General features: G+C 28.3%; 54 protein-coding genes and 1 tRNA gene (2 of these 55 cut by a window edge). 9 read left to right on the forward strand and 46 right to left on the reverse strand.

The window, feature by feature from the left end; all coding sequences use genetic code 11:
• A protein-coding gene (gene yfmF, locus SFBMNL_RS04770; protein WP_042294697.1) for an EF-P 5-aminopentanol modification-associated protein YfmF crosses the window boundary here: on the reverse strand, nucleotides 1–1,221 show its 5' portion. Its footprint begins 9 nt before the window's first position; the window shows 1,221 of its 1,230 coding nt (coding positions 1–1,221); it begins with the start codon at nucleotides 1,219–1,221; its stop codon lies off the left edge, out of view.
• A gap of 81 nt (nucleotides 1,222–1,302) precedes the next feature.
• Between yfmF and SFBMNL_RS08290 the strand changes: the two genes are divergently transcribed.
• A tRNA-Sec gene (locus tag SFBMNL_RS08290) sits at nucleotides 1,303–1,399 on the forward strand.
• 111 nt (nucleotides 1,400–1,510) lie between these two features.
• Here the strand turns inward: SFBMNL_RS08290 and SFBMNL_RS04775 are convergent.
• The 4 genes from SFBMNL_RS04775 to SFBMNL_RS04790 all read right to left on the reverse strand — a co-directional run bounded on the left by SFBMNL_RS04775 (nucleotide 1,511) and on the right by SFBMNL_RS04790 (nucleotide 3,785).
• Nucleotides 1,511–2,185, reverse strand: a complete 675-nt coding sequence (locus SFBMNL_RS04775) for a hypothetical protein (RefSeq protein WP_042294698.1) — start codon at nucleotides 2,183–2,185, stop codon at nucleotides 1,511–1,513.
• Between the two features lie 362 nt (nucleotides 2,186–2,547).
• On the reverse strand, nucleotides 2,548–3,168 hold the full coding sequence (locus SFBMNL_RS04780) for a hypothetical protein (protein ID WP_042294699.1): 621 nt from the start codon (nucleotides 3,166–3,168) through the stop codon (nucleotides 2,548–2,550).
• Nucleotides 3,169–3,209: 41 nt separating this feature from the next.
• Nucleotides 3,210–3,524 carry a hypothetical protein gene (locus tag SFBMNL_RS04785; protein WP_242838737.1) on the reverse strand — a complete coding sequence of 105 codons (315 nt, stop codon included), beginning with the start codon at nucleotides 3,522–3,524 and terminating at the stop codon, nucleotides 3,210–3,212.
• A 6-nt stretch (nucleotides 3,525–3,530) separates the two neighbouring features.
• Nucleotides 3,531–3,785 (reverse strand): hypothetical protein, encoded by a 255-nt coding sequence (locus SFBMNL_RS04790; RefSeq protein ID WP_242838738.1) that lies wholly within the window; start codon nucleotides 3,783–3,785, stop codon nucleotides 3,531–3,533.
• 326 nt (nucleotides 3,786–4,111) lie between these two features.
• Here SFBMNL_RS04790 and SFBMNL_RS08480 point away from each other — a divergent pair, with 326 nt between their 5' ends.
• Nucleotides 4,112–5,038, forward strand: coding sequence for a hypothetical protein (locus SFBMNL_RS08480; protein WP_242838739.1), 927 nt, complete (start codon nucleotides 4,112–4,114; stop codon nucleotides 5,036–5,038).
• A 66-nt stretch (nucleotides 5,039–5,104) separates the two neighbouring features.
• On the opposite strand, the gene SFBMNL_RS04800 is transcribed toward SFBMNL_RS08480, so the two are convergent.
• Complete coding sequence (locus SFBMNL_RS04800) at nucleotides 5,105–6,916, reverse strand: ABC transporter ATP-binding protein (RefSeq protein WP_042294700.1); 1,812 nt, start codon at nucleotides 6,914–6,916, stop codon at nucleotides 5,105–5,107.
• The gene (locus SFBMNL_RS04805; RefSeq protein ID WP_014017974.1) at nucleotides 6,913–8,643 is read right to left on the reverse strand and encodes an ABC transporter ATP-binding protein; all 1,731 of its coding nucleotides are present in this window, start codon (nucleotides 8,641–8,643) and stop codon (nucleotides 6,913–6,915) included. The genes SFBMNL_RS04800 and SFBMNL_RS04805 overlap by 4 nt, the downstream gene beginning before the upstream one ends.
• A gap of 486 nt (nucleotides 8,644–9,129) precedes the next feature.
• Here SFBMNL_RS04805 and SFBMNL_RS04810 point away from each other — a divergent pair, with 486 nt between their 5' ends.
• The gene (locus SFBMNL_RS04810; RefSeq protein WP_042294701.1) at nucleotides 9,130–10,869 is read left to right on the forward strand and encodes a ferredoxin hydrogenase; all 1,740 of its coding nucleotides are present in this window, start codon (nucleotides 9,130–9,132) and stop codon (nucleotides 10,867–10,869) included.
• Here SFBMNL_RS04810 and hydF read toward each other — a convergent pair.
• The 4 genes from hydF to ychF all read right to left on the reverse strand — a co-directional run bounded on the left by hydF (nucleotide 10,866) and on the right by ychF (nucleotide 15,766).
• Nucleotides 10,866–12,068: a [FeFe] hydrogenase H-cluster maturation GTPase HydF gene (gene hydF / locus SFBMNL_RS04815; RefSeq protein ID WP_007441086.1), complete on the reverse strand. Its 1,203-nt coding sequence runs from the start codon at nucleotides 12,066–12,068 to the stop codon at nucleotides 10,866–10,868. The genes SFBMNL_RS04810 and hydF overlap by 4 nt on opposite strands.
• On the reverse strand, nucleotides 12,061–13,437 hold the full coding sequence (gene hydG / locus SFBMNL_RS04820; protein WP_042294702.1) for a [FeFe] hydrogenase H-cluster radical SAM maturase HydG: 1,377 nt from the start codon (nucleotides 13,435–13,437) through the stop codon (nucleotides 12,061–12,063). Before hydG ends, hydF begins: the two co-directional genes overlap by 8 nt.
• 18 nt (nucleotides 13,438–13,455) lie before the next feature.
• Entirely contained in the window at nucleotides 13,456–14,565 is a 1,110-nt protein-coding gene (hydE, locus tag SFBMNL_RS04825) for a [FeFe] hydrogenase H-cluster radical SAM maturase HydE (RefSeq protein ID WP_042294703.1), read from the reverse strand.
• Between the two features lie 106 nt (nucleotides 14,566–14,671).
• Entirely contained in the window at nucleotides 14,672–15,766 is a 1,095-nt protein-coding gene (gene ychF, locus SFBMNL_RS04830; RefSeq protein WP_042294704.1) for a redox-regulated ATPase YchF, read from the reverse strand.
• A gap of 112 nt (nucleotides 15,767–15,878) precedes the next feature.
• Between ychF and pdaA the strand changes: the two genes are divergently transcribed.
• The gene (pdaA, locus tag SFBMNL_RS04835) at nucleotides 15,879–16,688 is read left to right on the forward strand and encodes a delta-lactam-biosynthetic de-N-acetylase (protein WP_042294705.1); all 810 of its coding nucleotides are present in this window, start codon (nucleotides 15,879–15,881) and stop codon (nucleotides 16,686–16,688) included.
• 1 nt (nucleotide 16,689) lies between these two features.
• On the opposite strand, the gene SFBMNL_RS04840 is transcribed toward pdaA, so the two are convergent.
• The 7 genes from SFBMNL_RS04840 to SFBMNL_RS04870 form a co-directional block, all read right to left on the reverse strand.
• Nucleotides 16,690–17,922, reverse strand: a complete 1,233-nt coding sequence (locus SFBMNL_RS04840; protein WP_005805994.1) for an O-antigen ligase family protein — start codon at nucleotides 17,920–17,922, stop codon at nucleotides 16,690–16,692.
• Nucleotides 17,907–19,061, reverse strand: a complete 1,155-nt coding sequence (locus tag SFBMNL_RS04845; RefSeq protein ID WP_005805992.1) for a glycosyltransferase — start codon at nucleotides 19,059–19,061, stop codon at nucleotides 17,907–17,909. Before SFBMNL_RS04845 ends, SFBMNL_RS04840 begins: the two co-directional genes overlap by 16 nt.
• Before the next feature lie 12 nt (nucleotides 19,062–19,073).
• Nucleotides 19,074–20,348, reverse strand: coding sequence for a hypothetical protein (locus SFBMNL_RS04850; RefSeq protein WP_042294706.1), 1,275 nt, complete (start codon nucleotides 20,346–20,348; stop codon nucleotides 19,074–19,076).
• The gene (locus tag SFBMNL_RS04855) at nucleotides 20,342–21,079 is read right to left on the reverse strand and encodes a WecB/TagA/CpsF family glycosyltransferase (protein WP_042294707.1); all 738 of its coding nucleotides are present in this window, start codon (nucleotides 21,077–21,079) and stop codon (nucleotides 20,342–20,344) included. Before SFBMNL_RS04855 ends, SFBMNL_RS04850 begins: the two co-directional genes overlap by 7 nt.
• Nucleotides 21,080–21,087: 8 nt before the next feature.
• The gene (locus SFBMNL_RS04860; protein WP_005805987.1) at nucleotides 21,088–22,152 is read right to left on the reverse strand and encodes a tetratricopeptide repeat protein; all 1,065 of its coding nucleotides are present in this window, start codon (nucleotides 22,150–22,152) and stop codon (nucleotides 21,088–21,090) included.
• Nucleotides 22,153–22,166: 14 nt separating this feature from the next.
• Nucleotides 22,167–23,894, reverse strand: coding sequence for a phospho-sugar mutase (locus tag SFBMNL_RS04865; RefSeq protein WP_081832582.1), 1,728 nt, complete (start codon nucleotides 23,892–23,894; stop codon nucleotides 22,167–22,169).
• Between the two features lie 106 nt (nucleotides 23,895–24,000).
• Nucleotides 24,001–24,591 carry a 50S ribosomal protein L25 gene (locus SFBMNL_RS04870; RefSeq protein ID WP_007440052.1) on the reverse strand — a complete coding sequence of 197 codons (591 nt, stop codon included), beginning with the start codon at nucleotides 24,589–24,591 and terminating at the stop codon, nucleotides 24,001–24,003.
• Between the two features lie 156 nt (nucleotides 24,592–24,747).
• Here SFBMNL_RS04870 and SFBMNL_RS04875 point away from each other — a divergent pair, with 156 nt between their 5' ends.
• Complete coding sequence (locus SFBMNL_RS04875; RefSeq protein WP_007442964.1) at nucleotides 24,748–26,205, forward strand: aminotransferase class I/II-fold pyridoxal phosphate-dependent enzyme; 1,458 nt, start codon at nucleotides 24,748–24,750, stop codon at nucleotides 26,203–26,205.
• A 188-nt stretch (nucleotides 26,206–26,393) separates the two neighbouring features.
• Here the strand turns inward: SFBMNL_RS04875 and rpsU are convergent, their stop codons facing one another.
• The 6 genes from rpsU to prmA all read right to left on the reverse strand — a co-directional run bounded on the left by rpsU (nucleotide 26,394) and on the right by prmA (nucleotide 31,311).
• Nucleotides 26,394–26,570, reverse strand: coding sequence for a 30S ribosomal protein S21 (gene rpsU, locus SFBMNL_RS04880; RefSeq protein ID WP_005805980.1), 177 nt, complete (start codon nucleotides 26,568–26,570; stop codon nucleotides 26,394–26,396).
• A 202-nt stretch (nucleotides 26,571–26,772) separates the two neighbouring features.
• Nucleotides 26,773–27,915: a DUF4214 domain-containing protein gene (locus SFBMNL_RS04885; RefSeq protein WP_014518740.1), complete on the reverse strand. Its 1,143-nt coding sequence runs from the start codon at nucleotides 27,913–27,915 to the stop codon at nucleotides 26,773–26,775.
• Nucleotides 27,916–27,927: 12 nt separating this feature from the next.
• A complete protein-coding gene (locus SFBMNL_RS04890) occupies nucleotides 27,928–28,269 on the reverse strand; it encodes a histidine triad nucleotide-binding protein (protein WP_005805977.1) in 342 nt (113 codons plus the stop codon).
• Nucleotides 28,270–28,283: 14 nt separating this feature from the next.
• Nucleotides 28,284–29,588 carry a tRNA (N(6)-L-threonylcarbamoyladenosine(37)-C(2))-methylthiotransferase MtaB gene (mtaB, locus tag SFBMNL_RS04895; protein WP_042294708.1) on the reverse strand — a complete coding sequence of 435 codons (1,305 nt, stop codon included), beginning with the start codon at nucleotides 29,586–29,588 and terminating at the stop codon, nucleotides 28,284–28,286.
• Nucleotides 29,589–29,613: 25 nt separating this feature from the next.
• Nucleotides 29,614–30,354, reverse strand: a complete 741-nt coding sequence (locus SFBMNL_RS04900) for an RsmE family RNA methyltransferase (protein WP_042294709.1) — start codon at nucleotides 30,352–30,354, stop codon at nucleotides 29,614–29,616.
• Nucleotides 30,355–30,375: 21 nt separating this feature from the next.
• Entirely contained in the window at nucleotides 30,376–31,311 is a 936-nt protein-coding gene (gene prmA, locus SFBMNL_RS04905; protein WP_042294710.1) for a 50S ribosomal protein L11 methyltransferase, read from the reverse strand.
• Nucleotides 31,312–31,440: 129 nt separating this feature from the next.
• Here prmA and SFBMNL_RS04910 point away from each other — a divergent pair, with 129 nt between their 5' ends.
• Nucleotides 31,441–31,794 carry a hypothetical protein gene (locus tag SFBMNL_RS04910; RefSeq protein ID WP_005805971.1) on the forward strand — a complete coding sequence of 118 codons (354 nt, stop codon included), beginning with the start codon at nucleotides 31,441–31,443 and terminating at the stop codon, nucleotides 31,792–31,794.
• A 50-nt stretch (nucleotides 31,795–31,844) separates the two neighbouring features.
• On the opposite strand, the gene SFBMNL_RS04915 is transcribed toward SFBMNL_RS04910, so the two are convergent.
• Nucleotides 31,845–34,070 carry a dynamin family protein gene (locus SFBMNL_RS04915; protein WP_042294711.1) on the reverse strand — a complete coding sequence of 742 codons (2,226 nt, stop codon included), beginning with the start codon at nucleotides 34,068–34,070 and terminating at the stop codon, nucleotides 31,845–31,847.
• Nucleotides 34,071–34,167: 97 nt separating this feature from the next.
• On the opposite strand from SFBMNL_RS04915, the gene SFBMNL_RS04920 reads away from it, so the two are divergent.
• Nucleotides 34,168–35,394 (forward strand): replication-associated recombination protein A, encoded by a 1,227-nt coding sequence (locus SFBMNL_RS04920; protein WP_042294712.1) that lies wholly within the window; start codon nucleotides 34,168–34,170, stop codon nucleotides 35,392–35,394.
• Nucleotides 35,395–35,423: 29 nt separating this feature from the next.
• On the opposite strand, the gene dnaJ is transcribed toward SFBMNL_RS04920, so the two are convergent.
• From dnaJ to gpr, 9 genes are all read right to left on the reverse strand, one after another.
• Nucleotides 35,424–36,578 (reverse strand): molecular chaperone DnaJ, encoded by a 1,155-nt coding sequence (gene dnaJ, locus SFBMNL_RS04925; protein ID WP_042294713.1) that lies wholly within the window; start codon nucleotides 36,576–36,578, stop codon nucleotides 35,424–35,426.
• A gap of 49 nt (nucleotides 36,579–36,627) precedes the next feature.
• Nucleotides 36,628–38,457 (reverse strand): molecular chaperone DnaK, encoded by a 1,830-nt coding sequence (gene dnaK, locus SFBMNL_RS04930; protein WP_042294714.1) that lies wholly within the window; start codon nucleotides 38,455–38,457, stop codon nucleotides 36,628–36,630.
• A gap of 34 nt (nucleotides 38,458–38,491) precedes the next feature.
• Entirely contained in the window at nucleotides 38,492–39,043 is a 552-nt protein-coding gene (gene grpE, locus SFBMNL_RS04935) for a nucleotide exchange factor GrpE (RefSeq protein WP_042294715.1), read from the reverse strand.
• A gap of 31 nt (nucleotides 39,044–39,074) precedes the next feature.
• Nucleotides 39,075–40,091: a heat-inducible transcriptional repressor HrcA gene (hrcA, locus tag SFBMNL_RS04940; protein ID WP_042294716.1), complete on the reverse strand. Its 1,017-nt coding sequence runs from the start codon at nucleotides 40,089–40,091 to the stop codon at nucleotides 39,075–39,077.
• 97 nt (nucleotides 40,092–40,188) lie between these two features.
• The gene (gene hemW, locus SFBMNL_RS04945) at nucleotides 40,189–41,316 is read right to left on the reverse strand and encodes a radical SAM family heme chaperone HemW (RefSeq protein WP_042294717.1); all 1,128 of its coding nucleotides are present in this window, start codon (nucleotides 41,314–41,316) and stop codon (nucleotides 40,189–40,191) included.
• Nucleotide 41,317: 1 nt separating this feature from the next.
• On the reverse strand, nucleotides 41,318–43,126 hold the full coding sequence (gene lepA / locus SFBMNL_RS04950) for a translation elongation factor 4 (protein ID WP_042294718.1): 1,809 nt from the start codon (nucleotides 43,124–43,126) through the stop codon (nucleotides 41,318–41,320).
• Between the two features lie 92 nt (nucleotides 43,127–43,218).
• Entirely contained in the window at nucleotides 43,219–43,506 is a 288-nt protein-coding gene (locus SFBMNL_RS04955) for a hypothetical protein (protein WP_005805958.1), read from the reverse strand.
• A 69-nt stretch (nucleotides 43,507–43,575) separates the two neighbouring features.
• Complete coding sequence (locus tag SFBMNL_RS04960) at nucleotides 43,576–44,574, reverse strand: stage II sporulation protein P (RefSeq protein ID WP_005805956.1); 999 nt, start codon at nucleotides 44,572–44,574, stop codon at nucleotides 43,576–43,578.
• Between the two features lie 75 nt (nucleotides 44,575–44,649).
• On the reverse strand, nucleotides 44,650–45,597 hold the full coding sequence (gene gpr, locus SFBMNL_RS04965) for a GPR endopeptidase (protein WP_042294719.1): 948 nt from the start codon (nucleotides 45,595–45,597) through the stop codon (nucleotides 44,650–44,652).
• 156 nt (nucleotides 45,598–45,753) lie between these two features.
• On the opposite strand from gpr, the gene rpsT reads away from it, so the two are divergent.
• On the forward strand, nucleotides 45,754–46,020 hold the full coding sequence (rpsT, locus tag SFBMNL_RS04970; protein WP_005805951.1) for a 30S ribosomal protein S20: 267 nt from the start codon (nucleotides 45,754–45,756) through the stop codon (nucleotides 46,018–46,020).
• Between the two features lie 34 nt (nucleotides 46,021–46,054).
• Here rpsT and holA read toward each other — a convergent pair whose 3' ends face one another.
• The 5 genes from holA to spoVAC form a co-directional block, all read right to left on the reverse strand.
• Nucleotides 46,055–47,065 (reverse strand): DNA polymerase III subunit delta, encoded by a 1,011-nt coding sequence (holA, locus tag SFBMNL_RS04975; protein ID WP_042294720.1) that lies wholly within the window; start codon nucleotides 47,063–47,065, stop codon nucleotides 46,055–46,057.
• A gap of 7 nt (nucleotides 47,066–47,072) precedes the next feature.
• Nucleotides 47,073–48,752 carry a ComEC/Rec2 family competence protein gene (locus tag SFBMNL_RS04980; RefSeq protein ID WP_042294721.1) on the reverse strand — a complete coding sequence of 560 codons (1,680 nt, stop codon included), beginning with the start codon at nucleotides 48,750–48,752 and terminating at the stop codon, nucleotides 47,073–47,075.
• Between the two features lie 101 nt (nucleotides 48,753–48,853).
• On the reverse strand, nucleotides 48,854–49,216 hold the full coding sequence (locus SFBMNL_RS04985; protein ID WP_005805944.1) for a SpoVA/SpoVAEb family sporulation membrane protein: 363 nt from the start codon (nucleotides 49,214–49,216) through the stop codon (nucleotides 48,854–48,856).
• A 6-nt stretch (nucleotides 49,217–49,222) separates the two neighbouring features.
• Nucleotides 49,223–50,248, reverse strand: a complete 1,026-nt coding sequence (gene spoVAD / locus SFBMNL_RS04990; protein ID WP_005805942.1) for a stage V sporulation protein AD — start codon at nucleotides 50,246–50,248, stop codon at nucleotides 49,223–49,225.
• A gap of 16 nt (nucleotides 50,249–50,264) precedes the next feature.
• On the reverse strand, nucleotides 50,265–50,726 hold the full coding sequence (gene spoVAC / locus SFBMNL_RS04995; protein ID WP_007439929.1) for a stage V sporulation protein AC: 462 nt from the start codon (nucleotides 50,724–50,726) through the stop codon (nucleotides 50,265–50,267).
• Nucleotides 50,727–50,919: 193 nt separating this feature from the next.
• Between spoVAC and SFBMNL_RS05000 the strand changes: the two genes are divergently transcribed.
• Nucleotides 50,920–52,038, forward strand: coding sequence for a hypothetical protein (locus SFBMNL_RS05000; RefSeq protein ID WP_042294722.1), 1,119 nt, complete (start codon nucleotides 50,920–50,922; stop codon nucleotides 52,036–52,038).
• Between the two features lie 3 nt (nucleotides 52,039–52,041).
• Here SFBMNL_RS05000 and SFBMNL_RS05005 read toward each other — a convergent pair whose 3' ends face one another.
• The 7 genes in view from SFBMNL_RS05005 to fliG are tightly spaced (at most 45 nt apart) and all read right to left on the reverse strand, a layout consistent with a single transcriptional unit that may run on beyond the window.
• The gene (locus tag SFBMNL_RS05005; RefSeq protein WP_042294723.1) at nucleotides 52,042–52,248 is read right to left on the reverse strand and encodes a flagellar FlbD family protein; all 207 of its coding nucleotides are present in this window, start codon (nucleotides 52,246–52,248) and stop codon (nucleotides 52,042–52,044) included.
• 45 nt (nucleotides 52,249–52,293) lie between these two features.
• Complete coding sequence (locus SFBMNL_RS05010) at nucleotides 52,294–53,325, reverse strand: flagellar hook assembly protein FlgD (RefSeq protein WP_005805933.1); 1,032 nt, start codon at nucleotides 53,323–53,325, stop codon at nucleotides 52,294–52,296.
• Nucleotides 53,326–53,342: 17 nt separating this feature from the next.
• Nucleotides 53,343–54,815 (reverse strand): flagellar hook-length control protein FliK, encoded by a 1,473-nt coding sequence (locus SFBMNL_RS05015; protein ID WP_005805931.1) that lies wholly within the window; start codon nucleotides 54,813–54,815, stop codon nucleotides 53,343–53,345.
• On the reverse strand, nucleotides 54,802–55,299 hold the full coding sequence (locus SFBMNL_RS05020) for a flagellar export protein FliJ (protein WP_007442523.1): 498 nt from the start codon (nucleotides 55,297–55,299) through the stop codon (nucleotides 54,802–54,804). The genes SFBMNL_RS05015 and SFBMNL_RS05020 overlap by 14 nt, the downstream gene beginning before the upstream one ends.
• A 13-nt stretch (nucleotides 55,300–55,312) precedes the next feature.
• Nucleotides 55,313–56,626, reverse strand: coding sequence for a flagellar protein export ATPase FliI (gene fliI, locus SFBMNL_RS05025; protein ID WP_014017978.1), 1,314 nt, complete (start codon nucleotides 56,624–56,626; stop codon nucleotides 55,313–55,315).
• Nucleotides 56,627–56,632: 6 nt separating this feature from the next.
• Complete coding sequence (locus tag SFBMNL_RS05030) at nucleotides 56,633–57,445, reverse strand: FliH/SctL family protein (RefSeq protein ID WP_005805924.1); 813 nt, start codon at nucleotides 57,443–57,445, stop codon at nucleotides 56,633–56,635.
• Nucleotides 57,429–57,671, reverse strand: partial view of a flagellar motor switch protein FliG gene (fliG, locus tag SFBMNL_RS05035; RefSeq protein ID WP_042294724.1) — the final stretch only. 771 nt of this gene lie beyond the right edge of the window; the window shows 243 of its 1,014 coding nt (coding positions 772–1,014); its start codon lies off the right edge, out of view; the stop codon is at nucleotides 57,429–57,431. Before fliG ends, SFBMNL_RS05030 begins: the two co-directional genes overlap by 17 nt.

A 57,671-nucleotide genomic window follows, 5' to 3' on the forward strand; every position in this document is an offset into this window, starting at 1 on the left:
CTCCTTCATAGGCCTAATAGAAAATATAGCAGATTTGACTATTGTCTTAGAAACCTCAATTATTCTCTCTCTAGTAACTTGATTTATATTATTCAAAAACTCATCAACGTCTATGTATCTATCAAAAATATACAATGGTGAAACAAACGAATGCATTGTTGAAACCCTATCATGTATGGATATCAAAAGACGTCTTATACTCATTTTAGCATTTTCTATTTCCAAATCTGTGATATCTCCATTTTTCATGCTATCAATTTCTTTTAAAATAGTCTGCTTAGTATGCTCTAAATTTTTATCATCAACTCCGCACTCAATAGACACTAAGCCTTTGAACTTTTCATAATAAGAATTTATATAATATACAAGACTTTGTTTTTGACGAACTTCTCTATAAAGTTTTGAGTAACCGCCACCCAAAATACAATTAAACACAAAAAATGCATAATAATCTCCATTAAAAATAGTTACATCAGTTTTAAAATTTATAACTAGTTTAGTCTGAGTAACTTCATGATTTTCAAATTCTTCAACAAAAGGAGTACTTATAAACTTATTATTATTTGTTGAAAAACTTTTTTTAATATTATCGCCGAATCTTTCACTAAGCATCTCTTTTATCTTTTCTTCATCAAAGTCGCCCATAACAATAAAATAATATGGAAGAGTTTTTAAATTTTCATAATACTCATAAAGATTAAATTCATCAATCTTATCTAACCTTTCAATATTTCCATAAGAATAATTTGAATAAGGTTCATTTTTAGTCGCTAACTGTTCACATTTTATGTACGCATAATAACCTTTCGAGTCAACAAGACTCAAGATATTTGAACGAAGACTTTCCTTTTCAATTTTAAGAAAATCTTTTTTAAAACAATTTCCATCATTTAAAGTGTTATAAAAAATCTCATATAGAAAGTCTATAACTTCTTTCCACAACGAAATATTTTCTATGATATATTTATCTTTCAAGAAACTTATGTAAATTGTAAATATAACGACTTCACCATGCTTATTAAGATAACAATCAAATTGAGCTCCGTACATCTCTTGAAGTTTGCTATAAAGTTTTTTAAATGAATCATATTTCTTTGATCCTACCTTAATCATTTCTGTCACCAAATTTAAATCTGTAACTTTCTCATCTAAATCCATTGGAATATTCAATGTAATGCTATTAGATTTAAACTTATCATTTTTAATAAATTTTATATTCATACAAAAATGAAAACCTCACTTAATATTATTTTTGTTTGACATCCTAAAAATAATCAACTATAATCAATACATATTGCATGTGAGAGTAGATGAGTTCTGGTGGACTTGCGAGTCTTCAAAACTATGTTGTCGTGCTAATACCACGATAGGTGGGTTCGATTCCTACATACTCTCGCCACATTAATTCCAAAAATTAAAGCATATCTTACGATATGCTTTTTTTATTGCAAAAATATAACATATAAATTTGGATAAATCAATAACCTATTCAATGATAGTTTATAAATACTTAATCTAATGGTATATGCAAAGCTTCAAACACAAGTTTATCTGAATCAACACCATTTCTAAACTTAAAAATCCGTGTGAAGTCTTTTGTTTCAAGATTGATTTTAATTTTGTCTACTGAAGCGGTTAAACACGAACGATCAACTGTAAGTAAATGTTTTTCAAGCGTTGCAGGAGATCCATTACTAGGATATTTCAATTTATAAAGGGCTACTTTTTCTCCACCTTCAACGATTTCTTTATGAGTTAAAACTTTTACACCATCTGTATTAGGAACTATTTTACACAATTTTTTAATACCATCTTTTGACGTTGTATATATAGCCAAACCATCACCTGTATCAAGTTGTACATCATTATTTCCTCGAATAGTCCTTAAATTTTCAAACCCATAACCACCGCCGTTACTTTTCATTCTGTAGATTTCATCCCCTGGTTTTATATCCAATCTCCTACTTGCTGGCAAATGATGATTTCCTGCTGGTAATCTAAGTTTTACTAAGCTTGAGCCATCTTTATTCATTTTTACAAATCCACACTCCTTCTTAGTACCAAGTTGGGTAAGAACTCTCATAAAATTTCCTTGTGCATAAACAGAAAATTTTGGTAAAACACAAACACAAGATATCAATCCTAATGTTGCAGATACAAAAACACCTAATTTCTTTTTATTCATACATACTTATCCTCAGTATTTAAAAATATATTCATTCAGAAAATAATAATGAAGTCGAATAAAATTGATGTATTATATATACTCGTCCTAATAAGAAAATCAATTTAATCTTAATTAATACTTCTACTATTTTCCGTAATATCTTGAGGATTATCACTTGACCTTGTAAAAATTAATTTAAGCATACAACTAACGAGTCCAAATCTCCCTATGGTAGCTCTAAAGTATTAACCACACAAAATACAAGGAAAATATGTAAAGCAAGACAACACAAGCACATAAGCACTTAAATCTAAAAATTATTAACAAATATATATTCTCTATACTATCTTGAGAAAATCTACATATTTAATAATAATTTTTTATCTATAACTAGTTCTAGATTGTCCAGTAGGATTTGTAAGATTAGTCGATGAAATTGATACAGTAACTGATCTGTGAGTACCATCATTCTCATTAACTGTAATAGATTCCCTAGTAAGTATTGAAGGTGAACCATCACCTGAATTTTTAACCCTAATTTCCTTAATCCTACCATTACCATCAACAAATTTTTGAGTCAGGACTGTTACACTATCATTTCCTGGTTTTACAAAAATATCTTTACTTACTCCTGAACCTGATTTAGTTACTATATGAAGTCCTTCTTCTGAACCTAAAAAAACTTCTGAATTACCATCAAAAATACTAAGTTTTGTAGACCTACCACCATTACCAGTTTTATAAATCTTATCACCATCTCTCAAGCTCAATCTATGAGTTGATGGAGAAGATCCACCACCTGATTTTTGTAATTTTACAATTGTAGAACCTAGACCACCTTTCCTAATAAATCCTTCCCCAGTCAAAGCTAGCCTAGTCATAAGAGCTGTAACTCCAACCTTTCCTGGAGCAGCCGAAGCTTCAATTTTTGATAAAACACAAATTGAAGATGTCAATCCTAAAGTAGAAAGCACAGACTTCGCTAAATATTTTTTATTCATTAATTAATTATCACCTCTTAAATTTCTCAAACCTTCTTTTGTTAGTATCTCCGATGTAGATGTACCCAAAATCCTCTTGAGTCCCATTCTAACTTTTCCATTTCTGATCTCGGAGTGTTAAAAGTTAGCTTATATTCAACCCATTTACAACTACCACCACTTCTACCAGTTTCACTTGTAACTTTTAAACCAGTAGTATCATGTGCTTGCATTGTATATTTCTTTTCTATAAAAACTAATCCTGAAGATTTTGTCCTAGCCACAATCAACTTTTCACAATTTCTTAATCCAACAAACTCAAATAAATTTGTTATAGGTATATCTTCGGGTTTACCATCAACATCTACCCTAGTCAATACATCTCATAATTCCAAAGTAAATCCTATCGTTCTAAGCATACAACTATCCTTAGTTCTGGTATGTATCTTAGTAAATCCATAAACTCTTCCAAAGAATGAACCTGTACCACTAATTGCTTGTTCCACAAGCCCTCTAACACCCGTAGTTAGTTGCTTCGTTGCTACATCTCCAGAACTTGCTCCTTGTCCAAGCATAGCTGAAGCTTTAACTCCAGGAATGATAGCAAATACAGATGCTAAACCTAATATAGCAGCCATACCTCCACTTAAAAGTTTTTTATTCTTAAATAAGGTTAATAGAGGTTTATATCCCCCCCTCCTCTATTCTTGGAGATGTTTGCAATCATACCTTTGTTTGAAAATCTGTTCAAAGATTTTTTCACAACAACACTTTCTTTCCCTAAAAATAATTTATTTGATACTACAAAATTATAACAAATAAGTTAACAATGTCAAATAAAATTTAAAATTATTAATAATATATTTATTTTATTTTAATAAAAAATCACATAATATATTCAATTTTATTAATTATTTGATATAATCTATTGAATGAAATTTTATATTTTGAGGATAAAAGTAATATGAAAAAACATTATTTAAAAAATTATATAGTCGCATTTGGAGTAGCATCTTCTTTTTGTTTTTTCCCAAGTACTACAGCTAAAGCTGGACCATCAAAAAATCCAAGTGCTCTTAGTCTTTTATATGAATTTTTTATAAACCCAGATAAATCATTCGTTCGTCGAACAAATGATGGAAAAACTTTAGTTAAATTTTTATATTCAGATAATCCAACTACCACGACATCTAGACTGACTATACCACAAAGCTCTGTTATTTTTACACAAAATGATAATGGTGAAAATATTAAATTAGTAGAGGGTGGTAAAACAAAGCAGACTGTAAGTTTACAAACTAATCAAAGTATATATGTAAAAACAACAACTAAAAATGGAGGTAGAAAAATCATAACTGTAAAGCCTACCTCTACATCTTTAACAATTACCAGCGAAAAAATAAATAATAGAAATGAATATGAAACAAAAGTTACAAAACTTAGCTATCCGTCCGATCGAAATCCAAACGGAAGTTTCGAACAAGATATACATAAAAATAGTCGAACAGATCCATCATTACAAACTAGATATTACACTCGTGCTGATGGTTTGGATCCATCACTTTATAAAATATTTACTGAAAATAAAAATAGTAGTGGTATTACTTCTAGATACGAAACCAAAGATTTAACTTTCGAAATACACGTAAATTCTAATGGTACTGCTCTGCAAAATGTTAAATTTAGCAGCGGAAATACCGAAACCACTTATACTACTGCTGATGGCATTACTGTCGTGACATCTAATAGTGGAGATAAATTTACTAAAAATATATTTAATAAGCATGGTGATCTAACTTCAAAATTTGTTTCAACTCCTTCAGGATACGAAGAAACAACCTTCAATATTGATGGTAGCATTAAATTATCATATAAAGTGACCAATCATTAAACAAAATCTAAAAAACAAAAAAGCAAGTACAAACCGTACCTGCTTTTTTGTTTTTATAAATTAATCCTAATTATTTTCTTCAAATTGACTGTTATACAAATCAGCATAAACACCATTTTGAGCCATAAGATCATCATGATTACCATGCTCAATTATATTTCCTTGTTTCATTACAAGTATCATATCAGCATCTTTTATAGTCGAAAGTCTATGAGCAATAACAAAGCTCGTTCTATTCTTCATAAGATTCTTCATTGCCTTTTGAATTAAAACTTCCGTTCTTGTATCTACATTACTTGTAGCCTCATCAAGAATAAGAATCTTCGGATCAGCAACAATCGCTCTAGCAATAGTTAAAAGTTGCTTTTGTCCTTGTGATATATTTGAAGCATCTTCATTTAATATAGTATCATATCCGTGTTCAAATAACCTTATAAACTCATCTGTATGAGCTGCTTTGGAAGCTTCTATTATTTGATCATCTGAAACATTCTCAGAGCTATAAGATAAATTTTGTTTTATCGTACCATTAAACAACCAAGTATCTTGAAGAACCATCGCAAAATTACTTCTCAAATAATCTCTTGTCATATCATTAATATCAACGCCATCAATCTTTATACTTCCACCGTTTATATCATAGAATCTCATCAAAAGATTTATAAGAGTCGTCTTCCCTGCTCCTGTATGACCCACAATAGCTACTTTTTGACCAGGTTTAACCTCAAAACTAATATCAGTCATAAGAGGTTTCTCAGGATTATATCCAAATTTTACATGTTCAAAAGTAACTCTCCCATGTACTTCTGTTATTCTAGCATCTTTTGTAGATTCTGGAGTAAGTTCCTCTTCATCTAAAAATTCAAACACTCTCTCAGCAGCTGCCAATGTTGATTGAAATAAACTAGCAATACTTGCAATCTGGTTTATTGGCATTCCAAATTGTCTTGAATATTGAATAAATGCTTGAATATCACCTATCCCGATTTTACCTATTATACTAAAGTACCCTCCAAGTAAAGCTATAATAATATAGTTTATGTTATTAACAAACATCATTACAGGCATGATGACACCTGATATAAATTGAGCCTTCCAACCGCTTTCATATAAATTATTATTAATCTCATCAAACCTTTTAATATTATTAGGTTCACGTCCAAAAGCTTTTACAACATTATGTCCTGAATACATTTCTTCAATATATCCATTAAGCTCTCCTATAGTCTTTTGCTGTTTCTTAAAATATTTTTGTGATCTATTAACTAACGGCTTTATAATATTAGTACCAATAAATAAAACTGCAACAGTAATGATTGTCATAATAGGACTTATAGTTATCATAACAGCTATAACTCCAACTATAGTTATAATCGCAGAAATAAATTGAGTTAAGTTTTCTTGCAATGTTGTAGCAATCAATTCTATATCATTAGTTAATCGACTCAAAATTTCCCCATGAGTCTTAGTATCATAATAATTTAAGGGTATCCTAGAAATTTTCAAGTCTACATCACGTCTTAAATCATACATGGTACTTTGTCCAAAACCAGCCATTATATAGTTCTGTAAATAAGTAAACAAACAACCCAATAAATAAAGAACAATAAGTAGTAAAATTATCTTTCCAATAAATCCAAAATCAATTCCACCGATTCCATTTACTATTCTAACGGAGCCATCAAACAATTCATTAATTGCTAATCCCATAATCTTTGGACCCACAATATTAAATGCTTGACCTAAAATAGCGAAAACAATAATCGATACTAAAATCCATATCCTAGGTTTAAAATATCCAAATAGTCTCTTGGCTGTCCCCTTAGATGGTTTGGTTCCTTTTAACTCTGAGAAATGTCCTACATCTTGTTTCTTCATGACAATTCCTCCTCTGATAACTGAGATTTTGCAATTTCTCTATATACTTCACAATTATTAAGTAATTCTCTATGCGTTCCTATTCCAACAATTCTACCATTATCCATAACAATAATTTTATCTGAATGCATTACAGATGTTACCCTCTGACCTACAATTAAAACAATAGCATTCTTTATGTTTTCTTTAAGAGCAGCCCTCAACTTAGAATCTGTTTTAAAATCAAGTGCAGAGAAACTATCATCAAACATATAAATTTTTGAATCCTTAACTAAAGCTCTTGATATCGATAATCTTTGCTTTTGTCCTCCCGAAAAATTCGTTCCACCTTGCGAAACATATGAGTCAATTCCATCTTCAAGACCGCTTACAAATTCATAAGCCTGAGCAATTTTTAACGCTCTTTCCATTCTCTCATCAGTCGCAGATTCATCACCATATTTCAAGTTAGATCTAATAGTACCTGAGAATAACACAGCCTTCTGAGGAACATATCCTATACTATCTCTTAAATCCTTTTGAGTAATATCTTTAATATCAACACCATTCAAAAGTATTCTACCCTTAGTTACATCATAAAACCTCGTGATAAGATTCAAAATACTTGATTTACCTGAACCTGTTCCACCAATAATTGCAATCGTATCACCAGATTTGCATTCAAAATTTATATTTTCCAGATCATACTCTCCAGTATTATTGTAGGAAAAACTTACATTATCAAATTTTAAAGTAACTTCATTTGAATCAATTAATTTTTTAACATTCTCTATATCATTTATAGAAAAATCTGTTTCTAAAACTTCATTTATACGTTTTGCAGATGATATAGCTTTAGGTATCATACCAAAAAGCATGAAAAACATCATAAGAGAAATCATTATTTGATTTGAATACTGTATAAATGCAATCAAATCTCCAACCATAAGAGTACTATCAGCAACTCTATGACTTCCAAACCAAACAACAGCTAAAGAATTAAAATAAAATATAAGAAACATTATAGGAATTAACTTTGCGAAAATACGATATGCCTTACTAACCGAAAAAGTTAAATCTTTATTCGCATCATCAAATCTCTTTTCTTCATATTTTTGTTTATTAAAAGCTCTAATAACTCTTATACCAGTTAAATTTTCCCTAGAAATCAAATTAACCTTGTCAAGTTTTTTTTGTATTTTAGAAAATATTTTAATTGCTCTACTTCCTATTAAAAATACAACTATAAGAAGTATAGGGATTGATATTAAGAGTATTGTAGCTAACTTAATATCTTTATACATAGATACTATTAAACCACCTATAGCCATCATAGGACCTAATATCATCATTCTAAGTATTAATAATGTTACATTTTGAACTTGAGTTATATCATTAGTTGTTCTAGTTATAAGTGATGCAACTCCAAATTTATCAATTTCTTTTGAAGAAAATCCCTGAACTTTAATAAATACTCTCCTTCTTATCTCTTGTCCAAATTTGACAGAAACTACAGATGATAACAAAATTGAAAATAAAGAAACTATAATTGCAACAATGACAACTCCAAGCATTTTCAAGCCTTGAATACTTATGATTTTCATATCACTATTCAATATTCCTTCATCTACAACTTTTGACATTATCGTAGGCAATAACAATTCCATCATTGATTGTACAAAAATTAAGAAAAATATAAGTAAAATCAAAAACTTATACTTCTTAAGATATTTAAACAAAGAAAACATTTTGTTCCTCCTTCTTTTTATAATTTTATCGCAATTAAATTATTTTATCAGTTTTAAAATTAAAATTAGTTTCAAATAGGTTAAATTTATTAAATTAAGTTGAGTTATTAAATAAAAATTTATACAAAATTATAAAAAATATTTATCAAAAAATAAACATTCTATAAACTATATCGATTATAAAAATAAAAACACTGTTATAAACCCTAAATAATAAAACGAAATATCATTTATTTTATGTGAATTTCAAAATTTAATTTTGACACAATATTATTTAATTCCACCATTTTCATTTTGTTGCAATTTTAAATTCACGTAAAATATTTGAGATTTTGTTTTAAAATGAATCTGTGTCAATCAAAAAATTATAAGACTAAAATATAAATTTCACGTATTTTTAATGCTAGTTTGTTTAAAATATGTTAAAATTAAAACATAGTAAATGAAAATTATTAGTGAGATTTCTAAAGTTTTGGAGGTAATTTAATGATTGAGGTAATTATAAATGATAAAAAAATATCAGTTGAGAAAGGGAAAACTATACTACAAATTGCCAAAGATAATAACATAGAAATTAAAACACTATGTTTTATGGAAAATTGTTTAAATGTAAATCGTTGCGGAACATGTATGGTTGAAATTGAAGGGACTGGCGAAATCGTTCATGCTTGTTCGACTTTAGCTGAAGATGGAATGTTAATAAGAACAAATAGTGAAAGAGCAAATGAAAAAGTAAAAGAAAATATCTCAAAAATTCTTGATTCCTATAATTTTACTTGTGGTAAATGTAAACGCCGTGGAACTTGCGAACTTTTACCTATGGTTGTAAAAACTAAAGCTCGAGCATCTAAGCCATTCATTGTTAAAAATCATGAAGAATACATAGATAGTAGGAGTAAATCAATAGTTTTAGATAGATCAAAATGTATAAAATGTGGAAGATGCGTTGCTGTTTGCAAAGAACGTGTTGGAACTGAATCAATAATTTTTCATGATATAAATGGAGAAATTGTTGTTGGACCACAACATTTAGATTGTTTCGATGATACAAATTGTATACTCTGTGGTCAGTGTGTAAATGTTTGCCCTGTTGATGCATTATCTGAAAAATCACATATTGAAAGAGTTAAAGAAGCACTCGAAAATCCAGATATTCATGTAATTGTTGCTATGGCTCCGTCTGTTAGAACTGCTTTAGGTGAACTGTTTAAAATGGATTATGGAGTTGATGTTACAAACAAAATTTACACTGCATTAAGAAAAATTGGATTTGATAAAATATTTGATCTAAACTTTGGTGCTGACTTAACTATAATGGAAGAAGCAACAGAACTTGTAAACAAAATTAAAAATAATGATACAAATTTCCCAATGTTTACTTCATGTTGTCCTGGCTGGGTAAGACTTGCTGAAAATTATTTTCCAGAACTTTTAGACAATTTTTCTACAGCAAAATCACCTCAACAAATTTTTGGTGCTGCAAGTAAATCATACTATCCAGCTATAGAAAATCTTGATCCAAAAAAAGTATTTACTGTAACCATAATGCCTTGTACAGCTAAAAAATTTGAAGCTGATAGACCTGAAATGGTTAATAATGGAATAAGAAACATTGATGCTGTTATAACTACTCGTGAATTTGGAAGAATGCTAAAAGAATTAAAAATAGACTTTTCATCTCTTGAGGATGGAGAATTAGATGAGGCTATGGGACTTTATACTGGAGCTGGAGCAATCTTTGGAGTTACTGGTGGAGTTATGGAAGCTGCCCTAAGAAGTGCAAAAGATATGCTTGAAAATAAAGATCTTGACAAAATTGAATATAAAGATGTTCGTGGTTTCGAAGGAATCAAAGAAGCAACTGTTGAAATTAATAATAAAGAATACACCGTAGCCGTTGTTAATGGTGCATCTAACTTTTTCAAAATGATGAAAGACAATTTACTCGAGAAAAAACAATATCACTTCATTGAAGTTATGGCATGTTATGGTGGATGCATTAATGGTGGAGGTCAACCTTACGTTACTCCTGAAATGAGAAGTAAGATCGATTATAAAAAATTGCGTGGAAATGTTCTATATAATCAAGATAAAAATTTAAAATATAGAAAATCTCATCACAATCCTGCCTTACTAAAAATGTATGATACTTATATGGGGAAACCTGGAAAAGGATTGGCACACGAAATATTACACCAAAAATACAAAAAGAAAGAGAACAATTAATTGTTCTCTTTCTTTTTAAATATTTCTATCGATCTTTCAAGTATTCCAGTCAAATAAGCTAATACAACCCCATAATTTGTAATACTAATTTCCTTCTCTTGACAAAAATTAATGCGATTAATAACACTTTTCCTATTTATCATACAAGCACCACAATGTATAACCAAATCATATTCGTCAATATTTTCAGGAAAATCATTGCCAACATAAAAATCATATTTAAGTTCATATCCAACACGCTTATTTAATAATCTTGGAATTTTAACTCTTCCAATATCTTCATGTGAAATATTGTGACTACAACTCTCTGCAATCAATATTTTTGAATCTTTATTCAATTTTTCAATCCTCTTAACACCTTTAACAAAACTCTCTAAATTTCCCTTATGCCTTGCAAACAAAATAGAAAAACTAGTTAAAGGTATATTCTTTGGTACAATCTCCGAAACTTTTTTAAAAGCTTGTGAATCTGTTATAACAAGATCAATATCCTTCAGATCCTTTATACCTTCTTCAAGTTCTGTATCCCTCAAAACATAGCTCTTTATACCATGATCTAAACAATCACGAATACATTGAACTTGTGGCAAAATTATTCTCCCCTTTGGTGCCTCTGAATCTATTGGTACGACCATAACGACCTTACTATTATAAGGAAGGATATCTCCAATTATAGGGATATCATGCTCACTTTCAGTAAAGATTTTAATTATTCTATTCTTTAAATCGTCAATACCTTCTCCGCTCTCCGTTGAAACAAATATAGGACTTTCAAAATTATTATTTAATTCTTCACGATCCAAATTATCTAACAAATCAACCTTATTTATAACAACTATATGAGGTATATTAAATTTCTTAAAATTAACCCTCATTTTCTCATATGAATGTTTATCTAAATCGTTACAATCAAACACATATATAGAAAGATCAACTCTCTTTAACGTATCATATGTCTTATTAAATCTTAACACTCCAAGTTCTGTATTATCGTTACTTCCTGCTGTATCAATAAACAAAACAGGTCCTATCGGTATAAGTTCCATTGGTTTTAAAACTGGATCTGTAGTAGTTCCTCCAATCGGTGAAACAATAGAAACATTTTGTTCCATAATCTTATTAATTAAAGAAGATTTCCCAGCATTCGTCTTTCCATAAATTCCAATATGCTTTCTATTGGAATTTGGAGTGCTAAACATATAAATCCCTTTCTCCATTCCTTAATCTTTCTATTCTTTTCTCAATCATCTCACGGACATGTTTCTTTTCAAAATCATCTTTAATATTATCAATAAGTTTATCTACCTTATTCCTAATCTCATCATCACCATAATCAAGTGCATATTCTACCAAGCTCATCAATGCATTGGGCTCACAAACATTCTGTATTTGTCCAGTTTTAGCAAGACTCATAAATCTTTCCCCAGTTCTACCTTTTCTATAACAAGCAGTACAATAACTTGGAATATATCCATCATTAACAAGACCTTTTAATACTTCAAGAGGACTTCTATCATCACATGTCTCAAATTGATTAACACTTTTCCTATCTTCTTTTTCTTTATATCCTCCAACTCCTGTCACAGACCCTGCACTAATCTGAGAAACCCCATATCTTAAAAGTTCTCTTCTCATCTCTTGATTTTCTCGAGTAGACAAGATTATCCCAGTAAAAGGAACAGCTATTCTTATAATTGCTACAATCTTTTTAAAAGTTTCATCATCTAAAACATTTGGAAAATCCTCTAAATTCATACCTTCTGCCTTCTTAAGACGTGGGACAGAAATTGTATGGAATCCTACATTGAACTTTTCTTCCAAATGCTCATTATGCAACATAAGTGCCAAAACCTCAAATTTAGGATCAGCTAAACCAAATAAAACACCTGCTCCAACATCATCAATTCCAGCCTCCATAGCCCTATCAAATGAAGTTAAATGATAATTATAGTCTCCTTTTATTGATTTAGGATGCATCTTTTCATAAGTTGGCTTATGATAAGTTTCTTGAAACAATATATAAGTACCTATATTAGCATTCTTCAATTTTCTATAATTTTCAACAGTGGTTGCTGCAATATTTACATTAATACGTCTAATTTCTCCATTATCATTTTGAGTTTTATAAATCGTATCAATACATTCCAGAATATAATCAATTGGAACATTCACAGGATCTTCTCCAACTTCAAGTGCAAGTCTTTTATGACCCATGCTTTCCAAAATCTTAACCTCATTTTTAATTTCTTCTTGAGTTAATTTCCTTCTTTCAAATTTATTATCTCTTCTATAACCACAATATAAGCAATTATTGACACAATGATTGCTAACATACAAAGGAGCAAACATAACTATTCTCTTTCCATAAATAGATTCTTTTATCTCTCCCGCAATTTTATAAATACTATCTAATTGATCTTTATCTTCAAGCTGAAGCAATATCGCAACATCTTTATGATTAAGACCTTCCTTATTTTTAGCCTTATTAATTACAACTTGTACATCCTCTTTCGATACAAGTCTACTCTCATCCAAAATTTTTTCAATATAATCATGATCAATAAACATAAATACCTCCCTTATAAATTAAAATCCAAGTATACTATTTATAGAAACTTGCTGTTCATCATATTGCTTAACATCAGGATTATCCTGACTCCACTTAACATTATCACCTCGAGTCACAGCGATTTCAAAACCTGCATTATTCATCCTTCTCTCTATACATTTTCTACACTCTGCGGCCTCGTCACCAGTACAAATTTTACCATCATAAAGAGCATATTTTTCTCTAACATTAGTAGGAGACAAATTTGGCATAACAACATTACCCCCTGCCTTTATACCTTTTTCCCTTCCCATCTTATCAATACTCCCAAGAGCTGTTGTTGCAGGTAATAAAACATTAGGCAAAAGAAGTCTAACAAGTGCAAGCATAATAACAGTATCTTCCAAAGTTCCAGCAGTATACCCACCAAGAGATGTTTCCTTCTGAGGTATAAAAGGACCAATACCACACATATGGGGTTCAATTTCCTTAACGAATCTCAAATCTTTAACCAAATCTTTCTTCGTTTGCCTAGGTAATCCAACCATAAATCCAGCACCAAATTGATACCCTATCTCCTTGAGATTATAAAGACATTTTATCCTATCTCCAAAAACCTCCCCTGGATGAAGCCACTCATACAATTCTTTTGAAGCCGTTTCATGCCTTAACAAGTATCTATCTGCTCCAGCATCAAACATCTTCTTATAAGAATCATAACTTCTCTCACCTAAAGATAAAGTTATAGCGTTATTAGGAAACATTTTCTTAATTCCTTTTATGATTTCAATCATCCTGTCATCAGTAAAATAAGGATCTTCACCTCCCTGCAACACATAAGTCTTATAACCAAGCCTATCTCCAATAATTGCACATTCCATTATCTGATCATAAGTAAGTCTATACCTATCTGCCTTTTTATTTTTTCCCTGTATACCACAATACTCACAATTTTTCTTACAATAATTAGTAAACTCAATAAGACCTCTCATAAAAACTTTATTTCCATAAGTTCTCATTCTAGTTTCATGTGACTTCTCTATTAAGTATTCCTTACTATCTTCGTCAATATTTTCTAAGATATATAAAAGTTTATCGTCTGACAAATCATTGAATTTGAACAATTCATCAATATATTCTTTTATCACAACAACTCTCCTTAAAATAAAATATTATAAATTCAATTATACATAATATAAAGTATCGCTTGAATAAAAATAAAGGTTATCATAAGATAACCCCAAAAAATTTAAATTAAACATTAAACCTAAAATTTATGATGTCCCCATCTCTAACTACATATTCTTTCCCTTCTAAACGATAATATCCCTTTTCTTTAGCAGCAACCTCACTCTTACACTCAATCATTTTATCATAAGATATAACTTCTGCACGTATAAACCCACGTTCAATATCTGAGTGAATTTTACCTGCTGCTTGAGGTGCCTTAGTTCCTTCAGTTATAGTCCAAGCTCTTACTTCCTGAACTCCAGCAGTTAAATAACTTATAAGACCAAGCAAACTATAACTCTTAACAATTAATTGATCCAACCCCGATTCTTTAATATCATACTCTTCCATCATTTGAGATCTATCATCTTCATCAAGCGAAGACAACTCCTCCTCAAATTTCGCACAAAGAGTAATTGCTTCAGATTTTTCATTCAAAGCAAATTCCTTGACTTTCTTAACCATATCATTTTCTATCTTATTAATAAATTCATCTTCAGATATATTACAAGCATAAAGAGTCTTCTTGCTGGTTATCAAAAAATACTTCTTAACCCTTTCCTCTTCCTCTTTGGTCAAATCCATACTTCTAACCATTTTACCTTGTTCTAAGTGAACCTTAACTCTTTCCAAAATATCAAGCTCTATTTTGGAATCTTTATCTCCAGATCTTGCTAACTTTATGATCTTATCTATTCTTCTCTGAACGATTTCCAAATCAGACAAAATTAACTCCAAATTTATAATTTCTATATCATCTAATGGATCAACTTGACCATTAACATGAACGATATTGCTATCTTCAAAACATCTTACAACATGAACTATTGCCTCAACTTCACGAATATGGGATAAAAATTTATTTCCAAGTCCCTCTCCTTGACTAGCTCCCTTAACTAATCCAGCAATATCATAAAATTCAATTGAAGCGTAAACCTTTTTCTTAGTATTATATATCTTTTCTAATTCATCCAACCTATTATCAGGCACTGTAACAATACCTACATTAGGCTCTATAGTACAAAATGGATAATTAGCAGATTCTGCTCCTGCCTTAGTGATAGCATTAAACAAAGTGCTTTTACCAACGTTTGGTAAACCAACAATACCTAATTTCATAAAAAACTACCTTTCTACATTAATTTTTAACATATATTTACACTTATTTATCAAATTAAATAAAGACATACTAAAACAATAAAATTTAAATTTATTAAATGGAGGATTTAAAATGAAAAAAAATATTATCACTTCATTTCTAATATTAACCAGTTTAATATCAACAAATTTCATTCATATAAAAACCAAAACATCATATAGTATCACAGCTAACTGTTCAAATTTAAACCTAAGTACTCAGGAACTAGACTGGTACATAGTCCCAAATAAAGAACATATATCTCCTGAACCAAATAAAAACGCTATACCTATATTAAATAATTTCTCAGGCTACTATTTAGGAGACACTGAAAAGAAAATACTCTATCTAACATTCGATGAGGGATATGAAAATGGCTATACATCTAAAATACTTGATATATTAAAAAATCAAAATGTACCAGCTGCATTTTTTGTTGTAAAACCTTATGTTAAAACAAATAAAGATCTAATATTAAGAATGATGAATGAAGGTCACTTAGTATGTAATCACTCCTCCTCACATCCCTCAATGGCAAAAGTAACAGACCCTGAAAAATTTAAAAAAGAATTTACAGATGTAGAAGAAGAATACAAAAAAATAACAAATACTGATATGCCTAAATATTTTCGGCCACCTATGGGCAAATTTAGTGAATATTCTATGAAACTTACAAATGATCTTGGATATAAAAGTATATTTTGGAGTTTAGCTTACAAAGATTTTGATGTTAAAAACCAACCATCAAAAGAAATGGCTAAAGATAAAATTTTAAGTAGAATACACAACGGATCTATAATCCTATTACATGCAGTATCAAAAACTAATACTGAAATATTGGAAGAAATAATACTTGAATTAAAATCTCAAGGATACGAATTTAGACCTCTAACAGATTTCTAATTCAAGATTCATCTTTAACATATCCCATAATTAACCAAAATGCAATTCCAATTAAGCTTGGCGTATACAATAATACAGACTCAAACATACCTATGAATAAAAAACTCAATACAGCAGAATATAAAACTATATAATTAAATTTATCAATATTTTTTTTAAGTATCGTATACACCTTAACAAGATAGACAGATATAAATGAAACAAAGAGAATCAACGCTATAATACCATAAGATAGCAAAATATCAAGAAAAGTATTATGAGTTCCACCTTCTCTGACCCCAGACAAAAATCTTATAGTACTGTTAGCTAAAATATTTATCGAATCCGTCTTAGAATATCCGAACAAAATATTATCTTTGACTATAGATAATACTTGCTCCCAAATTTCATACCTTCCATTTAATAACCTGATCAGTAAATCATTATTAATCAATAGATAAACAGAAAACAAACAACACACTATAAAAAACAATATAACTATCCACTTATTTTTAAACGTTATAGCTGTAAAAACAAAACAAAATACCAAAAACGCAATAACAGCACTACGTGCACTAACTAAAAATAGCATTATAATCGACAATATAATATTAATTATAGCTATCTTCTTAAACAGAATATCTTTGTAATAATTCAAAAAAATAAATGAAAATACAATTCCTATAAAACAAATTATCCCCAAAATATTTTCATTATCATAAATACCTGTAAAAGAACCATCAAAATGGAATCCATAAACCTTATTTAAAACAAACCTAACCCTAAATATGTAAAAAATTATACTAAATATGTGAGATATAAAACAAATACCCAATATAACTGAAGAAAGTATTTTTAATTTTATATCCTTATTTTTGATAAGTACATTAAAAAATATAAAAAATTGAAACATTCCTAATAAAATAAACTTTATTTCATTAACATATTCACTCATACTATATGAATTTAAATACATCGTAACGACTGTAGATAATAAGAACAAAATAAAAATACAATTATAAAAACTAAATTCAAACTTGTTTTTATATATATCATAAACAAACATCAAAATAAATACCGCATAAAATAAATAATTTAACCCACTTATAAGATAAGATAATTCACCAATTATACTGATATAGGAAAAATTAAATATCAAATATGCCAATGTAATATAAAATTTAATCATATCAAAATCTAATTTAAGTCTGTTCCCTACTGGCTGTAAAATTTTTGATTCTAACCACTTAAACACGTTACATACACGTCCTTTAATTTATCTATGATAATGCTTTTCTCAAAATTATTTAAGAAATAACTGCGTATAGTTGTATATTTATACTTATTAATATTAAGAATCATTTCTACTATAGCCTTAGATAAATTATCCTTGCTATTTGTATCTACCAATATACCCACATCATCTATAATAATATCCTCAGCCCCTCCATTTTTTACTCCTATAACCGGTTTGCCACAAGCTAAAGCTTCTATATATACCACACCAAAGGTTTCATAAGAAGATGCCAAAATAAATGCATCACACTTATTCATATAAAATACAACTTCATCCCTATTAAGAATTCCCAAAAATTTAACATAATTGCATAGTTTTTTATCAATAATCTTTTTCTCTAACTCATTTCTTAAATATCCATCTCCACCTATTTCCAATACGAAATCATATCCCTTACCGATCAGATATTCACAAGAATCTATTAAATTTTCAAAACCTTTACCCTTAACTAAAAACCCTAATGTAAAAAAGGTAAATTTAAAATTAGACCTTATTCCTGTAACAATATTAAACTTGTTGCCATCAATAAAATTATGTATAACACTTATATCATTACCCACAAACTCTTTCAATTCCCTCTTCAAAGAATTACTAACGCTTATCAATTTGTCAGCATTGTTATATGCATCATAAATATATTTCAAATAACTTCTTTTAATCTTATTGGAATAATTTATACCTGTATGTTCAGTCAAAACATATGGTATATTAAATTTTTTCTTAATATATGGTCCACATATACCTGCCCAAAAACAAGAATGAAAATGAAGTATATCTATTTTCCCTTTATCTTCGATAACTCTATCTATTAATTTTTCGATCCTCTTGGCAAATATATTAAACCTCATACTACTATGTAATAAATAATTAAAATCTTTATATCTATATGTATCTAATCCATCTTCGACATTAAACGATATTTTTCTACTAAATATTGACTTAAATTCATTATAGCAATATATTGGTAAAATTTCATTGTAACAGACAGTAATATTTTCTCCAAATTCTTTAAGAGCTAATGCCTGTTCTTTAAAAAAACTGCCCAAAACTGCATTTTTCCTATTTGAATACCATGATGGTATAACTACAATATGCATTGATAAACCTCATTAAATATCTAAAAATTTAGATAACTTCGATAATATTGCATTATTGTTAAATTCATTTCTATTAAACTCAATATCCCTATTAAAATTAATCAAAATATCACACATAGCCCTCATTATATCATCACAATTATTAATGCAACAATAAATCCCATTTATACCACTAACCAATTCATATAATGGATCACTATAATCTTCGAGTATTGCTAAAATAATTGCATTCGATCCCATATAATCATATATCTTAGCTGGTATTTGAGAAAACTCCTTATTCCCAAATATAAGAAGTATATCCGCATTAACAACCATATTTATAATATCAGAATATGGAATACGCGATTTCAATTTTATACTACTCTCATCAGCCAACTCTTTTTGCTCTAAGTCATTTATGTTGCCAACAAAATTTACATTTAACTTATAAAATAAATCTGAAAAATTTATTTGAATCAAACCTAACGCTTTAATGAACTCTCTTATATTTCTTACACCCTTAACAATATCACCCGCATATAATACATTGATTTTATCTGACTGAAAATCTGAAGGATAATTTTTCTTAGAATCACAATATAATTTGTCATCAAATCCTCTATGTATTATCTCCATGGATTTTGGAGTTAATTTATAGTTCTTCTTATAATATTCCATGTTATTTTTAGTTACAAACAAAAACTTATCACTATTAATTATTATTTTATTTTCAATTCTTTTGTTAAAAAGTCTTACCAAAAGACCCCTATTTCTCCTATTTACCTCATTACAATAAGGATCGCTAAAATACGATACAAGTTCTACACTATTATTGTATTTTTTTACCATATTTTTAATTTTATATGCACAGATTAAACTGGATGGTGGTTCATGCATTCCAATAATTATATCAAACTTTATATCACTCAAATATTTTTTGAAATATTTGCATGCCTTATTAATCCAAGAAGTATATGGATCAATAATTACAATTTTATTCTTAATCCAAATTAATCGTTTAGATTTTATATCCGTTTTATTTTTACAAACTACTTTTTTAGGTATCATCTTATTTAATATAAAACTTCCATTTACTCTATGTACAACTATATCTTTATTTACAAGCTTAGATAATTTTCCATCGTAGTAAATACTATCACTAGGAAAACTTAACGTTAAAAGATGTATTTTTAAATCTCTATTACTACTAGTAAGTAAGTTCATATAATATATCAACTCTATGCTAGCAGAATTATTTATATCAACTGAATAACAAGAAACAAATAAGATATTAATCACTAGCATCTATCCTTTAAATGATATTTAAAACTTCGCATCATAAACTTAGGTATACTCGTTAATCTCCTTATTCTTACTGGTTCCTTCAATACCCTATACAACCACTCTAATCCTAAATTTATCATCACTCTTGGAGCTCTATTAAGCTTTCCAGCATACAAATCAAAACTCCCCCCAACTCCCATAAATAATTTACATCCAAGCATATCTATGTATTTATTTATAAAAATATCTTGGCGTGGGCTACCCATAGCAACAAATACTACATCAGTGTTACTTTGCTTTATTCTTTGAAAAACATCATGTGAATTATCACCAAAATAACCATTATTATGTCCAACAATATTTATATTTGGATATTTTTTTAATATATTATCAATAGCTAATAATAAATTTTCATCTGTAGTACCTACAAAATAAATTTTTAAAGATTGCTCATTGCAAATCTTTAAAACCTCATCCATTATATCAATTCCAGCAATCTTACAAATATTTATTTTCTTTAGTAATTTCAAAAGTATCTTTATACCAACACCATCTGGTATGACAACACTATCATCTCTACAAAAATATTTTTTAAGGGAATTATCGTTTAATCCATTTAACAAAACTTCTGGATTACCAGAAACTATGTTTAATTTATCATTTTTATTTGATAACAAATGTTCACGTATTATATTTACTAAATCATCTTTACTTCCTGTATATATTTTATATCCTGTTAAATTTGTATACATAATTCAATTTATAAAATAATTTTTTCTAACTCCTTTAAAATTTCGTCATTACTATTTATTCCACGTGCTATTTCAAAATATTTCTTAACATTTTGCATATCATCTAATTTCAAATAACTCATTATTATGTTTGTGCACACTTCTATTGAATTTGTAACTTTAAATACAGTTTCAAAATATTTAATTGCCTCAGAATACATTTCTAAACTTGCATAGTTCAAGCCTAATTCATTTACAACCTCAACAATATCACTATCTATTCTTCTAGAATTCTCTAAATAATAAATTGCCTGTTGATTCATATTTAGTTTCCTATGTGCTACTGCAATATAATAATATATCAAAGCATCGTTTTTAAACATATCAATTAATGGAATTAACTTTTCCAGAGCTTCCTTAGGCGAAGAATATATTTTTTCCTTACCATCTTGATAATCTTTACAAGCCATTAAATGATCTTTAAACTCTTTTATTTCTTGGTCATCTTTAACCTTATATTTTTTTATACTATCGAGTGCAAGTACATAATTACCCTCATCTCTCTCAATTATTGCCTTATACAAATAAACCTTATTAAACGTTTTATAATTTTTTATTGCATCATCAATATGAAATTTTAATTCAGAATTAAAAGATTCATCCTTATCTTTTAAATTCATTAAAACTACTATTAACTTCTCTTTATATTCATCATTGAAATAAATCTTAGACAATCCTTTTAACATTATGTACGCATCAAACAATTCATCTTTTTGAATTAGTGAATATATGTACCCCTTATAAAACTCCTGACTATTATCAAAATTTAATATTATTTCCTCGTAGTAATTGTTATATATAAATTTTTCATTTCCACCAATGCATAAAATCATCCCTACAAAAAATTTATCCATTGTAAGATCACTACTTTTAGGATTATTTTTATCTGTTATAAGCTTTAGATCAACAGGGAAAAGAACATCTTTCCCCTGCAATTCTTTATACAAATATGGGCTTATTTTATCTAAAATTGTTAAATCTTTTAACTCAATAAATATTAAATTTGAAAGTCTTTCATTAATATTGTAACTCATACTTACTCCTAATCTTAACTCATGCAGTCCTTTATTAGATTTAATACATTTTTCTTAAACTCTTCCATTTTAGCAACTATATCTTCCTTATGGTTGCTCCTAACACTTAAATAAAATTTAATTTTTGGTTCTGTCCCTGAAGGCCTAGCTGCAAACCAACTTCCATCTTCAAATATTACTTTTAAAACATTTGATGAAGGTAAATCTATTTTACTCTTTGTATTATTTACAACATCCTTCTCTATTCCATATTTATAATCTTGAACTTTAACCGTATTCATATGCTCAATACTAACTTTATCCATACCTCTTAGCACTTCTAGACAATTAGAAATTTTCTCTTGTCCTTCTTTACCATTTAATTCTATAGAAACCAAATTCTCCAAAGAAAAACCATATTTATCATATAAACACTCTAAAGCATCACATAAAGTTTTTCCATTCTTTTTGTAGTACAATGCCATTTCAGCTATAATGTTTGTCGCAATAACAGCATCCTTATCTCTAACAAAATCACCTAATAAATATCCGTAACTTTCTTCAAATCCAAAAACATATTCACTATTATCATCAACTTCAAATTCTTTTATTTTCTCACCTATATATTTAAACCCAGTTAATACTTCAATTAGATTAACGCTATAATGATCACAAATATTTTTTACAACATCTGTTGTTACAATCGTTTTAATAATAGTAGATTTATTACTTAACTTTCCTTCTTCTTTTAAAGAATACAATATATACTCAGATAATAAAATCCCTATATGATTACCAGTCAAAAGTTTATACTCGCCATCTCTTCCTTTAGATGCAACTCCTACTCTATCACAATCTGGATCAGTAGCTAAAATCAAGTCACTATCATTTTTCTTGGCTAATTTTATAGGTAAATCAAATACAATCTCAAGTTCTGGATTAGGATATGGTACAGTCGAAAAATTGCCATCAGGATCCCTTTGCTCCTCAACAATTTTAATATCTGAATAACCCAATTCATCTAATACTTTTGTAACTGGAAGTAACCCAGAACCATGAAGTGGAGTATATACTATTTTTAATTCGTGGCTATGATTTTTAACCAAATCTTTTCTTATAACTAATTCCTTAACTTTATCAAAATATTTTCTATCTATGTTTTCTCCTATATATTCAAGTTTACATTTACTAATAGCCTCATCTTCACTCAAAATATTTATATCTTCAAATATATCAACATCACATATTCTATCATAAACTTCACTAGCCAAGATATCTGTTAACTGTCCACCATCTTCTCCATAAACTTTGTATCCGTTATACTCTTTGGGATTATGTGAAGCTGTTATAACAATACCACCCTTACACTTCAACTCCCTAACTGCAAAAGAAAGCATAGGTGTTGGTCTTAAACTTTCATATAAATAAACCTTTATATCATTAGCCGCAAAAATAAGTCCTGCCCTCTTTGCAAATTCATCTGACTTAATTCTAGAATCATAAGCTATAGCCACACTTATTTCCTGATCTTTGTATTTATCCTTCAAAAAATTTGCGTAACCTTGCGTAACCTTACCTATAGTATAAATGTTAATCCTATTTACACCAGATCCAATTATTCCTCTAAGTCCACCTGTACCAAATTCTAACTCTTTATAAAATCTATCTTCTAATTCTTTTTCATCCAAATCATATATTTCTTTTTTATGATCTGCACTGATATTACTCGATGACAACCACTTATCTGCCAACTTTTTATACACAATTACCACCTCATCAAGATAATATTAACATCTTGATTATACTACATCCACGAGAATATATAAATATAACAGTACAAACAAGATAATTTGTACTGTTATAGCATAATTAATTAATCTCTGATTCAGTTGATGATACTTCATTTGATTCGTCAACAAAGTTTTTGGCAAAATTTATTGAAGCTACTACAGACTCTAAACTATCTAGTATAGTTATTTCATCCCCTACTTCCATATCAGAAATCCTAACAGCGTGTCCTAACATTTGTTCCTTTATAACTAAATCAATTTTGTCAGGTATTTTACTAGCTTTACATCTAACTTTTATACTGCTTTTTTCCTTTTGTATAATCGCTCCATTTTTAGTTGCAACAAATTCATTAACATAATTAACAGGAACTTCTGCATTAATTACTTTATCTCCATTAAAACATTCAAAATCAACATGCAAGATATTATTTGTAATATGACATTTTTGAACTTCCTTAATTATTGCATTATATTTCTTACCTTCAAGGTTAACTTGCACAGTATTATGATCACCGCCATGAGTCAGTAATTCTTCTATATCTCTTTTATCTAAAATTATTTTAGTTGACGGTATATCAGTTCCATAAATATTCCCAACAACCTTACCTTCTCTTCTCAATTTTTTAGTTGATCCTTTTGTTGTCCCATTATTAATTATCGCGTTTATCATTTTATCAACTCCCTTTGTCTGTATTATCACACTTTTAAATATTTCTTATACAACTTTTTTAACTTATAGAAATTTTCTTCAATATTGTTGTAGAAATTATAATTTGTGTTATTATAACCATTAAGTATTGATATTTTGAAAGGATGGTTTAAGACTTTGTATAAGCTAGATCAAAATAAAACACCAATTTTTGACTCACTAATGAAATATGTAAATAACAACACAGTACCATTTCATGTCCCAGGACATAAAAAAGGAATTGGTATACCTGAAGAATTTAAAAATTTCATCGGAGAAAACGCATTTAAAATAGATGTTACAGTATTTAAATCGGTCGATAGTTTACATCATCCTACTTCATCTATAAAAAAAGCAGAAGAATTAGTTGCAGATGCATACAACTCTGATTATTCATTCTTCTGTATAAATGGAACCACTATTGCAATACAAGCAATGATAATGTCCGCAGTATCTAGTGGTGATAAAATATTAATTCCTAGAAACGTCCACAAATCCATAACAGCTGGCATTATTTTAAGCGGGGCAATACCTGTGTATATGAATCCAGATATCGACGAATTCCTTTCTATATCTCATGGTATACCATTTAATACAGTAAAAAAATCTTTAGAAAACAATCCTGATGTTAAAGCAGTTTTATTAATAAATCCAACTTACTATGGAGTTTCAACTGATATCAAAAAAATTGCCTCACTCGTTCATTCATATAACATTCCATTACTTATTGATGAAGCCCATGGTCCACATCTAATATTTAATAATAAACTGCCAATATGTGCGATGGATGCTGGAGCTGACATATGTGCACAAAGCACCCACAAAATAACATCATCATTAACTCAAGGTTCATTTTTACATGTAAAATCGAAATATATCGAACCATCAAAAGTAAGACAAAATTTAAATTTATTACAAACAACATCTCCATCATATATAATACTCGCATCTCTTGATTGCACAAGAAAACAACTTGTATTCAATGGAAAAGAATTACTAGATAAATCAATTGAGCTTGCTAATTACGCAAGAGAAGAAATTAACAAAATAGATTCTCTTTATTGTTTTGGAGAAGAATTGAAAAATGATGGTGGATTCTTTACGTTTGATCCAACAAAAATTACAATCAATTGCAGAAAACTTGGAATAAGCGGATATGAATTAGAAAAAAGACTTGCATCAAAATATAAAATTCAATTAGAAATGGCAGATGCTTACAACGCATTAGCTGCTGGATCTTTTGGTGATACAAAAGAAAGTATTGACAAATTAATAACTGCACTTAAAGATATAAGAGCAAATACAGAAAAGAAAGATACTAATAAATTTAATATAACTATACCTGAAATACCAAAACAAGTATATTCACCTAGAAAAGCTTTCCAATCAAACAAAAAATCAATTCCTCTTAAAAAAAGTGTTGATCAAATTAGTGCAGAATTTCTTCTTGCATATCCTCCTGGAATTCCTGTCCTTTGTCCAGGTGAAATAATCACACAAGAAATTGTTGATTATATAGAATATATAAAATCTATAGGTTTATTCGTTCAAGGAACAGAGGATCCTAAAATCGAAAATATTAAAATAATAGATTAAAAAAATAAAAGAGCCACATTATAAAATGTGACTCTAAATTTTCACTTTCTAACAATCACTTACCCTTAAAACTATTATTAAAATAATTTAAAACTAAAATTTATAACTTAATTTGTAGCTCGTCGAGGAGGGTGTAACCACCACAAAATATAACAATTAAAAACTGCTATTCCTCTATATATAACTTGCTATTTAAACTTTCTCTTTCTTGCGGCTTCAGATTTTTTCTTTCTTTTAACACTTGGTTTAACGTAATGTTCTCTCTTTTTAACCTCAGATAAAACCCCAGCTCTTGCACACTTTCTTTTGAATCTTTTTAATGCACTTTCCAAAGACTCATTTTCTCCAACTTTTATTTCAGACATATATTTCCCTCCCTCCGCTAGTACAAAATACAAACCTTATACTCATTTTGGGTTAGCGATTTCATCTAGAATTATACAATAAATAATTTTTTATGTCAATAAAGAAAACTTCAAGTATAAAGCACTTCTCAAAACTAATTTAAATGATTTTATCATAGTTAATTATGTACTTTTTTTTAATTAATTATTACATTTTATTAAATTAATTTTGTGAATTTAAAATATCCATTGGATTAAATTTATATATAGCTGACGGATCAGAAAATATAAAATAAAACTCTTTGGATCCATCAACAATATATTTTGCAACATTTACTCCCTCAACATTTGAAACATTTCTTGTTCTTCCAAGTTTTACAATTATATCAAAGAAAGTCATACCTTGTTTTATTTCCGATAGCTGTGATGAATTTATTGCTCTAATTTTGTTTTGTTTTGTTAATAATTCAGAATAAAATAAATTTAAATCAATTTTCTTAAAAATTATATTCATTCCTTTAATTCTATCTAAAAATTCTGTATTATCAGCAATATTTAAAACTATATTAACCATCCTTTGTGATGTTTTATCTTTTTGATATAGAGAAATCCAATAATTAAGTCCATCAGAATCAGCTTCTCTATTAAATAAAACCTGATATATTTCACTAATGAATTGTCTATCAGAAAGGTTCCTAGACTTAAATTCATCTAATTTTATAAATTCATTTATTAAATCTATCGCCCCCTTACTTTGAGACGTCAATTGATTTTTCCAATAATTAAACCCTTCATAATCATAATCTCTTCCTAAAAGATATGTATATGCATCACTTATAAACTCATCAAGATCACTACGCTTTTCAGGTTCAACTGTAGGCTCTTGCTTATACTTCTTAAATAAAATCCCCAAATTATTTATTTCACCCATGAATTCTTCACTATGAGCCATTTCATTAATTAGACTTAGCCTTTCATTTTTAGATGTATTGTCTCCTAGAATACCAGACCAATATTCAAATCCCTCTTGATCAGCTTCTCTATTTAATAATAACTCATAATTTTTATTTATAAACTCCTCATTAGATATATTAAGTTCTTCAAATTCTGGCTGATCCAAAATTTGATTTAATAAATCTAATACACCTATATTTTCATCCAACACTTGATTAATCCAATAATTTTTTCCCTCTTCATCAGCCTCTCTATTAAATATTATTCCATAGATATTCCCTACGAATTTGTCTAAATAATCTTCTTTTGTTTGTGCAAAAGAGACAGCTGATCCTAAGCAAATCGATATTGACAACAAACTACCAAAAATAATTTTTTTAATATTATTCTTCTTCATATTAAATCCTTTCAAACTTAAAGTCTATTAACAAAATGTTGGTGAAAGCTCTTCTCCTCCGACAATATGAAAATGCAAATGCTTTACAGATTGAAATGCATGTCCGCCACAATTATTTACAATTCTATATCCTGTTTCATCTATATTAAGAAGCTTAACTATCTTACCTATAGCTGAAAAAATATGCTCAATATATGAAATATTTTTCTCATCAATATCATTTAAACTTTGAATATGTATCTTAGGAATTACAAGTACATGATTAGTTGCAGAAGGATAAATGTCCTCAAACGCAATTACAAAACTATCTTCATAGATTATCTTACACGGTACTTCACCCTGAATTATTTTACAAAATATACATTCCATATTTTTATATCCTCCTATTTTAAAGCTTGTCCGATAAGGTGATCATTTTCCAGATCAACAATTCGCGTCGAAACAATCTTCCCTAAATATTTCTTTTCATCATTTAAAACAACTTTTATATAATTTTTCGTATATCCATAAACTCCATTATTATCTGAAAGTTCTGTACAATACAACACATCTAAGGTTTGTCCTAAATATTTCTTCTGAAAATCAATCTTATTTAATTTATTAAGATCTATAAGACTTTTACTTCTCTTCTCTTTTATATGGACATCAACCTGATTTTCCATTTCAGCTGCTTTTGTTCCATTTCTTTTACTGTATTTAAATACATGCATATCTTGAAGCTTTATATTTTTTAAAAAATTATACGTTTCATTAAACTCATCATCAGTTTCACCTGGGAAGCCAACTATAATATCAGTAGTTATACTTACATCTTCAATCTCTCTTCTAAGATCTTCTACAACTCTCTTGTAAAGAGAAATATCATATTTTCTTCGCATTCTCTTCAATACTGAATCACATCCACTTTGAAGTGATAAATGAAAATGCGGCATAAGTTTTTTTATCTTACTCATTCTCTCAACAATTTCTGTTGTAAAAAACTCCGGATCAACAGAACCAACTCTAATTCTTTCGAGTCCATCTATTTCATCAAGTAATTCTATCAAACTAACCAAATTAATATCTATACCTAAATCATCACCGTAAGAAGTTGTATTAATACCAGTTAATACAACCTCTTTATATCCATTACTAACTAATGATCTAACTTCATCAAAAATTTTGCGTGGCTCCTTGCTACAAACCCCTCCACGTGCAAATGGGATTATACAATATGTACAAAACTTATTACATCCATCCTGAATTTTAATAAATGCTCTATGTTTATCTTTTAGAGTTCTTATACTTCTATCTTCAAAACTTATATTCCTCAAAATATTATCATCAACTTTTATAACCTGTTTTCCTGTTTCCAAAAATAATCTTATGTAATATGGCAATTGACCCTTAAACCTATTACCCAAAATGATATTTACATCCTTTATCTCTGATACTTCATCTTTAGAGACCTGTGGATAACAACCAACCATAGCAATAATAGCTTTTGGGTTGATTTTTTTACATTTGGATATAAACTGCCTTGACTTTTTATCACTTGTATTTGTAACCGTACAAGTATTAATACAATAAACATCTGCAAACTCATCATAAGAGACAACCTCAAAATCGTCTTCTTTCAAAGCAGAAATCATAATTTCTGTATCATAAATATTAACCCTACAACCTAATGTAGAAATTGCAACCTTCATTTTTTATTCCTCTTAAATTTTTAATTTATCTATCACCAAATTCATATTTTAATACAGATGAAATAAATATAGTCGCCGTTTCTGTTCGTAATATATTTTTACCTAATCCAACGGATATACCACCCAAACTTCTTATAAAATCAACTTCATCTTCTTCAAATCCACCTTCAGGTCCTATAAATACACAAATATTTTTAATATCGTCTCTGTCAAAACTCCTTATAACCTCCTTCAAATTAAACTCTTCTTTTTCATAAGGAATCAATATTAAATCATACTTCTTTATTCCATCTTGATCTATATCCGCAAACTTAATTGGAAATTTTATTGTTGGAATTGTAGATATTCCACATTGTTTACAAGCTTCCTTAGAAATTTTATTTAATCTATCCCATTTAAACTTACTTACATCAAGCTTACCATTAACTCTCCTAGTTAATAATGGTACTATTTCACGGATACCAATTTCTGTGAGTTTCTGAACAATAAACTCAAGTTTATCAGCTTTTGGATAACCTTGAAATATTGTTATATTAACTTTGATTTTATTAGTAATATCTATTTTATCTAATAATTTTACCTTACAAGTTTTAAGAGTTGTATCTATAATTTCTGCCTCAAAACTTTGATCGTTAAAATTACTTATTATAAATCTATCTCCAAGCCTTAATCTAAGCACTTTCAAAATATGTTTTGCTTCTTGATCATCAATTGACAAAATATTATTACCTTCTATAAATTCAAAATCTGTAAAAAATCTCCGCATTTTAAATACCTCACATTTGAATTATATCATATTTCCTTTAATTTTCACAGCAAAAGCATACCATCCATTCTCTTTGCTTTCATTTATAATTTCCATATTGTATTTTAATAAACTATTTTTAATAAGATTGACCTTACTATCAATTATACCTGATATAATAAAAATACCATCCTCATTAAGAACCTTTGTAACATCAGGTATCAAATCACAGATTATTTCTGCAATTATATTGGAAACAATGATATCTCCCTTTTCATTCATATTATCTAAAAGATTTCCCTCAATAATTTCAATATTCGAAATATTATTCAACTTAACATTATACTTTGCCGCACTAACAGAAACTTTATCAAGATCAATTGCAATAACTTTACGTGCATTTAATTTAGCTGCCAAAATTCCAAGAATACCTGACCCAGTACCAACATCATAAACAAAATAATCATCCTTCATATATTTACACATCATCTGAATACATAGTTTAGTTGTTTCATGTGTACCAGTCCCAAATGCCATACCTGGATCTATATTTATCAAAATTTCATCATTAAGCCTCTCATAATTTTCCCATTCAGGTTTAATAACAACTCTATTATCAATCTTAAAGGTATGATAATATTTTTTCCAATTATTAGCCCAATCTTCTTCAAGAACTTCTTGAGTTTCAATAAAACAATCTATATTTTCATATCGAATCATCGACTTTATAATATCTAAGAACTCAATAACATTTTCTTTTTCACTTATATAATACCTAACAACACAAATTTCTTTTCCATCTACAAGAATCTCGTCTTCATTAAAATAAGTATCTAAATTTAAATTATTTTCTTCATATAAATGTCTCGGATCCTCCACATATAATTCAAATCTTCCAAGCTTATAAAAAATATTTTCAATATTCTCCAAATTATCTATATTAACTTTAATTTTAATCTCTACGTAACTATTATCCATTATTTCCTCCAAACCAAAACGTTATTTTTTAGATTATAACACCTAAATTAAACAAATTTCCATTACATAAATAAAACTTTAAAATACAAACTGTGGTATAATTAGAATGCAAATAATTTTGGGGGATAGATGATGTATGACATTTATACTGCTGTAATACAAACCGGTTTTAACAAAGACCGAAAAATTCTTAACCTTAATGATGAAGTAATTTTACTTAAAGAACCTGAGAATAATTATGATGCAGAAGCTATAATTTGTGTTGTTCCTGCATTTGGAAAAATTGGATATGTAATAAATAATTTTAAAGCTTTGCCCAAGGGATGTTTTAGTAGCGGCAGGATATACGATATATTTAAAATTGGTATTTTTGCAGAAGTAAAATTTATAATAAATGATATTTCTATATTAAAATTAAATTTAGATAGTAGAAATATATTAAATGATATCTATAAAACATCTTCTCCATCAAATTTAATATAAAAATAGTTAAAGCCACTTTTTAAGTTAAACTTAAAAGTGGCTTTAATTTCCTAAACAAGCAATATGTTATTATTTTTCAATTCGATTGGTTTATCTGGATTAAACTCTATACTCTTTTCACCAATATAAATAGTCTTAAACTTTATACTATTAAGATCTTTCCTAAATCCAATAAATTTTTTCCTGAATACATCAATATTTTTAAGTTCAATTTTTCTCTTTTCTTTATTAATTTTCATATTTTTAATAAGTCTACCTATTCTTTTATCAAGTTTCTTTATATACTTGGATAATTGTTTTTCTACACTCAAAACACTATTTTCTATCAACTCATCAACATTCTTAAATATCTCTTTCTTGATATTTTCAAAAACTTCATTAATCTTACCCAAAAAATTATCCTTAAACTCTGCAATATCAACTGAATAAATAATCCTCTCTCTTATCCTAGTACTTTTCAATTTTTTCATATAAAAATATAAAAGTCCAATACCTGCACCAAAAGTTGCACCAATAGCCGTTTCCAAAACAGAAAGATTTTTCCCAAGAATTCCTCCAACAGCACTACCTGCTACACTTGTGGCTGCCATTCCCAAACTAAAAGTAGAGGTACTAAACTCATCGCACTCCTTAACTTGACTCTGGGTTTCCGTTATATTCAACTCATTAAAATCAATATTACTCATACAAATATCATCAAAATTATAAATTTGAAATTTAAACTTTATATGTTCATTTACATACTTATTAAACTCATCGCCGATTTTCCTAAAAGCTTCATTCAAATTTTTATTTATCTCTATTTGAGTATTAAAAGATTCATTATAAATATGATCATTGACCTTATTTAGAGTAACATTTAAACTCTCCTTAATATTATTTTCTATAACATTAATTTTATATAATAAGTCATCTTTATTCTCAAATTCCAAAATATTTTTTACAGGTAACATTTCATTAACAATATTATCTAAATACTGAGACATCTCATCAAGCTTATCATTAATAGTATTTTTTAAAATATTAAGAGAAACCTTAGGTATATTAATAACTTCAATAAATTCCTTTTTCAAATCATATAACTTACATTTAATATTTTCGATCTTAGTAAAAGAAATATTATATTTATTATCTATAACCGATATATCATTATCAAGACTATTTATTATATCATTATTAATCGCAATAATTTTTTCAATCCCAGCCTCTAAACTTTCCTCAGCAAAAGTAGAAAATATACAATTCAAAATCTCCTCTTCTATTATCTCAATTCTACTTTCTTCCAACAATTTATCACAATACTCAGAGGGTTCAAGTTTAAATTGCCTAATAGAACCATTTATCTCTATACTTTCCGTATACTTTGATCCATACAATCTATCAATTTCATCTAAAATTTCCTTTGACGCAAAATTATTTTTAACAATTCTAGCTAAAAGAGCCTGCCTTGCAGAAACATAATTAATATTGGGATTTTTTATACTAGGTATATACTCCTTAATCATCTCTCTAGCTTTTTCAATGCAATCATCTATACTTTCATCCTTACTATTAAGCAAATCAATCTTATTAATAACAAAAAATATCTTATTTCTATCCCGTTCTATCAATTTTTCATTGCTAGAAATTAATTTCAAAATTTTCCCATTTATATCTGACATAAAATTCTGATAATCCAAAACAATAATAAGAGCATCAGAATTTCTGAGTTCTTTAAAAGAAATTTTCTTAACATAATCCGTATTAAAGTTAGTTGTAGAAATCTCATCTAAACCAGGAGTATCTAATAAAACAAATTTATTTATTACATCTCCATACTTGGAGGTCTTTATACCATTTATAGGGGTATGTAATAAATATCTTTCTATAGTTGAGTGAGTATTATTTTTCCTAACTTCTTTTATATCACTGTGAAACATTTGTTCCAAAGTAAACCTCTTATTAGATGTTATATTTTCAAAGCTACCATCACTAAATTGCTTTTTTACATAATTACAATTCTCATTTGAATGAAAAATTTCTATAGTGGATATTGTACATGGTGCATTTTGATTTGGAAGTAAATCTCTTCCAATAAAAGCATTTAATATTGTAGATTTACCAGATTTTATAGCCCCAACAACAGCGACTTTAAAAGTTTTTTGTGTTAAAATATACCTTATATTATTTAATGAAGTACTAAATTCATCATTTTCAATTAATTCTTTATTAGAGGTTAACTCTAAATTAATATTATCAATTAAAGAAATAGCCTTCTTATATTTATCAATATACAAAACTAATTTCACCTCAAAAATGGAATATTTTTACAACCATTATAATATATACAACTTATTTTTTAAATATATTTTTTATTTTTGTTTGGAGGATAACATGAAACCATTAGCTGATAAAATTAGACCTGAAAAAATCGAAGATTTTGTTGGACAATCACATTTAATAGGTAAAAATAAAATTATAAGTAGCATCATTAAATCAAAAAAAATACCAAATATGATAATATATGGACCACCTGGAACTGGAAAAACATCTTTAGCAAACATTCTTTCTAAACAATGTAATAAATCATTCTATAAACTAAATGGAACAACAACAAATACTGATCAAATAAAGCAAATAATAAAAGAAACTTACAATCTTTCAGAACACAACGGTATTATCTTATTTATAGATGAACTTCACTTCCTTTCAAAAAAACAACAACAGATCATTTTAGAATTCATTGAAAATGGATACATAACATTAATAGGTAGCACAACCGAAAACATAAATTTTTCAATTGTAGACTCAATTATTAGCAGATGTATCCTAATCAATTTTAAACCATTAACTAGCTCTGATATTAAAAACAAATTAATAAACGTTATCGATGAAAATTTTAAAGATTATGAATTTAACGAAGAGAGTATAAAATATATCGCAAACATATCTAATGGCGATCTTAGAAAGGCATTAAACATCTTGGAATTATGCACAATTACATTTAATCCAAATATAAGCATAACTATGGATAAAATAGAATCGCTATCTCAATCCACAGTGAATCTAAGTATCAAAAATCAAGACAATTTATATAATAATTTAAGCTATTTACAAAAATCAATAAGAGGATCAGATCCAAATGCAGCATCAATAGCACTTTCATTACTAATAGAATCCGGTGACTTAAACTCTATCTGTAGAAGATTGCTCGTAATAGCATCAGAAGACATAGGTTTAGCATACCCTCAAGCAATCTCCATTGTTAAATCATGTATTGACTCTGCCATAATGCTTGGATTTCCTGAAGCAAAAATACCACTTTCACAAGCAACAATATTACTAGCCACATCCCCAAAATCAAACACGGCATATTTAGCCATAAATAGAGCATTAGAAGATGTTAAAAAAAATCAAATAGAAATTCCTTCGTACTTATGTTCAAACTATTCAAACAATAAAATAAATGAAAAAACCAAATACCTTTATCCTCATGACTATCCTAATAATTATATCAAACAAGACTATCTCCCACATAAACTTAAAGACAAAATTTACTATAATTATGGTAATAATAAATTTGAACAATCCATTAAAGATTTTTGGCAAAAAATAAAGTAGGTAGCATAAAATAGACTACCTGCTTCATTTTAGAAAAATTTCTTAAAACCCTTCTTCTTACTATCTTGCTTTCTTTCAGTATAATGTTCTTGACTTCCTTCATAAGCCTCCCTCATCAATTCGACAGCTTGCCGTTGGCTATCATTATGAACACTAGGAACATCTACTACTATTCTAACATGATGTTCTCCTCTAAAATTCGAGTTAACTTTATAAACACCTTTACCTTTCAATACCTGAACAGTACCTGATTGAGTACCTTCTTTAATATTTATTTTATGTTCACCATCAAGTGTTTCAATAACACTATCCCCACCAAGTATAGCAATCCAAATAGGTATATGATGATCAGTAAAAATATCATTATCCTTGCGTTTAAATTTATTACTACTCATTACATTTATAGCAATATATAAATCTCCAGAAGGTGCACCAAGATCTCCAACCTCTCCTTCACCCCTCATTGATATCACCTGACCAGTATCAATCCCTCTAGGTATGTCAATAGTTATCTTCTTCTCGGTATTAACTTTACCACTGCCTCTACACGTAGCACATGGATTTAAGTTAATCTTCCCTACACCAGAACATTTTGAACAAGTAGTCATAGATACCATACTTCCAAATGGAGTATTTCTCTGAACCTTTATCTGACCACTTCCATGGCATTTATCGCATGTAGTCCTATCAGTTCCTGTTTTACTTCCTGTCCCAGAACATGTACCACATCTATCTTTACGTCTTATAAATATATCCTTGGTACATCCAAAAACTGCCTCATCAAATGTTAGTGTCAATCTATATTCTAAATCTTCTCCTGGTTTAGGACCTCTCTTAGATCTTCCTCCACCAAATCCTCCTCCGGTGAAAAAACTAGAAAATATATCGCCTAAATCAAAATCCATATCGAATCCTTCAAATCCACCACCAGCTGAAGAAGATCCATAGCTAGCTCCTTTTGTATAAGCATCATGCCCTACTCTATCATAACTATCCCTTTTACTACTATCACTTAAAACCTGATATGCTTCATTTATTTCCTTAAACTTTTTTTCAGCCTCAGCATTACCCTTATTTCTATCTGGATGATACTTTATAGCCTGTTTTTTAAAGGCACTCTTTATTTCTGACTCTGAAGCATTACTACTAACCCCTAAAACTTCATAGTAATTCTTATTAGACATACATCACCTCAGTTTATTACCAAAAATTATGGTACATAAAATATAATTATTAATTATTATCCTCTACTTTATAATCTTTTGCTTCATATGTTTGTTGATTTTCAGTATTTGTTGTCCCTTCCGTTCCTGCAACATTTGGGTCTTGCTGATACATTTTACTAGATAATGCATAAAATGCTTGAGTTAATTCTTCTTGACTCTTTTTAATCAACTCTAAATCATCACCTTTTAAAGCTTCCTTAAGTGAATTTAATTTAGTCTCTATATCTGTTTTTTCTTCATTACTTACTTTTTCTCCAAACTCTTTCAATGCATTTTCCATTTGATAAACAGAACTTTCAGCGGTATTTCTAATTTCTATAGACTCTTTACGTTTTTTATCTTCTTCAGCATACTTTTCTGCTTCTTTAACTGCCTTATCTATTTCATCATCACTTAAATTAGTTGTAGCAGTTATTGTTATATCCGCCTTTTTACCTGATGCTTTATCCATAGCACTTACTTTAACAATACCATTTGCATCAATATCATAAGTAACTTCTATTTGAGGTACCCCTCTTGGCGCTGGTGGTATACCAGATAAAGTAAATCTTCCTAGAGTCTTATTATCTACAGCCATTTGTCTTTCACCTTGAACAATGTGTATTTCAACAGATGTTTGATTATCTGCTGCTGTAGAGAAAACTTGGCTCTTAGTTACAGGTATTGTAGTATTCCTCTCTATAATAACTGTAGATACTCCTCCTAAAGTTTCAATTCCTAAACTAAGAGGTGTAACATCTAATAATAACAAACCAGAATTTTCATAATCACCAGCCAATATACCACCTTGTATAGCTGCTCCAACCGCTACACATTCATCAGGATTAACTCCCTTTGATGGTTCTTTCCCTGTAAAATTCTTTACTGCATCTTGTATAGCAGGAATTCTAGTAGATCCACCAACCAACACAACTTTATTTATATCTCCAATTTGCAATCCAGCATCTTGAAGTGCTTTTTTCATTGGTTCTAAAGTTCTATTCACAAGATCCAACGTTATCTCATTGAATTTAGCTCTTGATAATTGCAAATCAATATGCTTTGGTCCTGTAGCATCAGCTGTTATAAATGGTAAATTTATATTAGTTTGTTGTGAAGATGAAAGCTCAATTTTCGCTTTCTCAGCAGCCTCCTTTAACCTTTGAAGCGCCATTTTATCATTTCTTAAATCTATACTATTATTGAATTTAAAATCATCTGCTATAAAATCAATTATCTTTTGATCAAAATCATCTCCACCTAAAAATGTATCTCCATTAGTTGCAAGAACTTCAAACACACCATCTCCAAGTTCCAATATAGATACGTCAAATGTACCTCCACCTAAATCATATACTAAAATCTTTTCCTGAGTTGATGTCTTATCAATCCCGTAAGCTAGTGAAGCTGCTGTTGGTTCATTTATTATCCTCAACACTTCAAGACCAGCTATTTTACCAGCATCCTTTGTTGCTTGCCTCTGACTATCATTAAAATAGGCAGGAACTGTTATTACTGCTTGAGTAACTTTTTCTCCTAAATATGCTTCCGCATCCAACTTAATTTTTTGAAGAACCATTGATGATATTTCCTGTGGAGAATATTTTTTACCATCTATATCAACTTTATAATCTGTTCCCATATGTCTCTTGATAGAGATAATTGTTTTATCAGGATTAGTAATCGCCTGCCTCTTAGCAACTTGACCTACTAATCTCTCTCCATTATTTTGAAATGAAACTACTGAAGGAGTAGTCCTTCCACCCTCAGAATTAGGAATTACAACTGGCTCTCCACCTTCCATTACAGCAACACATGAATTAGTTGTTCCTAAATCAATACCTATAACTTTTCCCATAATAAACCTCCAAATTAAACTTATTTTTTGTCTCTTAATTGGCAACCTTAACCATACTATGCCTTATAATTTTATCTTTTATCATATATCCTTTTTGTAAAACTTCTACTATAGTATTCTTTTCTAAATTCTCATCATTTATATGCATTACAGCTTCATGCAAATTTGGATCAAATCTAGATTTGCAATCTATTTCTTTGACATCCATCTTTTCTAAAGTAGTATTAAATAATTTAATTACCATATTGATTCCTTGTTTAAGTGAATCCATATCAGCACTGGCAGAATTAGCTCTCTCCAGGTTATCTAATATAGGTAAAACTTCAGATATTATATCCACACAAGAATTACTATATAACTCACTCTTCTCTCGTGTACTCCTCTTCCTATAATTATCATACTCTGCACTAATTCTCAATATCTTATCCTTTAAAGAATCAACCTCTAATTTCAATCCTTCATTTTCTTTTTTTAACATATCAAGTTCATCTATATTGTTACATTGACACTCATCTTCTAAATTTTGATTTTTTTCTTCTGACGCCATATCATTTTCTTCTGCCGATACATTNTTTTCTTCTATCATTTTTAATTAACACCTCCGTAACACTAGACTTTTAATCAATATTTGTATTTATAAAATCTATTAAAAATTTGACCATTGTTACTATTTTAGCATAATCCATTCTTGTAAGACCTATTATCCCTATAGTTCCTAATACTTTCCCATTTCTTATACAATTACCTAAAACAACACTGTAATTTTTAGCCTCTTCTATACTATTTTCTTCTCCAATCTTAATCTGGATATTATTACCACAGTCACAATTAAGCAAACCATTAAATCTATTGATATTATTAAAAAAACATACTAATTCTCTTACTTTATCAATGCTATTAAACTCCGGATAACTCAAAATGTTATCAATTCCTTCAAAATAGTAACTAGCCTCAGTATCGTACATAAACAAATTACGTAAGATTAAAATTAATTGATCAAATATATTCCTATCTAAATTTAAACATTGTACAGATTCCCATACCAAATCCAAGTCTATATCTTCAAATCTACGCGAAATACAATGATCATTAATTATTTTATTAATTACACTAATACTTTTATGATCTATAATTCTATTTAACTTAATAATATTATTTCTTATAATACCTTCATTGGTGATAATAACAGCCAATATACTATATGTACTTATTTCAATAAACTCAATTGATTTTATGGAATTTTCAATTACTGATGGTATTTTTAATACACAAGCCAAATTTGTCAATTTAGAAATGAGAGATAATTTAGATTTTAAAATATTTTCAAAGTCAAATAAATCCAAATTTAACAAATTAGATTCAATATATTTTTTTTCCTCATTACTAATTTGTTTTGGTTTCATTAACTTATCTACATATAATCTGTACCCTTTATTTGAGGGTCTTCTACCAGAAGAAATATGAACCTGCTCTAAAAATCCTAATTCCTCTAAATCCGACATTTCGTTCCTAATAGTTGCCGAACTTATCCCTAAATTGTACTTCCTAGATAACGTTCTTGATCCTACCGGCTCACCTGTATATATAAAATCCTGAATTATTGAATATAATATTTTACTTTTTCTCTCATTCATAATAATTAACCTCTCTTTATTAGCACTCCATATCCAAGAGTGCTAATGGCTTGAAAATAAAATAACATTTTAAATGGAATTTGTCAAATTTTTTTATTTATAACTTTCCCATAAAATCTTTTAAAATTAAATTCATTAAGATCATTCCTTCATTTGTTATAAAAACCATTTTATCTACAACATCCATTAATCCATTCTTTTTATACTTATTAACAACTTCACCAAATACGGAAAGAAAACTCGAATCAAATCTAGTGTTAAAATCTTCTAAAGATATTCCCCTTATTTTCCTTAAACCTAGCATTATGTATTCTTCAATATTATCAACAAACGAATTATTATAAACATTTTCATAAATAAGTTTGTTATTTTTTTTAAGCATCTCTATATATGTACTTATATTCTTCGTATTTTCAAAACGCACATTTTTATAAAATGAATGAGCAGAAACTCCTATACCTATATAATCATTAAAATTCCAATATATCAAATTATGTAAACAAGATTTATTATATTTAGAATAATTCGAAACTTCATATTGTTCAAATCCATTCAACTCTAAAAAATGCTTAGTGTATTTATACATATCTATTTGAATATCTTCATCGCTCTCAACAAAATTCCCTTTTTTATACATATTGTAAAATTTAGTATTCTTCTCTAATATTAAACTATATGCAGAAATATGGGACAAATCATATTGAATTATTCTCTGCAATGTAACTTCATAATCATATAATTTTTCATTAGGTATCCCATAAATTAGGTCTACATTCAAATTTTCAAAACCAACATTTTGTGCGTAATTTATGCTTTTTTCAAAATCATCAAACGAATGAGTTCTACCAATAAAATTTAATGTAGACAAATTGGCACTCTGTAATCCTATACTCAATCTATCTATTCCATAGCATTCCATAATTTTCAGTTTACTATAAGTCAAAGTTCCAGGATTACATTCAATTGTAAATTCTAAAATCCTATTTAAATCACATCTATCACTTATACCCTTTAATAATTTTTCTAACTGCTTATCATTAAGATAACTAGGTGTACCTCCACCAATAAATATAGTATCGAATTTTTCATGCTTGTATAAATCTAATTCTAATAATAACGCACTTATATATTCATCAATCAAATGTTCACTTCTAATATAAGATGTAAAATCGCAATAATAACACTTACTAGCACAAAAAGGTATGTGAATATAAAGACCGATCATTTTAATCTACCTTTAAAACAGATATGAAAGCCTCTTGCGGTATTTCAACTGATCCAACCTGTCTCATCCTTTTCTTGCCTTCTTTCTGCTTTTCAAGCAATTTCTTCTTTCTAGTTATATCACCGCCATAACATTTAGATAACACATCTTTTCTAACTGCTTTAACTGTCTCACGAGCAATTATCTTGGCTCCGATAGCTGCCTGTATAGGTATCTCAAATAACTGCCTAGGTATAATAGTTTTTAACTTATCCACAATATTTTTTCCTCTCTGATACGCTTTCTCTTGCGGAACTATCATGGACAAAGCATCAACAGGATTACCATTTAACAAAATATCCAATTTAACCAATTTGGTTTTCTGATATCCGCTCAATTCATAATCAAATGAAGCATATCCTTTTGTTTTCGATTTTAATGTATCAAAAAAATCATATATTATTTCATTTAGAGGCATCACATATTTTAAAATCACTCTTGTTGTATCTAAATACTGCATATCAATAAAATTAGCACGTCTTCCTTGGCACAATTCCATAACACCTCCAACAAATTCTGAAGGAGTTATTATTGTAGCGTTAACTATCGGTTCTTCTGTAGACTCAACCTCTGTTGACTTAGGCATATTATACGGGTTTGTAATTTCTACAATATTTCCTGATGTCTTATTAACTTTATAAATAACAGATGGTGCTGTTATTATTATGTCTAAATTAAACTCACGCTCTAATCTTTCTTGTACTATTTCCATATGTAATAAACCTAAAAATCCACATCTAAATCCAAATCCTAATGCTAATGATGTCTCGGGTTCAAAAATCAATGCAGCATCATTTAATTGCAATTTCTCCAAAGCCTCTTTAAGTTCATCATATTTATCTCCAACTATTGGATATATGCCACTAAAAACTGTCGGTATTGCGGACTTATACCCCTCTAAAGGCTCACTAGCCGGATTTTCAATAGATGTTATAGTATCCCCCACTCTAGCATCTTTTACATTTTTTATAGCTGCTGTCACATATCCAACTTCTCCAGCCTGTAATAAATCTATAGATTTATAGCTTGGCGTAAAAATACCCACCTCTGTAACCTCATATTCTTTATTAGAGAACATAAATCTAATCTTCATTTGAGGTTTTATATACCCTTCTTTTACTCTTATATAACAGATTACACCTCTATAAGAATCATACATTGAATCAAACACAAGTGCTTTCAATGGAGCATTAATATCTCCCCTAGGTTTAGGTATTTTTCTAACTATAGTTTCCAAAACATCCCCTATATTTAATCCTGTTTTAGCAGATATAGCAGGAGCATCTTGTGCCTCTATACCTATAATATCTTCTATTTCTTCTCTTACTTCCTCAGTTCTCTGACTAGGTAAATCAACTTTATTCAAGACTGGTACAACCTCGAGTCCAGCATCAGAGGCTAAATAACAATTTGCTAAAGTTTGTGCCTGAATTCCCTGACTAGCATCAACAACAAGTATCGCACCTTCACAAGCGGCTAAACTTCTGGAGACCTCATAATTAAAATCAACATGACCAGGAGTATCTATCAAATTTAATATGTATTCTTCATTATCAACTGGACTTGTATATATAAGCCTTACAGCCTGAGATTTAATAGTTATACCTCTCTCTTTCTCTAGTTCCATATTGTCTAAAACTTGAGCTTCCATCTCTCTCTTTGTCAAAGTTCCGGTAATCTCTATCAATCTATCAGCTAAAGTTGATTTACCATGATCTATATGTGCTATAATACAGAAATTACGTATATTATCTTGTTTTTTATTGTTCATCTAAAAATCACCTACAAATTAATTAAATATACATTTATAAATTATAAAATATAATTGTAGAAATTAACACTCCTTAATTTGATATGAATTTTCTATCTCTTCCAAGGGAACTTTAAACTAAAAATTTTTTCTTCTCCCTTTATCCTTAAAATCACATCATATCCATAACTTTCTTTGTAAATACTTATTAACGCTTGATCATCAAATGTTGTTATATTTAAACTATCTTCATTTGTTCTATTTTCCTGAACCTCTCTAACACTATTTACAATTCCTGTAGAAGAATATACAACATTAATCTTCACAAAGCCTGCACTAAAAACAAAGATGAACAAAAAAATTCCAAAGATATATTTAAGATTTCTTCTTTTAAAAAACAAAATAACACCACCTAAATAGTTTTATTTAGATGATGTCAATTTTCTTTATATATTATTCTATTTTTTATATTATTGAGCTAAATATTCTCCTATAACATTTGATAATAATTTTGCTGAATTTATAGCTTCCTCCATAGTATTAAGTTGAGCACCCATCTCAATTAAGGCTAACTTAGAGGACTTAGTCTGATTAAATGCATTACTTCCTCTTTCATAATAAAAAACACTCCTTGCAAATCCAGGATATAAATCATTTGCTAAACTCGTTAAATCCATTGCAAGTTCTTCGTTATCCAAATAATTAGGATTATTTTTAGCAACGACACACATTATCTTTGCAACACTCTTACCATCTATATCCGTGGTAACTAAATTTTTATTATCCAAAGAATCTCTATGTAAATCTAATATCAAATCAAAATCTTCAATTTCAGATAAATATTTATCCAATGTTTCTCCGGATCTTTTATAACTTTCTAAGTAGCTCGTATTATGTATAGTTTTATCATGTATAACCTCGATATTATAATTTTTCTCAAGTTCTCTTTTAAGAACATCTCCCACACCTACAATATTATATTGTTCATAAAATGAATCGTTTTGAGCAGGTTTAAATGCTTCTGTTGTGTGTGTGTGATATATCAGTATCCTCTTCTTAGTATTATTCGAATTAATAATTCCATTTGCTATCCTATCATTCGTATTTAAATTTTCAGATGAATTATTATACATGTTAGATGATAAATTACCTTCATCAATGTTAGTTGAATTTAAAATATTTACCTCCTTCTCAATTATAGAAATAGGATTTAATATATCAATTCCCAACACATATTTCACATCTTTAATAAATGCTTCCTTGGAATTTTCAAAATACTCACTATCCCAAAAAGGTATGTAATTATTCTTTAATATCGAACTATAAGCATAATTAAAATTTCCTGATATATTAAAATATATTATATAAACTTTCAGTATTATCCACAAAATAATAATAGAAATTAATGTTACAATCCCTATTATTTTAAAATCTCTTAAGTTAATCTTATCTCTTTTTATCAATTGCATCTAAATTAACCCCCTATATAAAAAATATATGAAGGGGGTAATATTTTATTATCTTTTTCTCTAAATTTTTATTTTTTAATTTATAAATTTATTCAATTTATCTATGTCAAGATTGGGATGCAATGCTATATTTATACCCATAGCAATCATCTTAGACATCGATTCTATCACAGCATCAACATCCTTAGGTGTTACTATCATTTCGCCCATAGAAAGAGACAATGTCTTACGTATTATCTTCATTCTTTGGTTTATATCTATGAGTTTTTTTTCTATATATTTATTACCTATATCTCCTATTATATTATCTAAAATAGAATTAACACTGTCACTAACAATCGTAAGAGAGTCAACAACTGTCGGTATACCTATACCGATAACTGGCACACCCAAAGTTTCTTCATTAAGAGGAATCCTATGGTTGTTCACTCCTGCACCCGGATTTATGCCTGTACTACCTACCTGTATAGTTGTATTAAGTCTCGATACTTTTCTTGCAGCCAGAGAATCCACGCATATAACATAATCAGGTTTAATTTTATCAACAAGAGATTTTACTATTTCACTAGTTTCTATCCCTGTAGTTCCTAGTACACCTGGCGAAACAGCACATACAGATGAAATATCATCTTCAATAGACTGTGGCATAAATTCTTTAAGGTGTCTTGTCACAAACAACTTAGATATAACTTTAGGTCCAAGAGAATCCGATGTTACATTCCAATTTCCTAGTCCCACAACAAGTGCTGTTTTATTTGAATCCATGGAAATAAACTCTTTTAATACTCTTCCAAATATTAAACTAATCTTGTCCATCATTTCAACATCATAATATGTTAATTTTGGCAATTCTAAGGTTGAATAATATCCTATCTTCTTCCCAAGAAGTTCCTCACCATATTTATTTTTAATTCTTATATTAGATATTTTTACATTCGAATCTTCAATTTGCTTAAAATCTATATTGGGATTTCCTTCAAAAATCTTATTTAAATCATTTTCTGCTGCTCTATCTTTAACCATAACTTGTCTCCTTATTTTGTAGACATTTTTAAAAACTACACTTTCTTATTCTGTGTAAAATTTCTTAAATTATTTAATTATAACTTGAATTTATTTTAAAATAATGATATTATGTTGACATTATTTGTGTTCGATATAAAAGGATGGTGAAAAGATATGGCAAATATTAAATCAGCTAAAAAGAGGATTAAAGTTACTCAAGCTAAGACTCTAAGGAATCAAATGGTTAAGTCTGCGTTAAAAACTGCTATTAAAAAGTTTGAAACTTGTTTAAAAAATAGTGATATAGAATCAGCAAAATCTGAATTATCGCAAGTTACAAAAGCATTAGATATGGCTGCATCTAAAGGAATTTTACATAGAAATAAGGCAGCTAGGAAAAAATCTAATTTAGCTATAAAATTGAATAAAGCTCAAACTTAAAAAACCTAATACCAATTGGTATTAGGTTTTCTAATTATCTACATACTGAAATAAGTAGAATTTCAAATTCTAAAAGTGGATCAGCATCTGTCGATATTCTAATTTTATATTCTAGATCTAGGAAAGCATCAATAACATCCATAATATTTTTTAAACTATATTTTTTTGATAATTTAATAAAATTATTTAAACTATATTGATTAATTCTTGTCTTTTTCATTATATCCTCAAAACTAAATCCTTCTTCCAACAAGAGTTTCACATCTAAAAATTTAGAAAATTGATTACTAAGCATACTAAATATGTAATTAAAATCATTTCCACTAAGTATAAGTTCCCTAAAGCTTACCATAGATTTATTTAAATTCTTATCCAAAACATTATTTATAAGTACAAAAACATTATTCTCCAAACTTTTAGGTATAATATCATCTATATCCTTCCTAGTTACTTCCCTTTCATCCACAAAAAATTTCAATTTCTTAATTTCATTTTCTATGTAAAAAAAATCATTTATAATTATAGAACAAAAATATATAATGAGGTTTTTACTTATATTAACTCTATTTGATAAAAAAATTTTAGAAACTTCTCTATAAAAATTATCGCCCTTTAATTCTTGTATATTACAAATCTGACCAAATTTGGAGAATATCTTTAAATTATCCTTATTTTTATCTTTATTTTCAAATACATAATAAAAAACTATAATACAATACGATGGTAAATTTCCGAGATACTCTTTAAGTTTTGAAATAAACTCCTTATTATCATAATCATTCCTTAAAAATAATGCATTCTCAATAACTATCACTTTTTTATCCTGCATCATCGGAATTGTATCACAACATTCAAAAAAATAATTTATATCAAAACTATTATCAAATTTCATATTAATATAATTAAATTGTTTAAGATCTCGTAATATTAACTTCTTCTCTATACTCTCCAAAAAATTTTTAACAAGCTTTGCATCATAGCTATAAATAAAATAACAATTTTTTATATTACTTACTTCTTTCATCAACAAATCGTAATCTAACATACAACTCCTAAAACATAAAATAATATTTTTGTGGATAAATATCAGAATAATACTTAAAGTTATCTTCTATATTATCTACTTCTATCCTTTTCCCATTAATATGTAAAATAACATTATTATTTTTAAATTCTACCTTAACCATACTATTTAAAAATAAATTCTGTTTATCATTAACATTAGTAAAAACCTTATCTACACCAAGTTTATCAATTAGCTTGTCTGTATCCTTCAAATTCCCATCTAAGTACAAATAACTTCTAGATTTATCTCTAATTATCGCATAATTTTTATCGTAATATTTTCCTATCTCTACGCTAGAGTTAACCGTTGTAATAAACCCAATATAAACAAATAATAATATAACTACTAAATTATTAAAAGCTTTAAATGAAATCTTATTTTTCATAAAATATAACACATACAATAAAATTATAAAAATAATTAAACTGTTCATTAAGTATATACCTTCTGGAGTAACCATCTTTATCAAAATAATTCCCCCATCAATTATATCAAAAATAAGTTTTGTTAAGTAAACAATAATCTCCCTAAGCAGTGGCACAAAATTAAAAAATATAAATATAACACCTAAAATTACTAGCAAACTATAAAATGAAACTAGTAATATATTCGAAAACATAAATCCTAGCTCCAACTTCTTATTTATAATTAAATTAAGGGGTATAATAAAAACTTGAGCACTAAGTATTAGTGAAATAGATTCACATAAAAATTTGGGAAGCCTATATAAATAATCCTTTATCTTCCTATTAAATAACAAAATTCCAAGAGTGGATAAAAATGAATATATAAACCCTAGACTCAAAATCTCATATGGTCTTATAAATAATATAAAACTTCCAGCTACACACAATGCATTAATCCCATCATAATTCTTATGTACTCTATGTGACATTTCCTTAATAAACACCATAGAAAACGCTCTTATTCCTGACACCTTAAATCCAGTAAACATTAAATATATAAATGTCATCAAAATAGAAGGTAAAAAATTTAATATTTTAAATAAAATACCAAAAATTAAATTAATGTGAAAACCTGACACACTCAAAATATGTATAATACCGAGCTCTTTTAAATCATTTTTATAATCCTTGTCCAACTCTGAAGTATCGCCGAACAATAAGCTCGACAATATATTCCCCCGTTCAATTCCAAAACTTCCTATAAATAAATCCCTTATAATTGATCTCATTCCAATGAAAACAGAATAAAAATCATTTTTATACGAATTGATATTGTAATCAGTTATCTCTCCAACTACCCCAATATCATAATAATTATCTTTTTTCACTTTCCCATTTAAATTTAAAATCATTCCAATCTCAACTTCATCTATATTACCAAAATCTCTAATCAAATATTTTTTAGGTTTTATATTTCTTGAAGATACAACTATATCTTTCGATAATTTTTGTGCTACTCTAAAATTTTTACTAGATATGATCTCTTGATTACTGGAATAATATGATAGTATGTTAAAAAAACTAACTACACTCACTATAATTAGAGTTAATTTAAAAAATTTATATATTAAGTTTTTGAGTAAAAATGTAATTAGCATAAGTAATATAAATCCAAATGATATAAAATCATTTTTCATTAATTGGATTCCTAATAAATTAGACAATGCTATTACGGTAAAACAATAAACAAAAAATCTCATAAATCAAATATCCTTCTATTATTTATTATGATAATTCCAAATTTTCAGCTCATTTATTCAAAAAAATAAACCTCCAGAAAATACTTCCAAAGGTTATTTATTTATTTTAAAGATTTAGTCTTAGCTGTAAATATAAACGAAAATATAAAAGATATAAAGATGGCAAAAGTTATCCCAGCAGACACTCCACTAAGTCCTCCAGTTATCACCCCAAAAAGCCCACACTCTTTAACTTTTTCAATAACAGAAGTTCCTAAACTATAACCAAATCCTATTATGGGTATACAGGCTCCACCTGTTGCCTTCTTTATCAAAAAATCATATCCAGGAAATAATGATAAAATATTCCCAAGACAAACCATGAAAACCAAAATATATGCTGGCAATATTTTAAATTTATCCATAAAAATCTGACTGATACCGCATATAATTCCACCAAGCAAAAAACTCCACAAATAATTCATACTATATCATCCCCTGTTATTAAATTCTATGGCAACAGCATGTGCTATTCCAGGCACACTTTCACCTTGAAACGAAGTTGTTGGACTCATTAATGCACCAGTAGAAATTATAAGTATTTTACTAATTTTACCCTCTAGTAATTGCTTATAAAAATAACCTGTAAAAACTGAAGCAGAGCATCCACATCCACTTCCTCCCGAACAAGTATCTTGCCTTCCATTATCATAAATACTTTCACCGCAATCTACATACATTTTCGAAACATCATAACCCAAATCTTTAAGCATAGTTTCTGTGACTTTTCTTCCAAATTTTCCTAGATCCCCTGTAGCAATGCAATCATAGTAACTTGGATCTCTTCCAGTGTCCTGAAGATGCGTGTAAATCGTATCTACTGCTGATGGAGCCATAGCTGCACCCATATTATTCACATCTTTAACTCCATAATCCTTAACTTTACCTGTTGTTATATGCGTAATCTCTGGATAATTCCCTTCTCTTCCAAGAAGAACTGTACCCGCCCCAGTAACAGTCCACTGTGACGTTATTGCCCTTTGACTCCCATATTCCAATGGAAACCTAAATTGCCTCTCTGCAGAACTAAAATGAGATGATGCTCCAGTTACAACATAATCAGCAAATCCTCCATCAATAAACATTGCCCCCAATCCTAAAGACAGAGAAAATGTTGAACAAGCACCATACAATCCTATAAAAGGTATTTTTATTTCACGAGCTGCAAAATTTGAGGATGTTATTTGATTCTGTAAATCCCCACACAACAAATAGTCAATATCATCTTCGGTTAAATTTCCTTTCTTTATACTTTCTGTAATTGAAGTGTATAAAATGCTTGACTCTGCTTTTTCATAAGTTTCTTTACCATTCTTATCATCTTTAAGTGTAATATCAAAATAAGATCCGAGAGGTCCCTCACCCTCTTTAGGTCCCACTACACTAGTTGCAGATATAATTTTTGGTCTATTCTTTAATTCAACTGTTTGCCTACCAATTCGTTTAGTATTATCCATAACTTATCCCTCTCATCTAACCTATAAATTTGCTAAAAACAAAATATATAAATCCTACTAAAACAGATGAAGTAACCCCAAAAGCTATTACAGATCCAGCTATTGTAAACATCTTTACACAAGTCCCAAATACAACACCTTCTTTTTTAAACTCTATAGCTGGAGAAGTCACAGCATTAGCAAATCCAGTTATCGGTACTATACTTCCAGCCCCTGCAAAGTTTGCAATTTTATCATACATACCAATCCCTGTTAAGAATGATCCTATAAATATCATTGTTATAGATCCCAGTGCTCTCACTTGAAGTTCATCTGATATGTAATTAGCATACATCTTGAATAAGAATTCACCCAATATGCAAAATAACCCACCAACAATAAATGCCATAGCAAATCTCTTAATATAATTTGGTTTTGGTTCATTATTTGTTGAATAATCTTTGAAAGTTTTTCTAAGCTTCTTTTCATCAAAACTCAAACTCTTTTCCCTCCACATCTCCAAAATATCTTACATAAATATATTATGGGTGTATTAAAGTATTTTATACTTTACTTTTTTTGTTAACTATATTCATTAATAAAGAGTTTCAAAAATTAATTTTTATTGAATTATGTTTAAATTTATATTATTATATATACAATTAGTTAATTTTCTAATTGTGAGGTGTCTTATGTCAAAGTATTTAAATTTTACAAATGATAAAAATTTAGATTTCAATAACGATAAACACAAAAATGATTTATCAATTGAAATTAATTATTTAAACAAACGTCTTTCTTTTTTAGAAAAAGCAATTCAAAATAAATATTCTGACATTCTATGTCTTGCATCTGAAATTTGTAATGTGCATAATATAAACTTAAAATATGATTTGATTGACATATTAATAAAACACGGTTCTAACCTCTCTAATTACAAATCTGAAAGAAATGATATTAGAGATATAATAAATATTAATAAGAATAAAATAGACAAATCTCAGAATGATATTTCAATGGAAAAAGATATTGAACCACTTATTAACGACATTGACGACAAAAATCCTCATAATTCTGATAATGATGTAAAAGAGAAAACCTCAGAGAATGAATCAAAAATTGCATTAGAAGTTACTGGACAATATAAGGATTCTGAATCCAAAAATACTGAAAATTTTGAAAAAATCGATAATAATATTGAAAATTACGAGAGTACAATAAAAGAAAATGAGTCATTGAATAAAAATAATGGACAAGATAATAAAGAGGATATAAAAGAAAAGGAAATCGAAACTAACCATAAAAGTAAAATAGATATAGCTCGTGAAAAAATTCTAAATAATCTTAATAGGCTTATTTCATACAAAGAAAATACATTTAATGATTTAATTGAAATGATAGATTTTAATACAAATTCCAATTCTGATAAAACAAATTTAAGTAAATTTATTGAATGTCTAGAAAGTCAAATAGTTGAACTTAATCAATATAAAGAGAATATTCTGAAAAATTATTCTCTAAGTAAATCAATAGAATTAGGATCAAATGGAAAGATCACTTTCTCAAGAGTATTTATTGAAAAAGAACGTTTAATTGACAAAAATAAGGACGAGTATATAAAAACTGTTAATGAAATGTATGAATTATATTCAGAATTTGTTGATACTTATCTAAATAATATTAGTTCAATGAAATCTCATCTTAGTCATGAGAAAATCACTTCAATACAAAATAATTGTGCCAAAGTTATATATGATTTAAAATTAATAAGAACCCTTTATTCATCTCTAGATAAAATAAAGAGTGTATAGAACTTAGTTCTCTACACTCTTTTTATATTGGTAATGTATTTTACGATTAAACTCTATAATCCTTCTTATAACTTCATCAATACTTTCTTTCACTATATACGTCTTTCCATTTAATAAAATCAACGCAGTTTCTGGTATAAGTTCTATTCTTTCAATTTCATTTGAATTCAAATAAAATACGACATCATTTGTTCTCGTAAGCTTAATCATATAAACCCTCCTTTAACCCTCCTCTAAATATAAGTTTTACAAATTTTAATCTATATATTCCTTTCCATCAACTCTTATAACCTTATCAAGTGTTACTGTCCGTAGCTCATTAGTTGTATTAACTCTTACACTAAGTTTAATCATATAATCCTCAACTACTATTCCTTCAACTCTACCTATCATAGTTTCATATAGTTGTCCATTATTCTCATATGTCACAGTTTCCCCATTTGCTTTTCTTCCGGCTTGAATATCTTGCTCAAGTATAGCTTCCAATTCATCCATATCCCCTTCCTCATTTACTAAATCATCTACTCCTGATTCTGATTCATTCGTTATTACATCATCTTCAAATTCTTCATCATTACTTGAAGAAATAAATTCTATTTCTTTATTTATCATCGAGGAACCAACAAGCATTGCCATATTATTATTTATATAATCAAGCCTATTATCTTGTACATCAATAACATTCATAACATCATCTCTTTCAAAATCCCCGATTACAAATTCACCTTTATCATTCATATATTCAACATTAACAATTATTTTTGACCCACTTTGAGCAACTCCTCTTACGATACCAGTAATTGCATTTCCATTATTATCGTAAGAATTAAGCATAACACCTTGTCCTAATAATGATCTAGCTGAATATTCACTCATAGTAGTATTTAAGTTAGACATTTGTTCCATAGCTGCAAATTGTGCAAATTGAGAAACATATTCAGTACCATCTTGTGGTTGAGTTGGATCTTGATTAGACATCTGTGTTGCCAATATTCTTAAAAATGCGTCTTTATTCATATCTTCCCCAGGTTGTACAATCTTTGTTCCCTTCTCAGTATACTGCCCATTATAAACATTATTTGATCTAGTTTCTGCTCTTGACAATCCCGAATTATCATCCTCATTACCTGAAACCGTATTAATTTCATTATTAGTACTGGTTTTCTTTTGAATCTCTTCAACTAATTCATTAAATAAATTGTCATTAGTATTGCTTGGACTACCTATATTCATAGATTTATTTTTAGTAATCAATGGTATTTGAATATTATTATTGATATTTATCATAATTCTTTTACCTCAACTTAAACTAAAATTCCTTTTCTCAAATCTCTATTATCATCATTATTAATTCCTTCATCCTCAATTTTTATAGTTGGAGTCTTAGACGTACTAGAATTAGAATTATCACTATCTTTATTACCTCTTCCATCATTTGGATTAAATCCAAATTCTTGAAGATCAACTTGTATATTCTCCAAATTTATATTGTGTACTTCTTTTATCATATTTCTTATATCTAATATCGTTGTTTCCATAAATTTTACTGCATCTTGATTTTCAACTTTTATCATAAGCCTAATATTATCTTTGACCACTTCATACTTTATATCCATTCTTCCCAAATGATCAGGATTGAGTTTAACAATCATTTGATTTTTATTATTTGATGACATATACTCTATATTTTCAATAAATTCTTTAACAAACTTTTGGTGGTTTGATGAATCCAATACTTTATTGAGACTCAAATTTTGAATTTCCCCAGAATTATTTCTAAATACATTTACAAAATAGTTATCAATATTTTTATTAATTTGTACATCTCCAGAAATTTCTTTCAATATCGCATCATCATTATTAATTTTATCTCCAATTTTTCTTACCTCATTAAGATTACTAGCATTTTCAAATTTTCGATCTATAATATTATTAGAATCTCTTGAATAATCAATGGATATTTCAGTATTTAATTTTGTATTAAGTTTAATATTGATTTCATTTTCTATATTCTTAACTAATTCCTTATCTTCCAATAAAAATCCCTCAAAATTAATTTCTTCCAAAAGTTGATTTCCAAAATTATTTTCCCCTATTTTATCAAATTCATTCTTTACCAAACTCTTAAATCCTTCAATATTTCCCATAATTCTTTGTATAATTTCCTGATTTGAAATATCTTTTGATTCAATTTTATTTAAATCAAATCCAATCTCAACTAAAATATTTTTCATAACCTCCTGATTACTATTATCTAAATCTATATCTGTTAAATTTTTATTTTGTATTTTCTCAGCTGTAAAATTATAATCAGAAAATTTAAGATCGGAATTGCTTAATTCATGTTCAAAATCAATCAACCTTGAATTTTTCATTTTTTCACTATACACTTCTACTCTTGACATATCTCTAATTAATTTTGTATTGTCAAGTTCAACATTGTTATTTTCTTCATTTTCTCCAATAACAAAATCCTCATTAAACTCAAAAAAATTTCTCTGAACATCAATCTCTTCTGATCCTAAAATATTTAGTATACTTAAAATAACTTGTAATGATTGTTTATCAGCTTCATCTAAACTATCATATAAAGTTTCTACATGATTTTTAGGTTCTATTTTTTGCTTAATATTTGAGGAATCTTGATCTTGTAGATTAATAGACTCATTAAACGAATCTTTAAAATTACTGATCTCCGAATCATTTTTAACGTTTTTATTACTTTGTTTTACTCCATTTTGTTTAACTACTCCACAATTTAAATTATCTATCTTCATTCTCTTCCTCCTCCTTTTTATCCTCATTATCTTCAAAATATTCAATTTCATCTTCTTTATTTAAATCTTTATAATACATATTTAAGGATAACTCATCTAGAAAATCTTGTTCTTCCTTATCTTGCTCATGTAAAAATTCTGAATACTCTTTATCCTTTAGCTTATCTAAAATACTTCTATCCTTCTTTTTCTTCTTATAATCCTCAAATCTATACTCATATTCTTTACTCATTTTTTCTTTCTCTTTTTCGTTATATCGAATTGAATTTTCCAAGAAATAAGCATAGTTACTTCTTATAATTTCATCAACACGAGTTGTGCAAGTTGCAAATGCATTTTTTTTGTATAATTCATTTAAAGTTTCAATATTATCATCAATAATTTTTATTCTAGTGCTAATATCTGTAAATTTCTGAGATGCCTCTTTTTCAAGCCCTAACCTCATATTAAGCAATTTATTAAGCGAATACTTAAACCTTTTCATAACAATCACTACCTTAAATTAAATTATTAAATATTCCCTTCAATATAGTTAAATTTTGTTCATAACTAGTGAATTCAGTTGTGCTTTGTTTTAAATATTCATTTATTTGATTAATATATTGAATAGCCTTATCTATATCTGGATTACTCCCATGAACATATGCTCCAATATTTATTAAATCTTCAGCATCTTGATATACTGCGAGTAAATTTCTAACAGTTCCCGCTAACTGTTTATGTTCATCAGATGTTATCTTAGACATAAGTCTACTAACACTCTTTAATACATCAATAGCTGGATAATGGTTCTTATGTGCTAAAGCTCTTGATAATACAATATGTCCATCCAATATTCCTCTTACCGTATCTGCTATCGGATCATTCATATCATCGCCATCAACAAGTACAGTATAAAATGCTGTAATAGCCCCACTTTCAGAAGGTCCTGTCCTTTCTAAAAGTTTAGGAAGAAGTGCAAAGACTGATGGAGTATAACCTTTTGTTGCCGGTGGTTCACCAATAGCTAATCCAACCTCTCTTTGTGCCATAGCAAATCTCGTTACAGAATCCATCATTAAAATTACATTTTTCCCTTGTTCTCTAAAATACTCTGCAATTGCTGTTGTAACAAGTGATGCTTTAAACCTTATAAGTGCAGGTTCATCAGATGTAGCACACACTACAACAGACTTTCTAAGTCCTTCCTCACCCAAATCATGATATATAAATTCCTTAAGTTCACGACCTCTCTCACCAATAAGTCCAATCACATTCACATCTGCAGATGCATTCCTTGCAAGCATACCCATCAAAGTGCTTTTACCAACTCCAGATCCTGCAAATATTCCAACTCTCTGACCAACACCACAAGTAAGAGTTCCATCAATCACTCTCACACCTGTCTGCATTATCTCTGTAATTTCCCTTCTTTTCATAGCGATAGGTGGTTTATTATCTATCGTGAACTCTGTGTAATTTTCAGGTGATCTACCTATTTGAACTCTTCCAAGTCCATCCAAAACACAGCCCAATAATTCATCTGAAATTTTAACAGTCAATAATTTTTTAGTAGCAATAACTTTGCTACCTGTAGAAATTCCTCTCACATCTCCAAAAGGCATCAATATACTTCTTTCTTGATTAATTCCAACAACCTCACATTCTATCCGCTCATTGTACTCATTATATATGTAACAAATTTCCCCAACAAATGGAATTATACCCTCCGCCTCTATAGTCAATCCAACTAAACGCTTAACTCTGCCTTCTTCATAAATTGTTTCGATCCTCTCAAGAGAATTTTTCATTTTCCTAAAATCTATAAACATACTTAATTAATCCTCACTAAAAATTATCTTTCTTAAAATTTCTATATTTTCGTTGACATCATACTTTATAATCCCACCATTTCTTTCAATCAAAAACTCTCCTTTATCTATATCTTTGCTAATTACAACATGAAAATCTCCAAGAATTCCAGCTTTCTCTTTCAAAACATGAACCTCTTCACTTATTCCTTTATAATTAATTTCGTTACACTTTATAATTACAGGCATCTTATCTTTTATATTTTTTATACATTCATAGATTATATCATTTAATATTTTTTCATCATTCAATTGCCTTCTAATTATTTTAGAAACCATGGTAAATATCATATTTTTAATTTCATTTTCTTTCGCTACTATAAATTCCTCTGCTTCTTTTTTAGCATTTTCATAAAAAAGCATAGCATCACTTAATATTTTATCTTTTTCGATTTTAACTTCTTCCATAGCTTTAGCTTTTCCTTCTTCGAAACCTTCTTTATATCCTTGTACTTTACTCGCAACTCTTTGACGAACTACTTCAACTTGTGCATTTTCGATCATATCAGCAAAAATCTTAGATGATTCCTTCTTGGCTTTAGCTATCAACATATCACTTATTTTTTTAAATTTTAAAATTTCATCTCTTCTAACTCTATAAGTTTTCGTCCTTATACGCTTAATTATTTCATTATTAGTTTTAATTTCTCTTGATATATTATTCTGTGTACTATAAGCATCATATATATTAGGACTTATAATCGTTTTTGTAGAACGTGAAGAATTCTTATTATTGCCACTACGGATAATATTTTTATTTGAACTATTGAATAATGTCATCGTCTCCTCCTCGAACAATTAATATTTCACCTTGCTCATCTAACTTTCTAATCTGAGAAACAATAACTTGTTGAGCTTTCTCAACATCAGACAACTTAACAGGACCCATATATTCAATCTCTTCACGAACATTTTCTGCTGCACCCTTTGATAAATTGCTAAAAATAAGTTCTTTAACTGAGTCACTACTACCTTTAAGTGCAAGGGCTAAATCTTTCTGATCTAT

The organism is Candidatus Arthromitus sp. SFB-mouse-NL (genome assembly GCF_000709435.1).
Taxonomy (GTDB): Bacteria; Bacillota; Clostridia; order Clostridiales; family Clostridiaceae; genus Dwaynesavagella.

What these genes read in the sequence shown, in the direction of transcription:
- SFBMNL_RS04775 (WP_042294698.1), bottom strand. Translation starts at nt 2,185, where the DNA reads ATGAATAAAAAGAAATTAGGTGTTTTTGTATCTGCAACATTAGGATTG.
- SFBMNL_RS04780 (WP_042294699.1), bottom strand. Translation starts at nt 3,168, where the DNA reads ATGAATAAAAAATATTTAGCGAAGTCTGTGCTTTCTACTTTAGGATTG.
- SFBMNL_RS04790 (WP_242838738.1), bottom strand. Translation starts at nt 3,785, where the DNA reads ATGGCTGCTATATTAGGTTTAGCATCTGTATTTGCTATCATTCCTGGA.
- SFBMNL_RS08480 (WP_242838739.1), top strand. Translation starts at nt 4,112, where the DNA reads ATGAAAAAACATTATTTAAAAAATTATATAGTCGCATTTGGAGTAGCA.
- SFBMNL_RS04800 (WP_042294700.1), bottom strand. Translation starts at nt 6,916, where the DNA reads ATGAAGAAACAAGATGTAGGACATTTCTCAGAGTTAAAAGGAACCAAA.
- SFBMNL_RS04805 (WP_014017974.1), bottom strand. Translation starts at nt 8,643, where the DNA reads ATGTTTTCTTTGTTTAAATATCTTAAGAAGTATAAGTTTTTGATTTTA.
- SFBMNL_RS04810 (WP_042294701.1), top strand. Translation starts at nt 9,130, where the DNA reads ATGATTGAGGTAATTATAAATGATAAAAAAATATCAGTTGAGAAAGGG.
- hydF (WP_007441086.1), bottom strand. Translation starts at nt 12,068, where the DNA reads ATGTTTAGCACTCCAAATTCCAATAGAAAGCATATTGGAATTTATGGA.
- hydG (WP_042294702.1), bottom strand. Translation starts at nt 13,437, where the DNA reads ATGTTTATTGATCATGATTATATTGAAAAAATTTTGGATGAGAGTAGA.
- ychF (WP_042294704.1), bottom strand. Translation starts at nt 15,766, where the DNA reads ATGAAATTAGGTATTGTTGGTTTACCAAACGTTGGTAAAAGCACTTTG.
- pdaA (WP_042294705.1), top strand. Translation starts at nt 15,879, where the DNA reads ATGAAAAAAAATATTATCACTTCATTTCTAATATTAACCAGTTTAATA.
- SFBMNL_RS04845 (WP_005805992.1), bottom strand. Translation starts at nt 19,061, where the DNA reads ATGCATATTGTAGTTATACCATCATGGTATTCAAATAGGAAAAATGCA.
- SFBMNL_RS04850 (WP_042294706.1), bottom strand. Translation starts at nt 20,348, where the DNA reads ATGCTAGTGATTAATATCTTATTTGTTTCTTGTTATTCAGTTGATATA.
- SFBMNL_RS04855 (WP_042294707.1), bottom strand. Translation starts at nt 21,079, where the DNA reads ATGTATACAAATTTAACAGGATATAAAATATATACAGGAAGTAAAGAT.
- SFBMNL_RS04860 (WP_005805987.1), bottom strand. Translation starts at nt 22,152, where the DNA reads ATGAGTTACAATATTAATGAAAGACTTTCAAATTTAATATTTATTGAG.
- SFBMNL_RS04870 (WP_007440052.1), bottom strand. Translation starts at nt 24,591, where the DNA reads ATGATAAACGCGATAATTAATAATGGGACAACAAAAGGATCAACTAAA.
- rpsU (WP_005805980.1), bottom strand. Translation starts at nt 26,570, where the DNA reads ATGTCTGAAATAAAAGTTGGAGAAAATGAGTCTTTGGAAAGTGCATTA.
- SFBMNL_RS04890 (WP_005805977.1), bottom strand. Translation starts at nt 28,269, where the DNA reads ATGGAATGTATATTTTGTAAAATAATTCAGGGTGAAGTACCGTGTAAG.
- mtaB (WP_042294708.1), bottom strand. Translation starts at nt 29,588, where the DNA reads ATGAAGGTTGCAATTTCTACATTAGGTTGTAGGGTTAATATTTATGAT.
- SFBMNL_RS04900 (WP_042294709.1), bottom strand. Translation starts at nt 30,354, where the DNA reads ATGCGGAGATTTTTTACAGATTTTGAATTTATAGAAGGTAATAATATT.
- prmA (WP_042294710.1), bottom strand. Translation starts at nt 31,311, where the DNA reads ATGGATAATAGTTACGTAGAGATTAAAATTAAAGTTAATATAGATAAT.
- SFBMNL_RS04910 (WP_005805971.1), top strand. Translation starts at nt 31,441, where the DNA reads ATGATGTATGACATTTATACTGCTGTAATACAAACCGGTTTTAACAAA.
- SFBMNL_RS04920 (WP_042294712.1), top strand. Translation starts at nt 34,168, where the DNA reads ATGAAACCATTAGCTGATAAAATTAGACCTGAAAAAATCGAAGATTTT.
- dnaJ (WP_042294713.1), bottom strand. Translation starts at nt 36,578, where the DNA reads ATGTCTAATAAGAATTACTATGAAGTTTTAGGGGTTAGTAGTAATGCT.
- dnaK (WP_042294714.1), bottom strand. Translation starts at nt 38,457, where the DNA reads ATGGGAAAAGTTATAGGTATTGATTTAGGAACAACTAATTCATGTGTT.
- hrcA (WP_042294716.1), bottom strand. Translation starts at nt 40,091, where the DNA reads ATGAATGAGAGAAAAAGTAAAATATTATATTCAATAATTCAGGATTTT.
- hemW (WP_042294717.1), bottom strand. Translation starts at nt 41,316, where the DNA reads ATGATCGGTCTTTATATTCACATACCTTTTTGTGCTAGTAAGTGTTAT.
- lepA (WP_042294718.1), bottom strand. Translation starts at nt 43,126, where the DNA reads ATGAACAATAAAAAACAAGATAATATACGTAATTTCTGTATTATAGCA.
- SFBMNL_RS04960 (WP_005805956.1), bottom strand. Translation starts at nt 44,574, where the DNA reads ATGCAATTGATAAAAAGAGATAAGATTAACTTAAGAGATTTTAAAATA.
- gpr (WP_042294719.1), bottom strand. Translation starts at nt 45,597, where the DNA reads ATGGTTAAAGATAGAGCAGCAGAAAATGATTTAAATAAGATTTTTGAA.
- rpsT (WP_005805951.1), top strand. Translation starts at nt 45,754, where the DNA reads ATGGCAAATATTAAATCAGCTAAAAAGAGGATTAAAGTTACTCAAGCT.
- holA (WP_042294720.1), bottom strand. Translation starts at nt 47,065, where the DNA reads ATGTTAGATTACGATTTGTTGATGAAAGAAGTAAGTAATATAAAAAAT.
- SFBMNL_RS04980 (WP_042294721.1), bottom strand. Translation starts at nt 48,752, where the DNA reads ATGAGATTTTTTGTTTATTGTTTTACCGTAATAGCATTGTCTAATTTA.
- SFBMNL_RS04985 (WP_005805944.1), bottom strand. Translation starts at nt 49,216, where the DNA reads ATGAATTATTTGTGGAGTTTTTTGCTTGGTGGAATTATATGCGGTATC.
- spoVAD (WP_005805942.1), bottom strand. Translation starts at nt 50,248, where the DNA reads ATGGATAATACTAAACGAATTGGTAGGCAAACAGTTGAATTAAAGAAT.
- SFBMNL_RS05000 (WP_042294722.1), top strand. Translation starts at nt 50,920, where the DNA reads ATGTCAAAGTATTTAAATTTTACAAATGATAAAAATTTAGATTTCAAT.
- SFBMNL_RS05005 (WP_042294723.1), bottom strand. Translation starts at nt 52,248, where the DNA reads ATGATTAAGCTTACGAGAACAAATGATGTCGTATTTTATTTGAATTCA.
- SFBMNL_RS05010 (WP_005805933.1), bottom strand. Translation starts at nt 53,325, where the DNA reads ATGATAAATATCAATAATAATATTCAAATACCATTGATTACTAAAAAT.
- SFBMNL_RS05015 (WP_005805931.1), bottom strand. Translation starts at nt 54,815, where the DNA reads ATGAAGATAGATAATTTAAATTGTGGAGTAGTTAAACAAAATGGAGTA.
- SFBMNL_RS05020 (WP_007442523.1), bottom strand. Translation starts at nt 55,299, where the DNA reads ATGAAAAGGTTTAAGTATTCGCTTAATAAATTGCTTAATATGAGGTTA.
- fliI (WP_014017978.1), bottom strand. Translation starts at nt 56,626, where the DNA reads ATGTTTATAGATTTTAGGAAAATGAAAAATTCTCTTGAGAGGATCGAA.
- SFBMNL_RS05030 (WP_005805924.1), bottom strand. Translation starts at nt 57,445, where the DNA reads ATGACATTATTCAATAGTTCAAATAAAAATATTATCCGTAGTGGCAAT.